The sequence below is a fragment of the Accumulibacter sp. genome (assembly GCF_036625275.1).
GTDB lineage: Bacteria > Pseudomonadota > Gammaproteobacteria > Burkholderiales > Rhodocyclaceae > Accumulibacter.
The window spans coordinates 1-41,751 of sequence record NZ_JAZKUD010000036.1; the positions used below are offsets into that span (position 1 = coordinate 1).

39 protein-coding genes and 1 tRNA gene are annotated in these 41,751 nt (G+C 61.4%); 9 read left to right on the forward strand and 31 right to left on the reverse strand.

The features are described from left to right. Nucleotides 1-160: 160 nt before the first annotated feature. From V5B39_RS12440 to V5B39_RS12460, 5 genes are all read left to right on the forward strand, one after another. Complete coding sequence (locus tag V5B39_RS12440) at nt 161-2,461, forward strand: CHAT domain-containing protein (protein WP_332343213.1); 2,301 nt, start codon at nt 161-163, stop codon at nt 2,459-2,461. 8 nt (nt 2,462-2,469) lie between these two features. After that, nucleotides 2,470-7,608 carry a filamentous hemagglutinin N-terminal domain-containing protein gene (locus V5B39_RS12445; RefSeq protein ID WP_332343214.1) on the forward strand — a complete coding sequence of 1,713 codons (5,139 nt, stop codon included), beginning with the start codon at nt 2,470-2,472 and terminating at the stop codon, nt 7,606-7,608. After that, entirely contained in the window at nt 7,605-9,320 is a 1,716-nt protein-coding gene (locus V5B39_RS12450; protein ID WP_332343215.1) for a ShlB/FhaC/HecB family hemolysin secretion/activation protein, read from the forward strand. The genes V5B39_RS12445 and V5B39_RS12450 overlap by 4 nt, the downstream gene beginning before the upstream one ends. 246 nt (nt 9,321-9,566) lie before the next feature. Next, complete coding sequence (polA, locus tag V5B39_RS12455; protein ID WP_332343216.1) at nt 9,567-12,326, forward strand: DNA polymerase I; 2,760 nt, start codon at nt 9,567-9,569, stop codon at nt 12,324-12,326. Continuing rightward, on the forward strand, nt 12,323-12,862 hold the full coding sequence (locus V5B39_RS12460) for a DUF2242 domain-containing protein (protein ID WP_332343217.1): 540 nt from the start codon (nt 12,323-12,325) through the stop codon (nt 12,860-12,862). The genes polA and V5B39_RS12460 overlap by 4 nt, the downstream gene beginning before the upstream one ends. Before the next feature lie 63 nt (nt 12,863-12,925). Here the strand turns inward: V5B39_RS12460 and V5B39_RS12465 are convergent, their stop codons facing one another. The 11 genes from V5B39_RS12465 to V5B39_RS12515 form a co-directional block, all read right to left on the reverse strand. Beyond that, on the reverse strand, nt 12,926-13,609 hold the full coding sequence (locus tag V5B39_RS12465) for a phosphonate ABC transporter ATP-binding protein (protein WP_332343218.1): 684 nt from the start codon (nt 13,607-13,609) through the stop codon (nt 12,926-12,928). A 65-nt stretch (nt 13,610-13,674) separates the two neighbouring features. Next, nucleotides 13,675-14,577 carry a phosphonate ABC transporter, permease protein PhnE gene (gene phnE / locus V5B39_RS12470; RefSeq protein ID WP_332343219.1) on the reverse strand — a complete coding sequence of 301 codons (903 nt, stop codon included), beginning with the start codon at nt 14,575-14,577 and terminating at the stop codon, nt 13,675-13,677. Next, nucleotides 14,574-15,440, reverse strand: a complete 867-nt coding sequence (locus V5B39_RS12475; protein WP_332343220.1) for a phosphate/phosphite/phosphonate ABC transporter substrate-binding protein — start codon at nt 15,438-15,440, stop codon at nt 14,574-14,576. Before V5B39_RS12475 ends, phnE begins: the two co-directional genes overlap by 4 nt. 49 nt (nt 15,441-15,489) lie before the next feature. After that, nucleotides 15,490-17,118 carry a tetratricopeptide repeat protein gene (locus V5B39_RS12480; protein WP_332343221.1) on the reverse strand — a complete coding sequence of 543 codons (1,629 nt, stop codon included), beginning with the start codon at nt 17,116-17,118 and terminating at the stop codon, nt 15,490-15,492. A 132-nt stretch (nt 17,119-17,250) separates the two neighbouring features. Next, nucleotides 17,251-18,006, reverse strand: a complete 756-nt coding sequence (gene zapD / locus V5B39_RS12485) for a cell division protein ZapD (protein ID WP_332343222.1) — start codon at nt 18,004-18,006, stop codon at nt 17,251-17,253. Between the two features lie 59 nt (nt 18,007-18,065). Further along, entirely contained in the window at nt 18,066-18,698 is a 633-nt protein-coding gene (gene coaE / locus V5B39_RS12490) for a dephospho-CoA kinase (RefSeq protein ID WP_332343223.1), read from the reverse strand. Then, a complete protein-coding gene (locus V5B39_RS12495) occupies nt 18,695-19,378 on the reverse strand; it encodes an SPOR domain-containing protein (protein WP_332343224.1) in 684 nt (227 codons plus the stop codon). Before V5B39_RS12495 ends, coaE begins: the two co-directional genes overlap by 4 nt. Nucleotides 19,379-19,386: 8 nt before the next feature. After that, complete coding sequence (locus tag V5B39_RS12500; RefSeq protein ID WP_332343225.1) at nt 19,387-20,751, reverse strand: TrpB-like pyridoxal phosphate-dependent enzyme; 1,365 nt, start codon at nt 20,749-20,751, stop codon at nt 19,387-19,389. Nucleotides 20,752-20,811: 60 nt separating this feature from the next. Next, on the reverse strand, nt 20,812-21,216 hold the full coding sequence (speD, locus tag V5B39_RS12505) for an adenosylmethionine decarboxylase (protein WP_332343226.1): 405 nt from the start codon (nt 21,214-21,216) through the stop codon (nt 20,812-20,814). Nucleotides 21,217-21,303: 87 nt separating this feature from the next. Further along, the gene (locus tag V5B39_RS12510; RefSeq protein ID WP_332343227.1) at nt 21,304-22,527 is read right to left on the reverse strand and encodes a multidrug effflux MFS transporter; all 1,224 of its coding nucleotides are present in this window, start codon (nt 22,525-22,527) and stop codon (nt 21,304-21,306) included. Between the two features lie 3 nt (nt 22,528-22,530). After that, entirely contained in the window at nt 22,531-24,033 is a 1,503-nt protein-coding gene (locus V5B39_RS12515) for a YifB family Mg chelatase-like AAA ATPase (protein ID WP_332343228.1), read from the reverse strand. Between V5B39_RS12515 and V5B39_RS22200 the strand changes: the two genes are divergently transcribed. From V5B39_RS22200 to V5B39_RS12530, 3 genes are all read left to right on the forward strand, one after another. Further along, entirely contained in the window at nt 24,020-24,520 is a 501-nt protein-coding gene (locus V5B39_RS22200) for a hypothetical protein (RefSeq protein WP_434735692.1), read from the forward strand. The genes V5B39_RS12515 and V5B39_RS22200 overlap by 14 nt on opposite strands. A gap of 116 nt (nt 24,521-24,636) precedes the next feature. Then, on the forward strand, nt 24,637-24,975 hold the full coding sequence (gene glnK / locus V5B39_RS12525; RefSeq protein ID WP_034949401.1) for a P-II family nitrogen regulator: 339 nt from the start codon (nt 24,637-24,639) through the stop codon (nt 24,973-24,975). Nucleotides 24,976-24,985: 10 nt separating this feature from the next. Then, on the forward strand, nt 24,986-26,503 hold the full coding sequence (locus V5B39_RS12530) for an ammonium transporter (RefSeq protein WP_332343230.1): 1,518 nt from the start codon (nt 24,986-24,988) through the stop codon (nt 26,501-26,503). 197 nt (nt 26,504-26,700) lie between these two features. Here V5B39_RS12530 and V5B39_RS12535 read toward each other — a convergent pair whose 3' ends face one another. From V5B39_RS12535 to V5B39_RS12560, 6 genes are all read right to left on the reverse strand, one after another. Then, nucleotides 26,701-27,219: an O-acetyl-ADP-ribose deacetylase gene (locus V5B39_RS12535; RefSeq protein WP_332343231.1), complete on the reverse strand. Its 519-nt coding sequence runs from the start codon at nt 27,217-27,219 to the stop codon at nt 26,701-26,703. 143 nt (nt 27,220-27,362) lie between these two features. Further along, entirely contained in the window at nt 27,363-28,931 is a 1,569-nt protein-coding gene (locus tag V5B39_RS12540; protein WP_332343232.1) for a hypothetical protein, read from the reverse strand. A gap of 56 nt (nt 28,932-28,987) precedes the next feature. Then, nucleotides 28,988-29,773: a 2-phosphosulfolactate phosphatase gene (locus tag V5B39_RS12545; protein ID WP_332343233.1), complete on the reverse strand. Its 786-nt coding sequence runs from the start codon at nt 29,771-29,773 to the stop codon at nt 28,988-28,990. A 50-nt stretch (nt 29,774-29,823) separates the two neighbouring features. Then, complete coding sequence (locus V5B39_RS12550) at nt 29,824-30,228, reverse strand: hypothetical protein (protein WP_332343234.1); 405 nt, start codon at nt 30,226-30,228, stop codon at nt 29,824-29,826. Between the two features lie 86 nt (nt 30,229-30,314). Further along, a complete protein-coding gene (locus V5B39_RS12555; RefSeq protein ID WP_332343235.1) occupies nt 30,315-31,262 on the reverse strand; it encodes a DUF2950 domain-containing protein in 948 nt (315 codons plus the stop codon). Nucleotides 31,263-31,301: 39 nt separating this feature from the next. Then, nucleotides 31,302-32,657, reverse strand: a complete 1,356-nt coding sequence (locus V5B39_RS12560) for a DUF3300 domain-containing protein (RefSeq protein ID WP_332343236.1) — start codon at nt 32,655-32,657, stop codon at nt 31,302-31,304. A 168-nt stretch (nt 32,658-32,825) separates the two neighbouring features. On the opposite strand from V5B39_RS12560, the gene V5B39_RS12565 reads away from it, so the two are divergent. Beyond that, nucleotides 32,826-32,915 (forward strand) — tRNA-Ser (locus V5B39_RS12565). 132 nt (nt 32,916-33,047) lie between these two features. Here the strand turns inward: V5B39_RS12565 and V5B39_RS12570 are convergent. The 14 genes from V5B39_RS12570 to V5B39_RS12635 form a co-directional block, all read right to left on the reverse strand. Continuing rightward, nucleotides 33,048-33,245: a hypothetical protein gene (locus V5B39_RS12570; RefSeq protein WP_332343237.1), complete on the reverse strand. Its 198-nt coding sequence runs from the start codon at nt 33,243-33,245 to the stop codon at nt 33,048-33,050. After that, nucleotides 33,242-33,709 (reverse strand): hypothetical protein, encoded by a 468-nt coding sequence (locus tag V5B39_RS12575; protein ID WP_332343238.1) that lies wholly within the window; start codon nt 33,707-33,709, stop codon nt 33,242-33,244. The genes V5B39_RS12570 and V5B39_RS12575 overlap by 4 nt, the downstream gene beginning before the upstream one ends. Before the next feature lie 25 nt (nt 33,710-33,734). Further along, on the reverse strand, nt 33,735-34,028 hold the full coding sequence (locus tag V5B39_RS12580) for a DUF3077 domain-containing protein (RefSeq protein ID WP_332343239.1): 294 nt from the start codon (nt 34,026-34,028) through the stop codon (nt 33,735-33,737). Beyond that, a complete protein-coding gene (locus tag V5B39_RS12585; protein ID WP_332343240.1) occupies nt 34,021-34,182 on the reverse strand; it encodes a hypothetical protein in 162 nt (53 codons plus the stop codon). The genes V5B39_RS12580 and V5B39_RS12585 overlap by 8 nt, the downstream gene beginning before the upstream one ends. 542 nt (nt 34,183-34,724) lie before the next feature. Continuing rightward, nucleotides 34,725-35,078 (reverse strand): hypothetical protein, encoded by a 354-nt coding sequence (locus V5B39_RS12590; RefSeq protein WP_332343241.1) that lies wholly within the window; start codon nt 35,076-35,078, stop codon nt 34,725-34,727. Continuing rightward, on the reverse strand, nt 35,075-35,323 hold the full coding sequence (locus tag V5B39_RS12595) for a hypothetical protein (RefSeq protein ID WP_332343242.1): 249 nt from the start codon (nt 35,321-35,323) through the stop codon (nt 35,075-35,077). The genes V5B39_RS12590 and V5B39_RS12595 overlap by 4 nt, the downstream gene beginning before the upstream one ends. Then, nucleotides 35,310-35,654: a hypothetical protein gene (locus V5B39_RS12600; RefSeq protein ID WP_332343243.1), complete on the reverse strand. Its 345-nt coding sequence runs from the start codon at nt 35,652-35,654 to the stop codon at nt 35,310-35,312. Before V5B39_RS12600 ends, V5B39_RS12595 begins: the two co-directional genes overlap by 14 nt. Further along, entirely contained in the window at nt 35,651-36,049 is a 399-nt protein-coding gene (locus tag V5B39_RS12605; RefSeq protein ID WP_332343244.1) for a DUF5681 domain-containing protein, read from the reverse strand. The genes V5B39_RS12600 and V5B39_RS12605 overlap by 4 nt, the downstream gene beginning before the upstream one ends. 19 nt (nt 36,050-36,068) lie before the next feature. Continuing rightward, nucleotides 36,069-36,584 carry a hypothetical protein gene (locus V5B39_RS12610; RefSeq protein ID WP_332343245.1) on the reverse strand — a complete coding sequence of 172 codons (516 nt, stop codon included), beginning with the start codon at nt 36,582-36,584 and terminating at the stop codon, nt 36,069-36,071. Then, nucleotides 36,581-38,200 carry a YfjI family protein gene (locus V5B39_RS12615; RefSeq protein WP_332343246.1) on the reverse strand — a complete coding sequence of 540 codons (1,620 nt, stop codon included), beginning with the start codon at nt 38,198-38,200 and terminating at the stop codon, nt 36,581-36,583. Before V5B39_RS12615 ends, V5B39_RS12610 begins: the two co-directional genes overlap by 4 nt. After that, complete coding sequence (locus V5B39_RS12620) at nt 38,193-38,621, reverse strand: DNA primase (RefSeq protein WP_332343247.1); 429 nt, start codon at nt 38,619-38,621, stop codon at nt 38,193-38,195. The genes V5B39_RS12615 and V5B39_RS12620 overlap by 8 nt, the downstream gene beginning before the upstream one ends. A 191-nt stretch (nt 38,622-38,812) precedes the next feature. Further along, nucleotides 38,813-39,046, reverse strand: coding sequence for a helix-turn-helix transcriptional regulator (locus tag V5B39_RS12625; RefSeq protein WP_332343248.1), 234 nt, complete (start codon nt 39,044-39,046; stop codon nt 38,813-38,815). Further along, the gene (locus V5B39_RS12630) at nt 39,043-39,186 is read right to left on the reverse strand and encodes a hypothetical protein (RefSeq protein ID WP_332343249.1); all 144 of its coding nucleotides are present in this window, start codon (nt 39,184-39,186) and stop codon (nt 39,043-39,045) included. The genes V5B39_RS12625 and V5B39_RS12630 overlap by 4 nt, the downstream gene beginning before the upstream one ends. Before the next feature lie 330 nt (nt 39,187-39,516). Then, nucleotides 39,517-40,776 carry a tyrosine-type recombinase/integrase gene (locus tag V5B39_RS12635; RefSeq protein WP_332343250.1) on the reverse strand — a complete coding sequence of 420 codons (1,260 nt, stop codon included), beginning with the start codon at nt 40,774-40,776 and terminating at the stop codon, nt 39,517-39,519. Nucleotides 40,777-41,751 lie beyond the last annotated feature (975 nt).

A 41,751-nucleotide genomic window follows, 5' to 3' on the forward strand; every position in this document is an offset into this window, starting at 1 on the left:
GTTCGTCATGGCAGGCGTGATCAGGGTTTCGTCGCTCCAATCATGCCAGAAATGGCCGCCTGCCACCCCATTGACAACCCCGCTTGCACGGAAAAATTCGGCTGAATAGCGAGTTTTGCAAGAGGCTCATAGAATATATTTATCAGGGGTGGAGGGGATTATGCAGAAATGGTTGAAGCCCTTATGGCAAGGGGTCGCGCTGTGCTGGCTATTGATGGTGCAGATTCTTGCCCTGGCCGACCAGGCCGTCGATGGCGGGGATGACCTGATTGCCCAGGGCATCGCACTGCGTGAACAAGGGGATCTTCAGAAATCGATCGACTTGCTGTCTTCCGCCCGCAAGCGGGCCGTCTCCCCCGGTGTGCAAGTCCGGGCCAGCGGGGAGTTGGGCATCTCCTTGCTGCAGGCCCATCGCCACGAAGAGGCCGAAGGTCTGCTGCGCGATGCCTACGCCTCATCGATGGGTGTCGAACGCGCCCGCTTGGCTCTCTATCTGGGCAACCTGGCGCTGATTCGCAAGCGCAGCGAAAAAGCCAGGAGCTACTATCAGGAGGCGCTCGACCTCGCGCCGGAAGCGATCGAGATCCAGTTCAGCGTCCGTCTCAACCGGGTCCGGATGGCGCCCGGATCGGAAAAACTTGCGCAACTATCGGTGCTGTCACCGCAGATCGACCAGGCCGACGGCCCTCCTGGCCCGCTCGCCCGCTTCCACCTCAATCTGGGTGAGCAGGCGCGCCTGCTGGGAAAGCCGGGCCTGTCACTGGCCTATCGGCATCTTGATCGGGCACGGGAGCTCGCCAGGCAGCAGGGCGATCGCTCTCTCGCGGTTGACACGCTGGATGCCCTGGCGCAGCTCTACGAAGATCATCACCGGAACCAGGATGCCCTGATCCTGACGCAACAGGCCATCGAACAGGCGCATTCCCTGGCGCCGGGAGCGGCCGCCCGCCTGCTGATCGATCTGGAATGGCGGCAGGCGCGGCTGCTCCTGGCCGATGGCCGGGAAGCACCGGCGCTGGCCGCGTACCAGCGCGCCGTCAGCCACCTCGAGTCGGTGCGCCAGGATATCCCCATAGAATACGAAGATGGCCGATCGTCCTTTCAGGCGACGCTCGAACCGATCTATCTGGGCTATACGGATCTGCTGCTGCGGCAGCTCGACAAGCAGCCGGCAGAGGTTCAGGCAGCGCAGTTGCCGAAGGTGCTGAATGCAGTGGAATCGATCCGACAGGTCGAACTGCAGGATTTCCTGGGCGACCGCTGCTCGGTCGAGGCGGTGCAGGGCAGCGATTCGGCGCGGGTGCCACCGGGAACGGCAGTGCTCTACCCGGTCATCCTGCCCGATCGCATCGAATTGCTGCTGCAAACCTCGAGCGGCATCCAGCGACGGACTACGGCGATCGCCGGCGCGACCCTGCGTGCCACGGCAAAAACCCTGGCCGACACCCTGCGCAACGGCCTGACGGGCTACCTCGTGCCGGCACGGCAACTGAACGACTGGCTCCTTAAGCCCTTTGCCGATGTCATCGCGGCCCAACACGTCGACTCGCTGGTAGTCGTCCCAGAGGGTGCCCTGCGTCTGGTGCCGATGGCCGCGCTGCACGACGGCCAACAGTTCGTTATCGAGCAATATGCGGTTTCGATGGTTACCGGCATGACCATGACCCATACTGCATTGCCGGCCGGACAGCAAGCGGCGTCCCTGGTGGTCGGCCTCTCCGAACCCGGGCCGGTGGTCGACAAGTTGGGGCTGATCCTGGCCGAGCAGATTCTGCAGCCGAACTCGACCGGGAGGGCGGTGAAGGGGCTTGCGCGGACGAGCGAGTTACGTTCGATGCGCCTCCTCCAGCGTGCGAGATCGTCAGGCCAACCATTGTCCCCCCGTCAGATCGAGGATCTGCGGGCCAGTTTGAGCTTACCGGGGGTCAAGGAAGAAATCGAGGCGCTGCGCGGCATCCTGCACGGAAACACCCTGCTGGATGCGCAATTCACCGTCGGCCAGCTTCACCAACAGGCCGAATCCGGCGATTACCGCATCGTGCACATCGCCTCGCATGGCGTCTTCGGCGGCAGTGCCGAGACCAGCTTCATCCTCGCCTATGATGACCTGATCACGATGAACGGGCTGCAGGGCCTGCTCAAGGCTGAAAAGCTCCAGAGCACGCCGATCGAGCTGTTGAGCCTGTCCGCCTGCGAGACCGCCGAAGGCAATGACCGCGCGCCGCTCGGCATCTCCGGCGCCGCCATCAAGGCCCGCGCCCGCAGCGTCCTCGGCACCCTGTGGCCGGTCGCCGATGATGCCGCCAAGGTGCTCATGAAGAGTTTCTACGGCGGCATCGCCAATGCCCGTTTGTCCAAGACCGAAGCCCTGCGCCGGGCACAACTCGAATTGATCCACCACCCCGAGTCGAATCATCCCTTCTACTGGGCGCCATTCGTCATCATCGGGAACTGGCTGTGAGAAAAACCATGTGCATCTTCTGCAAACCTCATGGGTTGTCCGTCACGGCCCTGTTCATGGCGGCGTTTTGTGCATTGCCGGCGCAGGCGGCATCGAACATCGTCCGCGATGGCAGCATCGGGGCTGGCCCGCTGACGGCGTTGACCCCATCGGGGACGGTGAGCAGTGGTTTGGTGAGGTACCAGAAAATCGCCATTCCCGAAACCTACGGTCAGCGCGCGGGTGGCAACGTCTTCCATAGCTTTTCGAAGTTCAGTGTGGGCAGCGGCGACGGCGCAGTGTTCACGATCAATGGCCCCGTCAGCAATGTCATTTCGCGCGTCACCGGCGGGCAGTTGTCGACGATTCACGGCCTGCTGAAGCTTGATCCGGGAAGCACCGGCAGCGCTCCCAATTTCTTTTTCATCAACCCGGCGGGTGTGACCTTCGGCGCCGGGGCGGTCGTCGACGTGCCGGCGGCCTTGCACATCAGCACCGCCAATTACCTGAAATTTCCCGACGGCCATTTTCATGCCGATACCATGACCGCCAGCACCTTCTCCAGCGCCGCGCCGGAAGCCTTTGGTTTCCTGGGAACAACGCGGGCAACGGTGGCCGTCAATGGCGGTGCCTCAATCCTTTCGAAATCGCTACATCCGATCAGCGTTGTGGCCGGTGACGTCAAGGTTGATCAAGCCGGACAGATCACTACCCTGGATGGAGGCGATATCCGGGTGGTAGCCATGGGAAAGCAAGTCCAGGAAGTTCCTCTGTCCGGGGATCTGCCGGTGGCCGCGGCCTATGGCGATCTGGATATCCTCAACGGGGGCTTGATACATACCTTAACTAATTCATTGGCCAATGCCGGGAAGGTCGATATCCATTCCGGCAACTTCACCATTGACGGTAAGGGATCGAGCCTTGCCAGCAATTCTGTTGGGACTTCCAGAGAGGAGACGGGAAATTCTGGAAGGATCAATGTCGCCGTATCAGGAAACATCAAGATCGATAATGGCGGAAAAATCGATGCGTCCACCTATTCGTCAGGCGATGCCGGCCTTGTGTCGGTAGCCGCCGGTGGTAGCACCATGATCAGTAATGGCGGGCGGATTGGATCGGAGACATCGTCCTCGGGCAATGCAGGTGCAGTGCAGGTCAACGCTGGCAGCCTGAGCATTGATGGCAAAAATCCGCTGACTGGCAAAAATGCGCTGACGGGCATTTCCAGTGATGCTAATCCAGGAGCGACAGGGAGCGCTGGCAAGGTGGAGGTGACGGTAAGCGAGGCTCTGTCCTTGACCAATGCAGGGCAGATCAGTTCGTCTACCTGGTCTCCCGGTAATGCCAGATCCTCCGGCGATGCCGGGATTGTGTTGATAGACGCCGATAGCATCAAGATTGATGGTTCCTCTGGGTCGGGCATTTTCAGCCAGGCCAACGGCACCAAAGACAATGGTTACGTTACAGGCAATGCCGGTGGCGTCGATCTAAAGACTGTGGGGAAGATCGAGATTGGCAATGGCGGGCAAATCAGTTCTTCCACTTCGTCCTCCGGCGATGCCGGCTTTGTATCGGTAGACGCCGGTGGTAGCATTACGATCAGCAATGGCGGATGGATTAGATCGGAGACATTTTCCTCGGGCAATGCCGGGACCGTCCAGGTCAATGCTGGCAGCCTGAGCATCGATGGCAGAAATTCGCTGACGGGCGAAAATATGCTGACGGGCATTTCCAGTGAAGCTAACCCAGGAGCGACAGGAAGCGCTGGGAGGGTGGAGGTGACGGTGAGCGGGGATCTGTCCTTGACCAATGCAGGACAGATCAGTTCGTCTACCTGGTCTTCCGGCGATGCTGGCATTGTGCTGGTAGGCGCCGGCAGCCACTTCATCTCTGGCGCAAATCCGATTCTGACAATCGTCCCGAATTCGCTCCGTGGAACGGGACCCGCCAACATCAAGATCAATGGCAAGGGCAGTGGTATTTTCAGTACACGACAGGAAGCTGCCAGCGGAACGGAAGCGGGACCCATAACCGGAATAGGCTCCATCGTTGTCGCGGCGTCAGGCAACATTGACATCAACAATGGGGGAAGCATCAGTTCCACGACCTTATCGCCGGTGGGTAAGGCTGGCTTGGTCGTCGTCGTTGCTGGCAGCGGTGCAACACTGGACAGCCAGTTGGGCCTGACTGCGCAGAATGCGGTCATCGGGGCCGGCATTGGTAACATTACGATCGATGGCAAGGATCCGACAACCTCGACAGTCTCGACAACGGGAATTCGCAGCGACGCCGGCGCCGGAAACAATGGTATAGCCACTACCGGGGACGCGGGTGACGTGCGAGTAATGGCTGTGGGCAAGCTTGAAATCAATCATGGCGGGCTGATCAGCTCAGACACTTTTTCTTCTGGTGCTGCGGGTTCGGTGAAGACCACTGCGGGCAGCGTGACGATTGATGGCCGGGATTCGGGGAATATATTTACGGGCATTTCCAGTCAGGCTAACTTTACTAATGCCAACCAGGGAGTTACCGGAAACGCTGGTAACGTGGAGGTGGCAGCGACCGGCAACCTGTCCGTACTCAATGACGGCAGGATCAGTTCGTCCACCAGATCTTCAGGCGATGCCGGCCTTGTGTCAGTAGCCGCCGGTGGTAGCACCACGATCAGTAATGGCGGGCGGATTAGATCGGAGACATTTTCCTCGGGCAATGCAGGTGCAGTGCAGGTCAACGCTGGCAGCCTGAGCATTGATGGCAAAAATCCGCTGACTGGCAAAAATGCGCTGACGGGCATTTCCAGTGATGCTAATCCAGGAGCGACAGGGAGCGCTGGCAAGGTGGAGGTGACGGTAAGCGAGGCTCTGTCCTTGACCAATGCAGGGCAGATCAGTTCGTCTACCTGGTCTCCCGGTAATGCCAGATCCTCCGGCGATGCCGGGATTGTGTTGATAGACGCCGATAGCATCAAGATTGATGGTTCCTCTGGGTCGGGCATTTTCAGCCAGGCCAACGGCACCAAAGACAATGGTTACGTTACAGGCAATGCCGGTGGCGTCGATCTAAAGACTGTGGGGAAGATCGAGATTGGCAATGGCGGGCAAATCAGTTCTTCCACTTCGTCCTCCGGCGATGCCGGCTTTGTATCGGTAGACGCCGGTGGTAGCATTACGATCAGCAATGGCGGATGGATTAGATCGGAGACATTTTCCTCGGGCAATGCCGGGACCGTCCAGGTCAATGCTGGCAGCCTGAGCATCGATGGCAGAAATTCGCTGACGGGCGAAAATATGCTGACGGGCATTTCCAGTGAAGCTAACCCAGGAGCGACAGGAAGCGCTGGGAGGGTGGAGGTGACGGTGAGCGGGGATCTGTCCTTGACCAATGCAGGACAGATCAGTTCGTCTACCTGGTCTTCCGGCGATGCTGGCATTGTGCTGGTAGGCGCCGGCAGCCACTTCATCTCTGGCGCAAATCCGATTCTGACAATCGTCCCGAATTCGCTCCGTGGAACGGGACCCGCCAACATCAAGATCAATGGCAAGGGCAGTGGTATTTTCAGTACACGACAGGAAGCTGCCAGCGGAACGGAAGCGGGACCCATAACCGGAATAGGCTCCATCGTTGTCGCGGCGTCAGGCAACATTGACATCAACAATGGGGGAAGCATCAGTTCCACGACCTTATCGCCGGTGGGTAAGGCTGGCTTGGTCGTCGTCGTTGCTGGCAGCGGTGCAACACTGGACAGCCAGTTGGGCCTGACTGCGCAGAATGCGGTCATCGGGGCCGGCATTGGTAACATTACGATCGATGGCAAGGATCCGACAACCTCGACAGTCTCGACAACGGGAATTCGCAGCGACGCCGGCGCCGGAAACAATGGTATAGCCACTACCGGGGACGCGGGTGACGTGCGAGTAATGGCTGTGGGCAAGCTTGAAATCAATCATGGCGGGCTGATCAGCTCAGACACTTTTTCTTCTGGTGCTGCGGGTTCGGTGAAGACCACTGCGGGCAGCGTGACGATTGATGGCCGGGATTCGGGGAATATATTTACGGGCATTTCCAGTCAGGCTAACTTTACTAATGCCAACCAGGGAGTTACCGGAAACGCTGGTAACGTGGAGGTGGCAGCGACCGGCAACCTGTCCGTACTCAATGACGGCAGGATCAGTTCGTCCACCAGATCTTCAGGCGATGCCGGATCGGTGAAGGTCAATGCGGCCACCCTTACCATAGATGGCCATGGCCAGATTTCTGCTGCCAAAACAGGCATTCTCAGCAACGCGGAATCGAGATCCTCAGGCCAGACCGGCAGCGTGCTCGTCTCCGCCCACGACCGCATCACGCTCGCCAACGGCGGAGTGCTGTCGATCAGAAATGATGCGACGGTCGCGAATCCTGGCAATCTCATCCCCACCACGCTGACCGTGAACGCACCGACGATCCTCCTCAAGAACGCCGAGATCACTGCCTCATCCACCGGCAATGTCGCGGCCAGCAATGTACAGGCCAACTTCAGCCATCTTCTTGCGCTCGACAACAGCGGCATCATCACCAGCGCCAACCAGGGCAACGGCGGCTCGATCCACATCACCGGTGGCAATGGCACGATCCTGCTGGACAATTCGCAGATCACCACTTCCGTCAAGGGTGCGGCGGGCAACGGCGGCGACATCCATCTTCAGACGCATACGCTGATCATGGAGACCGGCTTCATCCAGGCCAACACCACCGCCCGGAACGCTTCGGGTGGCGACGTACATATCGATGTGCAGGCGCTGGTGCCGAGCGCGGATACCTTGTTCATCGGTGGGGAGACGCCCTACACCTTCCAGCCGGGGGTCTTTGGCTTCAACGTCATCCAGGCCGCCGCGCCGACCGGGGTGAGCGGGGTGGTTCAGATCAGCACGCCCTTGCTGGATATCTCGGGCGCGCTGACCGGATTGAATGCGCGTCTGCTCGACGGTGGCGGACTAGGGCACCACCCGTGCCGGATCACCGGCGGCAGTTCGCTGGTACAAACCGGCCGCGGCGGCTTCGCCTCCTCTGCCCGCAACCTGCTCGGCCTCAGGCCGGTATCCACGGCAACCCGGATCGTTGGCGATATGCCGCTCTCGGCGGGTGATCCGCGGCTGGCCTTTTCCTCCTGGGGGTGTGCCCGTTCATGACCAAGCGAGATCCCATGCGCGCCAAGACCCTTCCGGTCGCACTGTTCGGGCTATTGATCGGGTTGCCGCCCGCCGCCTTCGCGGCCGAAGCGATCGACCATCTCAACGTCCAGGAACCGACGCGTCCGGAATACCTTCCGGCCAAACCCGGCGAGGGCTTTCAATTGCCGCCGGTTTCACCGGAGCCGACGATTCCCCAACCGGGAGCAGCCGGCGAGTCAGTGCTGATCCATAAAATCCTCTTTCGCGGCAATCGCGTCATCCCGACCAGCGAACTCGATGCGGTTGCCGCAGCGTATGCCGGTCGATCGCTCGATGCGGCGGGACTGGAGGATCTGCGGCAGAGGCTGAGCCGTTATTACGCCGATCGGGGCTACATTAATTCCGGCGCCCTGCTGGGCAAGGAGGCCATCGACGGCGGCACCGTCACCTTCGACATCGTCGAGGGCCGCTTGAGCGAAGTCCGCCTGCATGGCTTGGAGCGCCTGAACGAAAACTATCTCCGTCAGCGGCTTACCAAGAGCAGTGATGTCGCATTGAACGTCGATACCCTGCGCGAACGTTTCCAGTTGCTGCTCGACGATCCGCTGTTCGAACGCCTGAACGCCCGCCTGATTCCCGATGCCCGCCTCGGCGAAGCGATTCTGGACGTCGAGGTGTTGCGCGCACGCCCGTATCAGCTCACGGCTTTCACCAACAACTACCGTCCACCCTCGATCGGTTCCAACGCTTATGGCCTCAGCGGCTGGGTGCGGAACCTGACCGGTCAGGGCGACGTGCTCAATGGCAGCGTGCAGGACTCCACGCAGGGCGGCGCGAACGGCCGCTACAGTGTCGGTTGGCAGATGCCCCTGAACCCGATCGGCACCCGGTTTTCGTTTCAGTACGACCATGAAGATTCGACGGTCATCGAAGAACCCTTGCAGGATCTGGATATCAAGAGCGTTCTCGACACCCGGGATTTTGGTCTCAGCCAGGTCTTTGTCGAAACGCTGCAGCACAAGCTGACCCTGGGGGTCAACCGCGTCGACAGGAAGAACACCACCACCCTGTTGGGGCGGCGATTCTCGTTCATCCCGGCAGAGCCCGACGGGATCACCCGGGTGTCAGCCTGGCGTTTCTGGCAGGAGTACGCCTATCGATCCGAAAGTCAGGTGCTGGCGCTGCGTTCGACATTCACTTCGGCCCGCAACAATGCGCAGGAAATCGCCGGGCTACCCGCAGGAACGCCGCAACCGGACCAGCATTACAATATCTGGCTCGGCCAGGCGCAATATGCGCGGCGAGTCCTGGAAAATGGCGCCCAGTTGATCCTGATCGGCAATCTTCAGCAGACCCGGGACCGGCTGTTGCCGCTGGACCGGATGTCGATCGGCGGCGTTCATACGGTACGCGGCTATCGCGAGAACCAGATGATCCGCGACACCGGAACCATCGTGAGTGTCGAATTCGATTACCCGCTAATGCAGAACCCAGGCAAGGGATTCAATCTGTCGCTGATCCCGTTCTACGACTACGGCCGCGGCAAGAACCAGAGTGAAGCCGCCGATACGCTGAGTTCGGTGGGTCTGCTCACCCGCATGCGCTGGGAAGGACTCAACCTGGATTTCAGCCTCGCCAAACGCCTCAGCCATCCCGATTTTGTCCGGAGCAACGGCGACAATCTTCAGGATAAGGGCGTCAACTTCCAGCTCAATTACCATTTCTTTTAATGTGAAAGTCGCCCAGCGACTCACGAATCTCCCCTCACCTGCCGGGCCGTGGAACGAAGGCGGGGTTTCGCGGCGCACGGCTCCGCGCCGCCGTAGCCTCTACACCCCGTATCGCTGACGCGACTTGCACATGCAGGAACTCTGCGATAATGCCGGGAACTCGCCGGATGAGCGGAGGCGACCACGCCTGTGGCCTCACGCTCCAGCGACCAAGTCACGCCCTTCCCATTCCTTTATGGCCCGCCCATGCCCACCCTGCTGCTGGTCGACGGATCGTCCTACCTCTATCGCGCTTTTCATGCCATGCCTGACCTGCGCACGACGCAGAGCGAGCCAACCGGTGCGTTGCATGGCGTGCTGAACATGCTGCGCCGCCTCGAAAGCGACTACCAGGCGGCGGGAATCGACTACAAGGGCTGCGTCTTCGACGCCAAGGGCAAGACCTTCCGCGACGACTGGTACCCGCAGTACAAGGCCAACCGCCCACCGATGCCCGACGATCTGGTGCGCCAGATCGGACCCCTGCATGCGGCGATCGAGGCACTCGGCTGGCCGCTGCTGATGTTTGACGGCGTCGAAGCCGACGATGTGATCGGTACGCTGGCAACGCAGGCGGCGGCGCAGGGCGTGCAGGTGGTGGTGTCGACCGGCGACAAGGATCTCGCGCAACTGGTCGGCCCACGGGTCAGGCTGGTCAATACGATGAGCAACGAACTGCTCGACGAAGCCGGCGTGATCGGGAAATTCGGCGTGCCGGCCGGACGCATCGTCGACTACCTGGCGCTGATCGGTGACACGGTCGATAACGTTCCCGGTGTCGACAAGGTCGGCGCCAAGACGGCGATCAAATGGCTCGCGCAGTATGGTTCGCTCGACGGGGTCATCGCTGCCGCGCCTGACATCGGGGGTGTCGTCGGGCAGAACCTGCGGCGTGCGCTCGATTTCCTGCCGCTGGCACGCCGCCTGGTGACGGTACGCTGTGACCTCGACCTGGCGCTGGCGCCGACCGACCTCAAGCCGCGACCCATCGATCGCCAACGCCTGATCGAGATCTTCTCGCACTACGAGATGCGCAGCTGGCTCTCGGAGGTACAAGGCGATGGCCCCAGCCGCACGACGACTGATGATGGCGCGCTGCCGGCCACCGCGCCAAGCACCCAGGCCGACCTGTTGGCCGACGCTGCGCACCGCGCGGCTTACCAGACGATCCTCGACTGGCCGGCTTTCGAGCGCTGGATCGAGAAGATCGGGCCTTGTCCCTTGACCGCGCTCGATACCGAAACCACCAGCCTCGACCCCTTCGCTGCCCGCCTCGTCGGCCTGTCACTGGCGGTCGGTCCCGGCGAAGCAGCCTACCTGCCACTTGCCCACCACTACCCCGGAGCACCGGCACAATTGCCTTGCGACGAAGTGCTGGCGCGTCTCAAGCCCTGGCTCGAATCGCCACGACACGCGAAGATCGGCCAGCATCTCAAGTACGACCAGCATGTGCTGGCCAACCACGGCATTCATCTTGCCGGAGTGGCACACGACACCCTGCTGCAATCGTACGTCCTCGAATCCGGCAAGGACGGTGTTCGCGGCCACGACCTCGGCCAGCTCGCGACCCGTCACCTCGGTCTCGCGACGATCCCCTACGAAGCGCTCTGCGGCAAGGGAGCGAAGCAGATCGGCTTCGACCAGGTGGCCATCGACCAGGCTTCCGGGTACGCCGCCGAAGACGCCGACCTCTGTCTGCGTCTGCACCAACGGCTGTATCCGCAGATCGCCGCCGACGCCGGTCTGCGGCACGTTTATCAAAGCATCGAAATACCGGTACGCGACATTCTCTTTCGCATGGAGCGAACCGGCGTCCTGATCGATGTCGAACTGCTCCAGCAGCAGAGCCACGAAATCGGCAAACGCCTGCTTGAACTCGAAGCGAAGGCACACGTAGCGGCCGGCCAGCCGTTCAACCTCAACTCGCCCAAACAACTGGCCGAGATCCTGTTCGACAAGCTTGGCCTGCCCGTGAAAAGAAAGACCGCCTCGGGAACGCCGTCGACCGACGAGGAAGTACTCTCCGAACTCGCCCTCGACTACCCTCTGCCGAAGATCCTGCTCGAATCGCGGCAGCTTGCAAAACTCAAGGGCACCTATACCGACAAGCTGCCCAAGATGGTCAATGCCGACAGCGGCCGTGTGCACACCAGCTATGCGCAAGCGGTCGCAGTGACCGGCCGGCTGGCATCAAGCGACCCTAACCTGCAGAACATCCCGGCGCGCACCGCCGAAGGGCGGCGCATTCGCGCGGCGTTCATCGCACCGCCGGGCAGCCGCATCGTCTCGGCCGACTATTCACAGGTCGAGCTGCGAATCATGGCACACCTCTCGGAAGACGCGCGCCTGCTCGAAGCCTTTTCCCAGGGCAAAGACGTCCATCGCGCCACCGCTGCCGAGATTTTTGGCGTTGCGCCGGGTGACGTCGGCCCCGACCAGCGTCGCGTCGCCAAGGTCATCAACTTCGGGCTGATCTACGGCATGAGCGCTTTCGGCCTTGCCCGCCAGCTCGACCTGACACGCGCCGCAGCGCAGGCATATATCGAGCGCTATTTTGCGCGCTATCCCGGCGTCGCCGCCTATATGGAAAAAACGCGTGCGACGGCCAAGGCCCAGGGTTATGTCGAAACCGTTTTCGGGCGTCGCCTGTGGCTTTCCGAAATCCATTCCAGCCTGCCCGCGCGCCGCCAGGGCGCCGAACGTGCCGCGATCAACGCGCCGATGCAGGGATCGGCCGCCGACCTGATCAAGTCAGCAATGATCGTCGTGCAGCGCTGGCTCGACACCGAACGCCTGCAGACGCGGCTACTGCTGCAGGTGCATGACGAACTTGTTCTCGAAGTCCCGGAAGCCGAGTTGCCCCGAGTCCGCACCGAACTGTCACGCCTGATGACCGAATGGGCGGCGCTGCGCGTGCCGCTGGTGGTCGACGTCGGTGTCGGCATGAACTGGGATGAGGCGCATTGACCCGGATCATTGTCGGAATGTTGCTGCTTCTGACCGGCCTGCTGTCCGGGTGTGGCAGCACGCAGGGCAAGGTCGCGGTCTACCAGAACGAAGGTTTCGAGGCCAACGAAACCTTCTCGCGGTTGTTCGACGCCAGTGCCGAAGCGACTTGTGAGGCTGCGCGCCGGACGCTGCTTAGCCAGGGCTATCTACCGACTACGGTGAAGCCTGATTTCATCAGTGCCAGCAAGCATTTCCAGCCCGAAAGCGAGGTGCATGTACAGATCGCGTTCAATGTCGTCTGCGCTCCGGAAGGCCGTCTCGGCAAGCTCTCGACCGTGTATGTGAACGCCATTCAGGACCGCTACGTGCTCAAGAAGAACCCGAACTCGGCAACCGTCGGCGTCAGCGCAATCGGCTCGGTCTCGATTCCGTTGACGCCGAGTGAAGATTCGCTGGTCAAGGTGGCCAGTGAAACGATCCCCGCAGGGCCATTCTACGACCGGTTCTTTGCGCTGATGCAGCGCAATCTTGCCCATCACGAGGACGAACAATAGCCGCGTGCACGCAAACAAGCAGGCATCCGTGCGTCACTGAACGGAAGCCAGCATGGACAGCCACTACCGCCGATAGAGATTGGCCAGATCCTGGAGATCGAGGTTGGTAAGCGGCAGGTCGAAGGCAATCCGCCCCTGCCTGAGGCCGATCACCCGGTCGGCCAGCAAGGGGAGCAGCGCGGGGTTATGGACGACGCTGATCAGCGTCGCCTGCCGGGCAGCCCTGACCAACAACTGGCACACCTCGGCGGCGGCCGAGGGATCGAGTGCGGCGGTTGGCTCGTCGGCAAGAATCAGGCGCGGTCGCTGCATCAGAAGACGGGCGATCGCCACCTTCTGCTTCTCGCCGCCCGACAGCCGGTCTGCACGGGTATGCGCGCGATCCAGGAGAGCGACTGCCTGCAAGGCCTGTACCGCCTGCTCGGTCTCGTGTCCCGGATAGCAACGCGTCCAGCCGCGCCAGCCGCGCACGCGGCCGAGACCGCCGATCAGCACGTTCTCCAGTGCCGATAGCCGGGCAACCAGATGCAGGCCCTGCAATACCTGTCCCACTTCCTGGCGCAGCGCACGCAACTCGGTGGCCGGCATGGGTCCGGCCAGCGCGTGGCCAAGCACCTCCAGCGTGCCATGCGCGGGTCGCATGAAGCCGCTCAGCAGTCTCAGCAGGGTCGACTTGCCGGCTCCATTGTGGCCGACGATGGCGATGCGCTCGCCCTCGGTGGCACTGAATTGGTCGATGTCGAGCAAGGCGCGGCCCTCCGCGACACAAGCCACGGCTTGCAGGGAGATGACGGCAGAGGACGCGGCGGCGCTCACAGCAGAGCCAGGCGAATGCGCCGGCTGATGGCGTCGAAAGAGGCGACCAGGAACACCACCACGATCAGCACCGTCGCCAGCCGTCCCCACTGAAAGAGCGAGATGGCTTCGGTAATCAGCAGGCCCAGGCCACCGGCGCCGATGATGCCGAGAATCGTCGAATCACGGATATTGAACTCCCAGATATAGAGGTGGCTGGAGACGAACTGGGGAAGGACGGCGGGCCAGATGGCATGGAAGAACACCTGTACCGGCCCGGCACCGACGCTGCGCACCGCATCGATCGAGGCGATGTCGAGAGTCTCGATCGACTCGGCGAAGAGTTTTCCATAACTGCCCATGCTGTGCAGAGCGATGGCCAGGATGCCGGCAGTCGGCCCGAGGCCGACGATCCCGACCAGCACCAGACCAAAAACCAGAGTGTGGATCGAACGTGCGATGTCGAGGATGGCTTTCGCCAGCCAGGCAAGCGGTCGCGGCGCCGTCAGGTTGCGCGCCGTCAATACTGCCAACGGCAACGCCAGCACGGCGCCGAGCAATGATCCCAGGGTGGCAATGCGAATCGTTGTCCAGGTGGCGCCGGCGAGCCCGGCAAGGTACTCCAGTTCGACTGCGCGGCGGTTTTCGACACGCAGCAGCGTGCCGTCATCGCTGCGATACGCGAATTCCGGGTTGCCCCACCAGACATCGACGAAACTCGGGCGGGCGAATTCTACTGCGGTCTGCAACAGGTTTCGAACCGGATTGCGCCCCAGCGATAACTCCCCTTCTCTGGCCAGCGAGCCAAGACAGGCAGCGACCAGCAGGAAGTAGATCAGGGTCAGCGCGAAAAAAGCAGAGCGACCGCTGCGGCGCTTCGCCAGGCGCTCGGCAAGGCGCGCACGCCGGGTGTGCGTCACTTCGGCCGCAGTTTGCCGGTGGCCAGACCGGCATCGCGGATCGGCTTGTAGAAACCGTTGTCGCGGATCACAAAGCCAGTGTAATGGGGTGGCAACAGCCTGGGCTGCGTTTTCAGGGCCTGGCCGACGTCGAGCAACGCTGCCTGCAGACGGGCAACCAGTGCCTGGTCGGCGAACAGTGCCTGACTGACGGCCACGGCGTCGTTCGGCAGCGGCGCCGATTGCCAGATGATCTTCGACTGATCGGCCCGGATCAGTCCCTGTTCGATCATCGCCGTGCGGTTGCGGTTGTAGTCGGCGCCGGCATCCAGGACACCTTGTGTCACCTGTGTTTCAATCGCCTGGTGCGGAGCATGCAGCACCTTGGCGAAATGGCTGTCGGGGTGGATGCCCTGGGTCATGAAGAAGTGCAGCGGGATCAGGTAGCCGGAAGTGGAACCCTTGTCGCCGAAGGCGAAGGTTCTGCCCTTGAGATCGGCCACTGTCCGGATTCCAGAATCGGGATGGGTCACGATGATCGCATGATATTCAGGCTTGTCGTCGTAAAGGATGCTGGCTACCACCTGTGCGCCCGCTTCGTTGTTGGCGAGCACATAGCCCCAGGGTCCCATCAGGGCGATGTCGGTTTCACCGTTGGCAAGCGACTTGGCCAGACCTTCCCAGCTATCGACGGTGCGCAGTACGACCGGTCGATTGAGCCTGGCCGCGAGGTAATCGGCGAGCGGACGATAGGTGGCATCGTTCTTGTCCCGGTTCGGCTGGAACAGGCCGACGCCGAATTTGAGCGGCGGTTCAGCGGCCAGAGCGCCGGTCGACAGCAGCGCGCTGGCGAGCATGACCAGAAGGCATGACCAGAATTTCATGAGTGCTCCTGAGGGGTGAATGGGGAGACTGAAACCGCTTTTGCGGTCGTCATGAGATGGCCGGCAGTTTGAACTTGCGCTGGATCTTGGCGACCAGGGCGGCAATTGGAGCCAGCCGGGGATGACGCTGGTTTTTGGCCAGCAGCATCTGATGGTAGCGATGGGCATCGCGCAGCTTGTCCGCGTCAACCCCATTGGTGTAGACATCGAGGAACAGTGCATAGGCGGCGTTGGCGATAATCTGCGGGTTGCCGGGCAAACGCTCGGCGGCTTCCCTGAGCATCGCCGCGGCGGTTTTGAAATCACCGGCCTGTCCCTTTCGGACGGCCTCGTCATTGATCTGGATGATCTCGGCGTTGCTGTTGCTGATCAGCGTTTCCGCACGCTCGGCATTGCCGTGGGTTTTCATCATCTGGGTGATGCTGGCATGCAGGACGGTCTGGTCCGGGTTGTTCTGGACGACATCCTTGAGTATCTGCTCGGCTTCGTCGTGCCGACCGTGCACCAGGCAGGCCTTGGCAACGGCCAGCTTCGCCGCTTCCGACAGGCCCTGGGTCCCTCCCTGCATGACCCGTTCCAACGCCTGCTGCGCCAGTGCCGGATTGCCCGCCTTGTGCTGCGCAACCGCTTCCACCGCAGCCAGCAAGGTGGTATCGCCGGCATTCCGGAAGCTGTTCTTGGCTTCGCTGATCAGGGAAATCGCCTGTTCTGTGTCGCCGAGCTCGGTCAGCGCATTGCCAAGACTGGCGTAGTCGTTGAGGTCGCGCAATGGCGAGTTGCGCGTCTTCTGAACGACGGTGCGCAGCGCTTTCTCGACGCGACCAAAATCTGCAGTCTCTTCGGCAATCCCGGCAATCGCACGATGGCGGGTCAGTGAATTGGGGGACATTTCGCAGGCTTTGTCGAGAACCCGGAGTGCGCTGTCGGACTCCCCGGATTCCCTGAGCAGGCAGCCCAAGGCATCGTAGGCCGCCAGAAAGCGCGGCGTCTCGGCAAGCAGCTCATTGAGCATGTGCTTTGCCTGCTCCAGGTGACCACTGCTCTGGTACGCCTTGGCCAGCCCCAGTTTTGCCCAGGGCATCGAGCGTATTTGCAGGGCGCGCTGGTAGAATTCGATGGCCTCGTCGAAACGTTGGGTCATGATCAGGGCGTTGCCCTTGACGCGCAGGGCGTCCAACAGGAATTTGTCCTTCGCAGCGATGATTTCATCGCAGGCCACGATTATCTCCTGCCAGCGGCCTTGGTCCTGCAGCTTGTCGATCTGCGCCAGTCGCCGCTTCTTGTCCAGCAAGCGGTCGATGCGCGATTTGAGGGCGTCCGCGGTGAAGGGTTTCAGCAGGTAGTCATCCGGTAGACATTCGGCTGCGGTAATCACCGACGTGTAACTTTGTTCGGCGGTGATCATCAGGAACAGTGTCGCCCGGCTGATGATCCCGCTTGAGCGAACATATTCGAGAAACTGCTGACCGTCGGTCGCGCCGCCGAGGTAGTAGTCGCAGAGAATGATGTCGAATCGATTGCTGGTCTTGAGCATTTCCAGGGCATCCCGGATGGTCCCCGCAACGCTGGTCTGCTCGACGCCCAGACTGCTCACCTGGCTGCGGATCGAGCTACGCATTTCAGCCACGTCGTCGATGATCAGGATGCGTTTGTTTCGGTAAGGCGAAAGGATGGCCATGGCTATGTAGCGCCCTGAAGACTTCCTGGATAGTACCGGATTTCAGCGGTCCTTGCTGCTCGTGTCACTGGCCGGCCTGCGGGTTCCGGACCCCGGTGCCCCAAGTGTTGCAGGCTCTCCGTCAGGCAAAGATCAGAGATTGCAGAATAACATGTCGAAATCGACATCGTTATCGCAATGGCGCGGCCGATGGTCGCTATCGGGTCGAATGAAGCGAATGTTCAGCGCGTACTTGTTGGCGCTGATTTCCGGAATGTAAGGGTCGTGCATCTTGAGTGAAATGCGCACCATCTGGGAGCTGCTTCCGCCGAGCATCAACTGGAAGGCGCCGCCGATGGCGACGTGATGCTCGGGATGGCCACTGGCGCGCAGCAGGCGCAGCACGATGGTCAGCGCGTCACGTAGCGGCAGCATCGGCTGCAGCCAGGCGACCAGTGCGTCGCGTCGCACGCCGGGTTCCTGATGCCGCCAGTAATGGTAGGAAGGCAGATCGAATTCGCAGACGCCGCCAGGAATGCTGGCACGACTCTTGATGCTCATCAGCCAGTCGTTGTCGCGAAGATGCTGACCGATCTTGCCGGTCATTCCGAGCAGCGCTGCCGATGCCTGCTCGATCTCATAGAGGGCGCCGGAAAGCGCATCTTCAGAGATGTCCGGATTGTTGCGGTAGCTCAGCAGGCTCTGGCGCTGGCGTTCGAGTTCCTGAATCAGATCCATTTTCAGATCGGCACGCCCGGCCACATCCAGGATCTCGAACAGGGTCAGAAGGACGACATGATGCTCCTGCGAGCCATCCCGTTGCAGGAAACCGTTCGCCTTGTGGAATAAATCCTCAAGACGCAACAGTGTGCGGATGCGTTCATTGAAAGGATATTCGTATGTGATCACACAGCCGCCAGCGTGGGGAACAGGAATTTTGATAATTCTGAAGCATATGCACTAAAACCTCAACGGCCAGCATGCGCTTTCGCCCGTGCCAGCTCAAGATAATGCCGGTGCAGGACCTCGATTTGTGGTCCCAAGGCGTCGAGTTCGCCATCATTGTGCACCAGATCATCGGCCACTGTCCGCCGCTCAAGTCGCGAGCTCTGAGTCGCCATGATCGCCTTGACGGCCTCGAAGGCCAGACCGCTCCGTGCCATGACTCGAGCGATCTGCACCGTCTCATCACAGTCGACGACCAGCACCCGATCTGCGCGCTCGCGATAACCACCCGTTTCGACCAGCAAGGGAACGACCAGCAGCACGTAGGGCGCATGCCTGGACTGTGTGGCAGCCGCACAGAGTGCTCTGCTCTGCTCCCGGATCAGCGGATGCAGGATCGCTTCGAGTCTTGCCTTCGCGGCACGATCGGAGAAAACCAGGTTGCGCATGGCGGTGCGGTCCAGCGCGCCGTCCGCTTGCAACACGCCGTCGCCAAACGTGGCAGCAATGGCTGCCATCGCAGCCCCCTGCGGAGCAGTCAGGGCATGTGCAATGACATCCGTATCGACCAGGGCAGCACCCCGCTCGGCAAAGAGTTCGGCGACCGTACTTTTGCCGCTGCCGATGCCGCCGGTCAAGCCGACAATGAAGCTCATGGCGTGGGCTCATCCTTTCTGATTCTGCAGGCCAGCGGGCTGGCCTTCGGCAAGCGCGTGGCGATTGCCTGATGCAACGCCTCTGCGCGCGCTTCAGGCCCCTGAATTTCAAGGGTATTGAACGGTGGCCGGCCCTTGCGCTCAGCCATTCGGGCAGATTTGACCCCTTTCGCCTGCAGGGTGGCAAGCCCTGCGCTGGCGGCTTCCTCGGTGCGGTAGGCACCCAGTGAAATCGCCAACTGGTTGGGACCGGCGGCCTGCACCACAAAGAAATCCTGAATTCCCAACTGCTGCAATTCGGCCGTTTTCTTGCTGACTTCTTCCTTGCTGGCCAAGGGAGGAACGAAGACCCAATAGCCGCTGTTCTCTGCCACCGTGCGACGCGTCGCCTTGAAGTCCGCAAACTGTTCGCTCAACAGTCGTTCGATCTGGTCAGCCTCGGCGCTGCTCAGCTCACTCCACAACTGACAGCTTGTCGCCACCGGATTCTCGGATGTTGTTTCCGCTCCCCTGCTTGCCGTGCGTGGTGGCTCGCCACGCGCAACCACCCTGACCCGATCGGCAAGCAGTTGTTGCTCGAGGCGCCGCGCGTCGGGATTGACCGGCACACCGAGGTAGCCACGCGCCCATACGAAAAAAAGCAGGTTGGCAAGAACCAGAAGAAAAACGGCAAGCCGCATCGAGACCATCATTCGACCGTCGGCAGATGTCCGAGTGAAGCATGAATGGCTGCAGCGGGGTACTCGAAATCCTCGAGTTCACCTGCGAAATACCGGTCATAGGCGGCCATGTCGAAGTGACCGTGACCGGTCAGGTTGAAAAAGATCACCTTCGCCTCGCCACTCTGCTTGCAGCGCAGCGCCTCGTCGATGGCTGCCCGGATCGCATGGTTGGACTCGGGCGCGGGAATGATCCCCTCGGCGCGGGCAAAAATCACGCCGGCCTCGAAAGTCGCCAACTGCGACACCGCCACCGCTTCAATCAGGCCCTCGTGGTAGAGCTGCGAAACGAGCGGCGAATCGCCATGGTAGCGCAGGCCACCGGCGTGAATGCCCGGCGGCATGAAATCGTGCCCGAGTGTGTACATCTTCATCAGCGGCGTGAAGCCCGAGGCGTCGCCAAAGTCGTAGGCATAAACGCCCTTGGTCAGCGTCGGACAGGAACTCGGTTCGACGGCAACCAGCCGGGTGGGTCTGCCGTTTCGCCCGCCGGCTGCATTGTCCGCAACGAATGGAAAAGCCACGCCGGCAAACGAGGAACCGCCGCCGCAGGGGGCGAAGATGACATCCGGCCAATCGCCGGCCTTCTCGAACTGCCTTTTCGCTTCCTGGCCAATGATCGTCTGGTGCAGCGCGACGTGATTGAGCACCGAACCGAGCGTGTAACTGGTGTCGGCCCGGGAAGCCGCTTCCTCGACGGCTTCGGAAATGGCAATGCCCAGCGAACCCGGGTTCTCCGGATCCTTTTTCAGTAGGTCGCGACCGGTCTGGGTCATCTTCGATGGGCTGGCGAACACCTCGGCACCCCAGGTTTGCATCATTGAGCGCCGGAAAGGCTTCTGCCGATAGCTGATGCTGACCATGTAGACACGCACCTCAAGGCCGAACATCTGACCGGCAAAAGCCATCGAACAACCCCATTGCCCGGCGCCGGTCTCGGTCGTGATGCGCTTGATGCCTGCCTGCTGGTTGTAATACGCCTGCGGTACGGCGGTGTTGGGCTTGTGCGAACCGGCCGGCGAAACGCCTTCATGCTTGTAGTAAATTCTGGCCGGTGTTCCGAGCACTTCTTCGAGCCGGCGCGCACGAATCAAGGGGGACGGGCGCCACAAGCGATAGACTTCGCGTACGGCATCCGGAATCGGGATCCAGCGCTCGGTCGACATTTCCTGTTCGAGGATCGCCATCGGAAAGATCATCCCCATTTGCTCCGGGGTCACCGGTTTGCAGTCGGGACCCAACGGCGGTAGCGGCGGATTCGGCAGATCGGCGACGACGTTGTACCAATGAGTAGGGATCTCGGAGTGTTCAAGAGTAAAGCGAAGCGATTCCACACAGCCTCCCTGCATTTTTTGAACGAAGATTCCAAGTATACCCCTGGATACTGCGACTAATCATTTTCGGGCGTTGTCAAACCCCCCGGCCAGGTCCGGAATGCCGCGCTCCAGCTCGCGCCGCAGCACGCGCGCGGGCACAAAGGCGCTGATCAGGCGTTGGCAGGCGAGGCGTGCGGCAGTACTGTTGTTCTGACTGAAATTGCAGACATACAGGTCCAGGGTGGCAGCGTGGACTTCCGGCCAGGTATGCACGGCAAGATGCGACTCGGCGAGTACCACGACACCTGTCGCGCCGGACGGGTCCAGCGCGCTGCCGAATTGGTGGAAGATCTGTCCGACGGGGGTCAACCCCGGCGTAGCGCAAACGGCCAGGCAGAGTTCCCGCAATGCGTCAGCGTCAGTGAGCAACTGCGGGGGGCAGCGGCAGTCGTAGAGTTCAGCGAGCAGGTGCAGGCCAGGCATGGCAAATCCCCCGGTTCTGGGAGGCCGGACATCGTCGCTCGGCAGTGCCTGTCCCCATTTTCCCATGACCTCATTTTCCCAGGCGATTTATGGCAAGCAGGCGAGTTGGAGTTTGGGCGACATTCGCCACTGCTGGATGATGGCGGCAAACGCACCCAGCAGCAGCAACCCGCCCATACCGAACGCCAGGGTCAGCGTAGATCCCCACAGTGCCGGTGCGATCAGACCGGCGGCAAGCGTATTGAAACCGGACTGCAGGAAGGTCTGGCAGGAAGCCGCCAGGCCCCGTTGTTCCGGGAACAGGTCAAGCGCCCGTAGGGTCAGGCAGGGCATCGCCAGAGACATGCCGAGCGTGAATCCAAAGAGCGGCAACACACTCCAGGGCAACGCCGGTGGCAGCACCAGATTCAGGATCAGGTTGAGGGTTGCAGCCGTGCCCATCACCAGATAGCCGATGGCAATCGTGCATGCCGGCGAAAGCTTGCCGGCCAGCCGGTCTGACGACCACGCACCGATCATCAGGCCAGTCATGGCCGGGCCGAACAGCCACAGGAAACCGGTCGCCGGAACGCCCAGATGGCGCATCAGGAAAACGGGCGCCGACAATACATAGATGAAGAAAGCGGCGAAATTGAACGCCAGAGCAGAACAGGTCAGCAGAAAGGCGGGAGAAGTCAGCACCTTCCAGTAACTGCGGGTGAGGTAGCCGACACGCAAGGACTGGCGCTGATGACGGGGTAGGGTTTCCGGCAGCAGGAACCAGCAGCTCAGCCACAGGACGACGCTGTTCAGCACCAGAAAGGCAAACACCGAGCGCCAGCCAAACCATGATTGCAGCCAGCCGCCGAGCACCGGCGCAATCGCCGGTGCAAGGGCGAACATCATCGTCACCTGCGATATCAGCCGCTGTGCTGAGGCCCCCTCGTAGAGGTCGCGGACGATCGCCCGACAGATGACCAGACCGGCACCGGCAGTCATTCCTTGCAAGGCGCGCAGCAACCAGAGATGTTCGATACGTGTGGCAAACATGCAACCGGCCGAGGCCAGCGCAAAGAGCGCGACGGACACCAGGATGACCCGCCGACGCCCCAGCGCATCGGAGATCGCGCCATGCCACAGCGTCATCAGTGCGAAAGGCAGCAGATACGAGGTCAGTGTCTGTTGAACCTGTAACGGAGTGGCCCCCAGCGACGTGCCAATGTCTTGAAAAGACGGCAGGTAAGTGTCGATCGAGAAGGGGCCGAGCGCCGCCAGCGCGGCCAGCAGACAGACCAGGCTGCGCGACGCGCTCGGGGGACGTGAGTTCGGCATGGATCAATCCTTTGCGAAGCGACGAAACTGTACGGCTTCAGCCACATGCGCTGCCTCGATGGTGTCGCTTTCCTTGAGATCGGCGATCGTCCGGGCCACCTTGAGCAGGCGGTGGAAGGCGCGTGCCGAAAGCTCGAAGCGACTGATCGCCTGTTTCAGAAGTGCCGCCGCTGCCGCTGCGGGTTGGCAGAATCGGTCGATTTCCCGGGCATGCAGGCGAGCATTGGCTTTTCCCTGCCGCCGGAGCTGCCGTTCCCGGGCTTGTGCGACACGTGCACGCACGCTCGCCGACGTCTCTCCGTCGGGGGGCTGCTGCAGCACTTCCGCGGGTACTGCGGGCACCTCGATCTGTAGATCGATGCGGTCGAGTAGCGGGCCGGAGAGTTTGCCGCGGTAACGCAGGATCTGATCCGGCGTGCACCGGCAGCGGCCGCGCGGGTCCCCGTAATACCCGCAGGGACAGGGATTCATCGCTGCGACGAGCTGGAATTGCGCTGGAAATTCGGCTTGCCGGGTCGCGCGCGAAATGTGGATACGCCCCGAGTCAAGCGGTTCGCGCAGCGCTTCGAGCACGCGCCGATCAAACTCGGGAAGCTCGTCGAGAAAGAGTACCCCCTGATGCGCCAGCGAGATCTCCCCAGGATGCGGGACGCTGCCGCCGCCAACCAGCGCCGCCGTGGAAGCCGTATGGTGTGGCGCACGATAGGGATGACGGCGAAAAAGTTCAGGGCGAAATTGCCCGGCCAGCGAAAGCACTGCCGCCGATTCGAGTGCGGCAGCCAGCGTCATCGGCGGCAGCAAACCGGGTAGTCGGCTGGCGAGCATCGATTTGCCGGTCCCTGGAGGACCGGCCAAAAGAAGCGAATGTTCGCCCGCCGCGGCGATTTCAAGCCCACGCTTGGCCTGGACCTGGCCACGCACGTCGGCGAGGTCCGGATAGTGGATGCACTGATCATCTGGTGCCGTATCGTCGACAAGACATTCGGCCAGCACCGCCTGCCCGGTCAGATGCGCGCAAACCTCGAGCAGGGTATTGGCAGCAAGCACCGGCACCTGACTGGCCAGGGCTGCCTCGCGGGCACTGCCGGCCGGGAGCACGAAGCAGCGCCCCATGCCGCCGGCAGCCAGGACCATTGCCAGCGCCCCGCGAATCGGCCGCAGTTCGCCGGAGAGCGAAAGTTCGCCGGCAAATTCATGACCCGCCAGCGCGGTGGCCGGGATCTGGCCAGAAGCGGCGAGAATGCCGAGGGCAATCGGCAGATCGAAGCGACCCGATTCCTTCGGCAGATCGGCCGGAGCGAGATTGACCGTGATGCGCTTGCGGGGAAATTCGAAACCAGCGTTCTGCAGGGCTGCCCGCACCCGATCACGCGCTTCCCTGACTTCGGTATCGGGCAGTCCGACCACGGTCACGTTTGGCAAACCAGCCGTCAGATGCACTTCGACCGCCACCTCCAGAGCGGCCAGACCATCGAGGCCGCGACTATGGACAATGGCGAGCGGCATGACCGTAAAAGTCGCGGAGCAAGATCAGGAGAAGTCGGACGATGACCGGAAACAGCGCCTGCGCGCCAGCAACGGTCGATCAGGCGGGCCGATCCGGCGGATTCTCCAGGCGATCGAGGCGTTCTTCGAGGGCCTTCAGTTTTTCCCGTGTGCGCTGGAGAACCTGCGTCTGGATATCGAACTCTTCACGACTGACCAGATCGAGCTTTGCCAGTCCGCTGGAGAGCAGCGCACGCGCATTTTTCTCGATGTCGGCGGCTGGACTGGCCGCAATGAGGGCGCTCAGACGAGCGCCGAGATCTTCAAGGAATTTCGGGTCGAGCATGGTAGTCACCGAGCGGCGCAAGTGGTTGCAGGAAGTGTCGAGTTTAGCACAGCCAGGGCGCACGACAGGTGGCGCACCAATCTGGTGCAAAGAGCCGGGAAGCTGCGCTATCGCTGTGCAGGATCACTTGCCAAGCCGCACCAGCAGGAAACACCATTTTGATTTATCGAGATAAAAAGTCATGGCACGGAATCTGCTTAAGTTGGCCAGTATTTCCTTGAACCATCCATATTTAAACTTGGGAGGCTTCTTCAGTGCCCCCTGATAAGGAGAGCAACATGAAACTGGTAACCGCCATCATCAAGCCCTTCAAGCTTGACGAAGTACGAGAAGCGCTGTCGGCGATCGGCGTACAGGGAATCACCGTCACCGAAGTCAAAGGCTTCGGGCGCCAGAAGGGCCATACCGAACTGTACCGCGGCGCCGAATATGTCGTCGACTTCCTGCCCAAGGTCAAGGTCGAAGCCGCGATCAGCGACAGCCTTCTCGACCAGGTGATCGAAGCCATCGAAAAATCTGCCAGCACCGGCAAGATCGGCGACGGCAAGATCTTCATCTCGACCATTGAACAAGTCATTCGCATTCGCACCGGTGAAACCGGTGAAGAAGCCCTGTGAGGAGCCAATCATGAGACGCACATTCGCCATCCTCGCCCTGCTCGGCGCCGTCAGCATGGGGGCTCCGGCCTGGGCTGAAGACAAACCTGCAGCGGCCACGGAAACTCCCACGGCGGTTGCCGCACCAGCCGCGACACCAGCCGCGACACCGGCGGCGGAACCCGCTGCCACGACCGCCGCCAGCGCTGAGCCTGCCGCGGCTGCAGCAGCACCGACGCCGGTTGCCAACAAGGGCGACAATGCCTGGATCATGACCAGCGCCGCGCTGGTGATCCTGATGTCGATCCCTGGTCTGGCGCTGTTCTACGGGGGGCTGGTGCGCACCAAGAACATGCTTTCGGTACTGATGCAGGTCTTCGTGACCTTTTCGCTGATCAGCGTGCTCTGGGTAATCTACGGCTACTCGGTCGCATTTACCGAAGGCGGTGGCTTCTTTGGTGTGCTCGACAAGATTTTCCTCAAGGGAATCACCGTCGACTCGGTTGCCGCTACCTTCAGCAAGGGAGTGGTCGTCTCCGAGCTGGCCTATGTGATATTCCAGGGCGCATTCGCAGCCATTACCTGCGGGCTGATCGTCGGCGCCTTCGCTGAGCGTGCGAAATTTGCCGCGATTCTGGTCTTCATGGTGATCTGGTTTACGCTCTCCTACCTACCGATGGCGCACATGGTATGGTATTGGGCAGGTCCGGACGCCTACCTTGACGCGGCAACTGGCGAGGCAGCCACCAAGACGGCCGGCTTCCTGTTTCAGAAGGGCGCGCTCGACTTTGCCGGCGGTACCGTGGTGCATATCAACGCTGCCGTAGCCGGACTGGTCGGCTCGATCGTCATCGGCAAGCGGATCGGCTACGGCCGCGAATCGATGGCTCCACATAGTCTGACCTTCACCATGATCGGGGCTTCGCTGTTGTGGTTCGGCTGGTTCGGCTTCAACGCCGGCTCGGCACTCGAAGCGAGCGGTGGTGCAGCGCTGGCAATGGTCAATACCTGGGTCGCCACTGCTTGTGCTGCGATGTCCTGGATGCTGGCCGAATGGATGATCAAGGGCAAGCCCTCGATGCTCGGCGCCGCTTCCGGAGCGGTGGCCGGCCTGGTGGCAATCACTCCGGCAGCAGGTTTCGTCGGTGTCGTCGGCGCCATTGTCATCGGCCTGCTGGCGGGTGTGGTATGCCTGTGGGGCGTCAATGGACTGAAGCGACTGCTTGGCGCCGACGATTCGCTGGACGTCTTTGGTGTGCATGGTGTCGGCGGCATGCTCGGTGCCATCCTGACTGGAGTTTTCGCTGCGCCTTCGCTTGGCGGCACCGGTGTCTATGACTACGTACTCAACAAGGTCGGCGACTACGACATGACTGCCCAGGTGATCAGCCAGTTATGGGGTGTCGGTACGGTGATCGTCTGGTCCGGGGTGGTTTCCCTGATTGCTTTCAAACTGGTCGACATGGTGATTGGCCTGCGAGTACCGGAAGAAGAAGAGCGCGAAGGTCTCGACATCACCTCGCACGGCGAATCCGCCTACCACTACTGAGCCAGCACAAAGTTCGGTCTCTCCCCTTGAGGGCGCCAATACGGCGCCCTTTTTTCTGGGACAGCGTCGGTACCACCGTGCATGGGCAGCAAACCGATAGTCTGATTTTCCTGCCCCTGTAGTAGATTCCCGCTGGTGCGGGAATGACGCCACCTGGCAATAGTCGGCAGGCGGGATATCTATTCACGGAAATCGCCTCAGTGGCCATGCTCCCCGAGTAGCGCTTCGTACACCTGCAGGTCACGCGCGGAGAAGCAGCAGAAGAGCACTTCCTGGATAGGTCCGTCGGCCTGGAGCGACGAACGCACCGTGGTCACCGCGATCGTTGCGGCGGGTTCGATCGGGTAGCCATAGATGCCGGTGCTGATGCTCGGGATGGCCAGAGTGATCACGCCCTGGGCGCTGGCAAGCTCGATCGAGCGCCGGTAACACGCGGCCAGCAAGTCGGCTTCGCTCCGGTGACCACCGTGCCAGACTGGGCCGACGGTGTGGATGATGTAACGGGCAGGCAGGCGATAGCCGCTGGTGAGCCTGGCGTCGCCGGTTTGACAGCCGCCGATCTGGCGACAGGCATGCAGCAACTCGGGACCGGCAGCGCGGTGGATGGCGCCATCGACGCCACCGCCGCCAAGCAGCGACGAGTTGGCAGCATTCACGATCGCGTCAACTGCGAGCGTGGTGATGTCGGCCTGCAGGGCGCGTAACCGGGCTGGCATGGTCAGCGGAACCCAAAGATTTACTGGTGAAAAACGGTACAGAAAGTATGCCCAGCATTGGGCGAGCAGGCAAGCATGTTCGCTGCTCGAATGGTCGATGGCTCGCGACCGGCGGGCGCGTCCGGTTCAGTGATGCCGCGGCCTCAGGCGCTGCGCAGCTTGAGCCGCTGCGTCACCCAGATCGCGGCCAAGGGCAGGAGCAGGCTGAGTACGATCGACAGGGTGAGCAACGCGCCGAGCTGGCTATAATCTGCCGGTACTTTGAGGGCGTGGGTTTGCGGGTCGCGGATCTCGCGGCTGACCTCGAAAAACTGGTTCAGATACTTGGTGCCGAGCTGTGCAGCCGACAGTGCAAGGTTGGTAAAGGATGCCATCACCGCGAAGTAGGTGGCTTTGAGATTGGCCGGTGCCGAGTTGGCGATCCACGCCAGCATCGGTACCATGGCGATCTGCCCGAGTGGTGACTCCAGCGCGGTGTCGATCAGCGCGATGAAGCGCGCGTCGATGACGCCACCGGTGTGCGCCGCAGTCCATTCGTGCAGGCCATAGTACATGCCGAGGGTGGGCAAGCTCAACAGCGCGTCGGTGAGCGTCAGAAAACCAACGATGTAGGCGATCGAACGTTCGCTCATGAAGCGGCGGAAGGCGAACAGGCCAAACAACGTGAGCACGCTGGCGATCAGCGAGAGCTGCGCAAGGAAGGACTGGTCGAAACCGAGTACGTCGATCATCCACCAAGTGGAACCGGCTCCAGGACCCGGCATGGCGCGAAAGACAAAGATCACGATCGCGGTCCCAAGCAGCGTTCGCCGCGACTCCACGTCGAGTTCCCGGAGCAGCCTGGCCATCAGGAAAGCAACCACCGCGAAGGAGCCAGCGAAGATGATCTCTTCGCCAAAAGCCAGTCGCGAGAGTCCGACCGACAGACTGATGGCGACGAATACTGCGCTACCGCCGAGGATCCACCCGTCGGGCCGGACGGGGACCGGTGGCGGGTCGAGCCCGCCGTACAGGCTGGTCTCGTCAAAACCACGGGCGCGCAGCCGCCGTGCGTCGAACCGTTTGAGCCGTGCCGCCAGCAGCACGCCGGCAACCGAGATCGCCGGGATGACCAGTGCCATGCCAAAGACCTCGGCATAAATCGCCGCCTTGGCCTCCTTCGCCAGAGTTTCGGTGCCTTGAAACATGAACACATTGACCAGCGAGACCAGAATGCCGCCGGCAACGATGGCAATACGGCCGAGGGTCTGCAGCGTGGTGTTCATCAGCCGTCGCGTTTCCGGTGACAGCGGTTGCCCGTGTTCATCCACGCGCGGCACGGCTTCGACGGTCATTGCGTCGGCGACGACGTCCTGCAAGACATAGCCGACCGGCGAGAGCAGGGTGGCGACAACGAACCAGGCTTCGATGGACATCAGCTCAGCCATTCGCCATGGTTCGGTCACCAGGCCGAGCATGATCAGCAGGCTGGTGGCAATCAGCCCGGCGCCCAGCCATACCAGCCCGGCCTTGTGCCGCCAGATCAGGTCGACCAGGTGTCCGAGCGGCATCTTCAAGGCCCAGGGAATCCCTGCCCAGAAGCCCAGAGCAGCGAGGAAGGCTGCGGACAAGCCGAGGGACTCCTTGACGAAGAAGGTCCCGACGATCTCGGTCAGCCCGGATACTCCTGCTGCGACATAGACCAGCAGTGGCGGCAGGTAGGAAAGCCGCATTGCACGGCTGAGTTCAAAAGAGAACAAATCGACCCTGGTTCGGGGAATCTCAAGGCCTAGGCCTGGAGGCGTTCGGCGTACCCATTCTCGTGTAGTCTCAGGCCGTTGCGGAGTTCTCCGAAATGACGCAGGGAATCCGCCTGGCCAGTGTGCGTCCGCTTTAGCTGTAGCTGCCCGTCTGCGTGCGAGGCTTGCAGGGCGAAATCGAAGCGGTTGGGCTGGGCACAGAGAGCGAGATCGCCGATGGGCAGATTCGGGTTGTTGTCAGCCTGAAAGCGGCGACCGAAATCGGAGTTGCGTACGCGGGCGGCGTAGAGTTCCGGGTCGGGGTTTTCGCCGTGCAGCAGTGCATCGAGATAGTCTGCACAGGCGATATCCTCATCACCGTCGCGATCGACCCATTCGCCGGTGATCACGAAGCATACCTCCTCCGGTTGTAACGCCAGCAGCGCCTTCGCCGTGGCACGGCCCAAGACCAGGCTGCCGGCGAACAGCGCCCGCGCGTGGCGAAAACGGCCAAGACCGCGCACCCCTGCGGCGGTGGTCTGAATCAGCGGCCGGCCAGTCAGGTCTGCGCCTTGCAGGGCCAGCGGCGAATTGCCGAAATCAAAACCGGGGATCGGGTCGCCGCCGCCGATGGCGCCGGTGGTGACCGCATCCGGCAAGCGCCGCAGCAGGCGGAAGGCGCCAGCAATCGTTTCCACCGGGTAAATGCTGCTGACGCCGGCGGCGAAAGCGTAGGCGGCAGTGGTGAAGGAGCGCAGCACGTCGATCACCACCACGGCATCGGTGGGCTCGTTGGCCGGATCAAGACGATTCAGGAAGACGCGGCGGGTACGCATGAGGGTAGGCAAGTCCTTGAAGGAGGGATCGAATGCCGTTTCGCAGAGCCTCAACGATCTTTGGCGAGCAGTTCGTTTTCAGACCACCAGCGAAGGTTTGACACCTTGCCACTGGACAGCAGGATGGTTTCCATGGCGCTCGCCAGTCTTTCAACCGTGGGTGCATTGGCAAATTTCTTCAACCACTTGCGCACGAATGGCGTGGCTGGCTCGATGAAACACAGGAAGCCGTTCTCTTGCTCTTCATAGTTGCTGCAACCAATCCAGAGCGGGTAGTCCGGGTTGACCAGTTCGACCATCACCCCCCAGTCTTCGACCCCGACCGTGCGGATCGGGAAGCCATGTGCCGGCAACTGCTGGGACAGGAACTCTGCCAGGCGGAGGCCGTAACGACCTGGGTTGATTTGTTGGTCCTCGCCGGGGTAGGGCGGAAAATCGGCAGAGACGAATTCCATCTGCGCTCGCATGGCAATCCTTGAGGCAACGATCAATGATCAGGGGGTATCAGACGAGCGATCACGATCCGGTCCAGCGTGGCATTCTATTCGGCTTTCTGCCAGCTCTTGTCCGGGTTGAAGCGGCTCATCCCGAGCGCTGCAGTCTCGGTATTCTTGCCCAGGTTTTTCTGAAAGACCGTGCCGTCGTGATTGACGATGAAGGTCATCACCCCGGAGACCCCATATTTCGCTGGATAGGCAACGACGGCAAAGCCGCCGATCAATTTTCCATTGATCAGATAGTCATAGGCTCCGCCCGGCGCATCCTTGCCCTGCGCGGTCAGCATCCGGTAACGGTAGCCATGGTACGCCGTCGGCTGCACGCCGGCGGTTTTCGCGAAGTAGCCTTCGCGCGTCGCTGCGCCAACCAGCGGTCCCAGCGGACTTGGCCGCTGGTCTGCCTCGACCGGCCAGAAAAGGCCGTCGCGAGTGCCCTCGCTGGAGACAAAACGCCGGGCGAAGTCGTTTGATCCATTGCCATCCAGGTCATCGGCAGCATACTCGCGTTGTGCATCGACGATTGCCAGCAGCGTCTGGATCGTATCCAGTTCATTCCGGCCGATACGTCGGTTGATGATTTCCTCGCGTCCGGCCGCTGCATCGAAGACCCAGCGATCACCCCGGCGGACCAGAGGAGCGGGGAAGGGCCAGTCATCTTCGCCGACAAGAACCACCGCCCGGCCATCCGATGCCAGGTTGATACCATGCTTGCGATCATAAGCGGCCAGGAATTTCTCCCAGTCCCGACGATCAGCCACGGCGTCGCCGCTTGCCAGCCAGCTTCGCGATGCCGAACCGAGCACGGCCAGCAGCGCGTTAACGTCCTTGGCGCGCACGGCTTCAGCCAGCGCCCTGACGGCGTCTTCAGGCTGGGCAAAGCTTTGTTGAGCAGGCCTCTGCGTCGTCGGTACCGGTCCGGCAGCATTGATCATGGGTGAGGTCACCAGCAGCAGCGCGAGCGCGATCGCTTGTATCGTGTTCTTGAAGTTCATCGTATTCTTTTCTCCGCAGAAAGGGGGGGACGGACCTGCTCAGCGACCACGGCCGCCGCCACCGCGGAAGCCGCCACCACCACCTCCACGATATCCGCCGCCACTGGAGAAGCCTGCATGACCTCCACTTCGACCGCCCATGTCTGCCCTGCTGGCGCTGCCGCGCTGGCTGGCCTCACGCGTCGAAGCGCCGCTGCCCACTCCAGAGAAGCCGCTGTTGCCCGCACGCTCCTGCATCCCGGCGCTGCGCGGCTGCGCGCCACTCTCGAAGCGGTCACGTGTCGAGGCCCCAGAACCCCGATCATCACCCGGCCGGCGGTCGCTCAACCCGGCGCGCTCCGGTCCCCGGTTCTCTGGTCGCCCAGCTTCACCGCGACCGCCCAGAGACTCGCGCGATCGGCCATCAGCCTGCCCGATGCGTTCGTTCAACTGGTCGCGATCCAGGCCCTTGAGTTCCGTGCGCCCGGCGTCGGCATGGCCACGAAAATTCTCGCGCGCCTGTGCCGCCTGCGCATTGCCGCCACGGTTGTACTGGCGGGCGACATTCTGATCGCGGTAGGCGACTCCCCCGCGGTGATCGACGTTGTGGGTCCAGCGGTTGCTGCTGATATTGGTGCGATTGAAGGAGTTGTAACGATTGACGTTGATATCGACGTTGCCGCGGCCCCAAGCCCAGTTGCAACTGCCCCAGATCGCCGCGCCGACGACCACGCCGGTGGCAAAAGCGAGGCCAGGTGGATAGACGTAGGCCGGCGGGTAGACGTAATACGGTGGCGCGGGATACCACCAACTGCCATAAACGACGGTCGGATTATAGCTGGGCACATACACCACTTCGGGTTGCGGCGATTCGATCACGTAGATCTTCTGGCTGCCCTGCGTCTCGGTTCTCACTACCTGCTGTTCGGTGGCCTTGAGATGGCCAGTCGTGTCGGCTCTGGCACGCAGGCCCTGCACGGTGTCCAGCACGTCCTGCTGCTGCGCCAGGAAGGCGTCGCCGAGCTTCTGCATCCAGTCGAGATTGTCGCTCATCTGCTGTACCACCTGCGGTACTGCGGTCAGCGATTTGACCGCCGGGTCCCAGGACTGCTTGGCCATCGCCGTCTCCAGCGCCGCCCCGCTGACCTTGGGATTGGCCTTCACCCAGCGCGCTGCCTGAACCACTTCGAGGGGATAGGTGGACGCCATCAGAACCTGCGCCAGCAGCGGATCCGGATAGAGGGCGATCGGTGCCAGGAGCCGATCAAGATCCTGTTGGGAGAAGGTCTTGGCCGGTGGATTTCCTGCCGTCGCTCCAGGTGCCAGGGTTGTTTGGGAATGCTGCGCCAGCGCCGGCGACCAGGCGAGCATCAGTGCCATGACAAGCGCACAGGATCGGGTAGGGGTTGATTCCATCAAACATCCTCGGGCGTTAACCATCACGGAAAGATTCAACTCGTATTGACCAGGAGCAAACGACGGACGACGCCTGGCAAGCAGATGTGAGCATAAGCGCAGACCGGTATGCATGGCAAGTTCCGGTTTGGTGTTTGCCCCACCTTCTGTTAGAATCCGCTTCCTTCCGGAGAGATGGATGAGCGGTTTAAGTCGCACGCCTGGAAAGCGTGTTTAGGATGATTCCTAACGCGGGTTCGAATCCCGCTCTCTCCGCCATGAATAGCCATAAACGCCAGTCGTAGCAAGGGTTCCAGGTTTATGCAAATAGGAATCCCATCATGGGTACCATCAAATCTGATGCGCTTGTATGACACTCCATGAGACAAGCCACGGACAAGGACGCCTGACTCACGGGGTGCCGCACCAAAGAAAAACCCGGCGCTTGGCCGGGGTGGCGTCATCGAACCAGACGAGAACGTCCACCAGTGGATAGCCCTTGAAGGTGCGCCGAGTAATCCGATAGCCCTCTCGGTTCGCCATCGAATGCAGTTCTTGAAGCCGCCCGGTTCGCCCCCGGTGCGGCTTTTTTTTGAAGTGGGTCGTCATGGCGCGACCCTCCTGCTGCCTCGATTCTGAGGGACCAGGCAGGGTATTTTGACCTTGAAATCCTGAAAGGCTTGATCGTTCATCGCCAGCGACCATCGGCGCCAGTGTTCTTTCCACTCGGCATGGCCATGCTCGCTGTTACGGTAGATGGCTTCCGCCAACTCTTCGGCCTTGCGCTTGATCGCAAGGTCAAAGCAGTTCATAGGAGGGGCGACCAGAAAACAGCAAAGCGCCCACCAATCGACCGCTTCCCATAGCTTGCGCGCACCCCGCGCACCAGGTGGCCGGGTGCGTTTCAGCGAGAAAAGGAACAGGCCGGACTCCCAAGAAACGGATTCGTAGCGCTCTGGCCACTGGGTACCTTGGGGGATGATTCCCTCCTCCTCGAGCAAAGCGCGCGTGCCTTGATACTCCACGAAACAATCGCGAATGATGTTGATGTGCAGGTCGACCGCCGCCTCCATGCGATCGCTGCCGGTCCTCTCGATGTCAGCCATGACGCACCCCGCTTTCTGTCTGATCCGCTCCTTTTCGGGCTTCAATGAGCGATTCGACGACGGTGTCGACAAGGGCTTTGGCCATTTCAGCCAGGTGCATTGCTGCCAGCGCTACGCTGTTGTCCTCGTCGTCAGATACGTGCGAAGCCAAGGTGATAACCGATGACAAGAACGATGACGCCATTTGCAGAGCGTCATAATCCGGCAAGCCTTCGCGGACGTTGAACACCAGTGTTTCCTGTCCGTGTGGGGCGAAGAAAGCCAGGGGCGAAGTGTCCTCAGCCATGGTCAACCCCTTCCACCGTCGAGAGGAACGACGCCAGGGCGACTGGCAGCGCGAGGGCAGCCAGGGCCAGGGCAGGGATGCCTTCGGGTTCAAGGCTGGCGAGTTTTGAAGCGTAGGGGGATTGGCGCACGTCAGCGCCGGGGATGTTGGGCATGGTGATGCTCCTTCGTAGCGGGTTGTGATTCCGCCTTCCTCGCTGTCAAACGAAGAGGGCAGACCGTGCGGGTTGACAGACCGGACGAAGGGACCGGCGCATCCGAAGATGCCCCGCACGGCCGCCCAGAACGGGGTGCCATGTCGACGGACATGAAAAAAGCCGCGGTGCAGGCGGCTTGTCCGCCTTCGTTCCGGGCTGTCAAACCCGTATCGCTGATGTGCAGCGACAGCGGCAGTATCGGCCAGTCACCAGCAGCACGTCAAGGGCTTGCACAATCGACGCTGGCGGGGTGATCTGCCGTCAGGCCATACCATCCTACCGCGCCACGGAAACGCCCCTGATCGTGGCCGGCAGCTTGCTATCAGCATTGCGCAGTACCACGTCTGCACTTCTCGTGCCAGGAGTGAGTGCTACCCGATGAACGCCTTGCAGATCATGGCAAGGAACAGTTCATGCTTGCAGTTGCTCATGGCATTGTGCGATGCATTTTCTCAGGCGCTTGACTCGTCGCCGTCGAGCCAGACCGTCTCTATGCCTTGTCACCACGCACCGGGCCCAACAACGTTGCCCATCGCATCCTTCAGCACATCGGCCAGCAGGCTATCGTTGCCACGCTCCGACGGAAGCATCGACGCCTCTACCAGCCTCGCCTCGAATTCGCTGGCGAAGTACGCCACACCCTTGTCGTAGCGCGGTCTGTCCCCCTGCTTGACGGGCGAAACGACTGCGATGAAATCGCCGCGCGCCTTCGCTTCTTCGATTTGCTGCCGGTGCTCATCCCATGCCTCGATGGTCGCGCCGGTCAGCGGTTCCGCCAGTAGGCAGAACGCCTGCACGGGCGGCGTCAGAAATGCGTCTTCCAGTTTGGTCAATCGACGTTCAAGAGTGCTCATTGCAATACCTCTTTGGGCAGGAGAATCATTCGGCAGGGGCGCCGGTCGGTACCGGCCAGGGCTTCGACCTTTGACCGCTCCATGAAGGCGTCTTCGGCCTCGTCGGCGCGGCGCTCGATAGCTCTGTCACCGATGACGGCGCGGACAACCTCGCCGCCGATGACGCGGCGGATGATGATGGCGATCTGGTTGGCATCCGGGCGGGATGCCTCAAGTTTGGCCGTGCGGCGCTCAAGCGGATTCATTGCAGTACCTCGTCTGGTCAGGAGAACACGCGGCAGCCTGTAGGGCCTCGTACTGGTCAAGAATGGCATCCCATTTCGCGGATACCGCGCAATCGCCTTGCCACTGCCGATAGTTTGAGGATGTGGCCGGCTGTACTCCGGCCTGATGGTTGGTTGCAGCGATCCGCGCAGCCAGCCAGTCTCGGAATGCGGTCAGGCTGCCGAAATCGGCCAGCATTTCCGCACGGCTCGTTCCCATTCTTTCGAGCGACATGTCGACTTCGCTTCCCACATCGTTGCGGTCCCTGATTTCTTCTAGCTTGTTCAGCCGGCGTTCGATTGTCGTGCTCATTTCTTTTCCAGTGCAGTGATGCGCTGCTCAAGCTCCTGCGTCTCTACCGCCTTGCGTCGCGCTTCGACAATGCCGGCCAGGGTCGCGGCCTCGCCGGGCAGCAGATCGCCGGCTGCCACCGCTTGCAGGATGGCGTTCTGCGCCTCGGCGACCCCCTCAGCAGATCTCGTATCGGGCAGCGACAGGAAGATCGGGCGCTCCTTCGCCGGTGGCACGAGCCTTTCGAGCACCAGTCTGGCCGCCGACAAATCGCCCTCCTTGGCCAGCTCGACGACCGCCTCTGTGATTTCCTTCGCGCCACGTTCCATGATGCTCTGAACCATGATGGTCGCCTTGTTCCGTGCTCCGGTCGGCTTCCCGGTCGGGTTGCCGCTTTCGCCTTTTTTCCAAGTCATTTGAACCCCTCCTGATAATTCAGCCGGATGCCCCGGCAAGGCCACAGAATCGCCGCACATCCTCATCCTGCCTGCACCGGGTCAGCGCTTCGTCGATGATGGCCTGATCGGTTTCTCCGATCTCCGACAGCCCGGCCAGGATTGCCGCTTCCTGATCACCGGCCAGCAGGGTGTCAGGTTGCCGCCGCCCCTGCTCAATCGGCTCTGCCGCCAACGCATCGGGGTAGGCGTCGAGCACCTCGGCATGGCTTGCTTCTGGCGAGAAAGCCACTTCCAGTGGGTTGCGGTTCTCGAAGTGCAACAGCCAGAGCCAGGCCGTGCGGGTTTGCTGTTCGCCGGGTTTGCTACTGCTATTGTTGCTATTCCTGCTACTGTTCCCGCCGTCGTTTTGGGCTTCTGTGGGGTTTGCTACTGCTACAGTTGCTATTCTTGCTACTGTTCCTACCAACCCCGCGCCATCTGTAGCAGGAATAGCAGGAATAGCAGTAGCAAGTGCCACCGGAGAGCGTTTGCGAATCAGGTCCACAAGGCTCATGCCGCGACTCCCACAAGCGCCGGGTTCACCAGCAGGGTCAGCCGCCGGCCTTCCTTCACCAGCCGCAAACGGTCAAGAGCGACAAGCTCGCCGATTGCGGCATCAAGCCGCGATCCATCCCGCAACGGCCCGTGCTGGCGAACGTGATTCTTGCCGACCATGTGTGTGCGCACTCGCTGGCAGTGCTCGATCAGCCAGGAATCCAGCCGCACCGCGCTGGCCATTTCCGCAGGCAGGGCCAGTTCCCCAAAGAAGCGCCGCGCCTCGTTCAAGTGCCATGCCGCTATGCGGCTCGCCCCCTCGAAGGAGTCCAGCCCGATAGCGCCGCCCGTGCCGTGCCCGAATACATGGAACATCACTGCCAGTCTCGCCGCGTTGTCTGCGGATTTGGCCGCTACGTCGCGTACAGCATGAAGGTCGCCGCCGGGTGCCAGCTCCCGCTCGACCTCATTGTGAAACTCCACCCAGGCCGCTTTGGATTCCTGAGTCAGCGTCATCATGGCGGGCTTCAGCGCGCCGTCCTCGCCGATGGGCGCGGGCCAGTTCAGGATCTCCGCAATGCGCCGATTGAAGGCAGCCAGGCGCGGCCATGTCGCGGGCGGATCGGCGAAAGGCCGGCTCCCTTGTGTTGTTTCAGGCCATGCCAACAAGAAGCGCGCAAGGAATCCGCTTCCGCGTGCCAGTGCGCCGGATTGGGCGAAGAAGGTCCGCAAGGTTTCCTCCTGAATCATCAGGCCCAGCGTCAGCCGCGCCCCCCGCACCACAAAGGATTCTGACGTGCGCCGCCCGATGGAAAGCTCTTTGCCATCCCACAGGATGTTGAGCAATCCCAGGTTGCGCATGACGCTATCTTTGCTCATGCCGTGCGCCCCGAAGATCACCCCCGCCTCGCTCGATACTACGCCGGCCGAAGGCCAGCGCTTCGCCAGCCCCCAGGCGAGGTTTTCGGGTGTCTCGTCGCCGAGTAGCAGCCTCGGTACTCTTGGGGCCTCCGGCTCGTCGCGCTGAACTTCCGCCAGCACTGACTGTAGTTCGTCGGTCGGTTTGCTTTTTTTCGATAGTTCCGTGATCGCCTGCAATATGCCGCTTCGCTTCGCCTTCCACGCGTCGTGATCCGCCTCGAAACGCTGAAGAACCGGCTTCATTATCTCGGCTTGCTCGGCTTCGTACTCTCGAATCGCCGTCGTAAAGAAGGTGTCGCACGTCGTTTTTCTCTCGCCGCTGTCGCCCAGGGAAAGCATGAACAAGCTCGCCGGCCCGGACAGCCTGACCGCCCGCTGAACGTCGGCATGTGCTTGGCACGTCACCGACAGCGCGGACAGCGCAGCAGCAGCCACCAAGGGCAAGGGCGCCTGAACGAAGCCGGCCACTTCTTCGACCGCCGCCCCGATCGCCGCCGGCAACGCGTCAAGAGGGTAGGGTTCCGCCTCAGTCTTGGCGGTCAGCGGTTGCGGATCTGGCCATGTCGCCGGGCGCACAGAATCGCCCGCTGGTGCGCCTTCTGCGCCGGGTTGGTGTCCATCCTTCGCCCGATGCGCGCCGCCCGCCAGATCGGCAGCCAGGCGGCTTAGGTCATCAAGGTAGCTGGCCCCTCGATTGATCGACAGATCATTCATGGCTCAGCCCTCCCGCCGTGATCGCCGACTGAATCCGTTCTACTGCCAGTATCAGCCGTTCCCGATCGACTTCGCTGAAGGGTTTCCCGGCCAGCAGCGCCGCCCCAGCAGCGGCTACGACCAGCGCCTCGAAAGAGATTGCCCGCAAAATGTCGATGGCCGGGAACGGCATCCGCTCCGGCTTGCCGAGAGTGATTTCCCGCTCAGGGAACAGGGCCTCGAAGGTCAGGCCCACCGAGGACAAAACTTCCTCGACGCTGCATCCGGCGAAACAATGAACCAGCAGGCGGCCATCGTCCAGTTCCCGAACGAACAAGGAAGGCCCACGGTCGTCGTGCGACGGGCAGCGAGCAGCCCAATGTCCGGGCTTTGTACGCCGGACACGATCAAGTCTGGCGATGAGGTTGTCGACGTTGCTCATCGCCGCCCTCCCTGCCGAATCCAGCCGCGTTTCGGCCGACGATTGCGCGAGGCTTTGACGCTGGCGCCCAGGGCAAACCAGCCCTGCACAGGGTCAGGCGTTGAGGTAAAATCGCTTTTGGACGTAGCAATGCCTAAGCCCGCCCGGTCGCCAGCCGTGGCGGGTTTTTTGTTGGTCGTCATGGTCCGGCCTCACGCAGCGCGGATCAGCTTGCGGATGTCCGAGACTTTGACGAACGTCGAACTTCCGATTTTGACGAGGGGGAGCCGCCCGGCCTTGTGGTCGCGGTAAAGGGTAGCTCGGCTTCGTCCACCGAGAACGGAGGAGGCGGTGTTGAGACTGACAACCGACGAATCAGCGAGGCTGTCGAAGTTTTTGGCTGCGTCAGGGATTGTTGCGATGTTGCTGTTGCGTTGAGACTTCATGTTGCGTTCTTTCTCGCACGTTGGCGAAAAGGCAGCAGCTTTTGAAGCCCGAGCATCGGCGGTGCGTTGAAATGATGCGCATGGTATTTTTTCTCAAAAACCCCCAAAACGCCCCAAATGGCCGTATCAATGCGTATCATACAGACGCGCGCCAACCTCGGTGTGCTCAAAAACTGCTTGTCCAAACTGCAAATTTTTGATCGCTGGCGGGTATTCCCGTACCCGCCAGCAACCTCTCTTATTCTTCGTGCGCGAAGACTTCGACTGCTTGAAGCCCCTCGCTTCAGAAAGAGAGAACATAATACACGATGAGCGGAAGTTATCCACAGCTTCATTAAAAATATGACCATGCGCTTTCCCCTGAAGGGGGGCTAGGCCGCAACGCTGTGGTGCGCAGGGCCTGCCTGAGCTTGCAAGGCAAGGATCTACCCCCCATCGCGGATGTTCCGGCCCGGATTCGCCAGGCTCGATCAGCCGGCTTTCGCGGATCGCATCGGCACCACCTTTCCCTCGCTCGTCACCGTCGCGCAGAACCTCGACCAATCGGCCATGAGCCTGCGCCGCTTCTCGATCAGATCGCCGCGCCGGTAAGCCGCTTCCACCTTGTTGATGATGGTGTGCGCCAAGGCCATTTCCACGACCTCAGAGGGGTATGCGGTTTGCTCTGCGGCCCAATCCCGGAACGTCGACCGGAATCCATGCACCGTAATGTCGTCGCGCCCCATGCGCCGCAGTACCGCGGTCAGGCTCATATCGGACAGCGGCCGGCCAGACCGCGCACCAGGGAAGATCAGGTCGCCGGACCTTGGGAGGGACCGCAGCAGATCAAGCGCCGCGTCTGAAAGCGGTACGGTGTGCTCGTTCTTCGCCTTCATGCGCTCGCCGGGGATGGTCCAGATGCCGGCTTCCAAGTCGATTTCCCCCCAAGTCGCACCGCGAACCTCGCCCGACCTCGCCGCCGTCAGAATGGTGAATTCCAGCGCTCGCGCACCGACGCCTTGCATCTTGGCCAGATCGGCCATGAAAGCGCCAAGCTCTCGATAGGGGAGGGCGGCATGATGTTCGACCTTGGCAATCTTCGTTGGCATGGCGAGCAGGTTTTGCAAGTGGCCTTTCCAGCGCGCCGGATTCTCTCCCATCCGGTATCCCGCCGTCGTCGCCCAGGACAGAACGCTTTCAATCCGGCCTCTCAACCGGACTGCTGTCTCCGTCTTTTCGGACCAGATTGGTTGAAGGACCTTCAACACATGCCCGACCTCGATCTGCGCCACGTCCAAACCGCCGATGACCGGCCCGGCGTAAGTGGCCAGGGTATTGCGCCACTGTTGCCGATGTTTGGGATTGCTCCACGACTCATTGTGCGCGTCGAGATAGGCGTCAATGCACTGGTTGAACGTCATCGCCTTGGCGAGCGTAGCCCGCAGCGCAGCGCGTGCTTCCCGACGCTGGCCGATCGGATCAATGCCGTTGTCGATCTGTTCGCGCAGTTCGCGAGCCCGTCGACGTGCATCTGCGAGGGTCACATCGGGGTAGCCGCCCAGGCCCATGTCGCGCCGCTTGCCGGCAATCGAGACGCGCAGAATCCAGGACCGTGCGCCCGTCGGTTTGACGAATAGCGCCAGGCCCGCGACCTCGCCAACGAAGTGCATGCCCGGCGTCGTGAGTCGCTGCACCTCGATGGCCGTCAGCGACTTGACCTTGTGCCGGCCACGAACAGCGCTTGATGACAACGTGTTTTTCCGTTCCATCATTAGTCCCATCAAAAAAGATGAGATTCTATACTACCCCATAATACAGCATGAGACAACCAGAACCCATCAAACGCTTGCTATTGCTAGCTTCATGACAAGTCATGCGACAGTCGGATACCCCCTGATCATGCTATATGGCGGACGCCATCTCCGCCATGGACCCAGCAATGGCGGGCTTTGTAGCCTGTTTTGAAAATCTATCCACCATCCTATACGCCAAAGTCCGCGAACATGGTCGAGGTCGCCTCGACCGCCAGCGAACTGAAGGGGCCTTGCCCATGGTTGAGGTCGCCTCGGCCTACCGCAAGCTAACAGGCTTCCGGCAATAGTCACAAATCCGGTTATTGGTTTTGTGGTGCCCTCGACCATGGTCATGCCCAAAGCATTGTGCACTGCAATCTCGCAAGTTTCGTACCAGCAAGTCGGGCAAGTGGCGCAAGGCTAGCATTGGCAAGGCCTGCCCCACTTCTCGCTTGGGGTTGTCAATCGCATTGTGCGCTGCAAGGCGTCTAGCAGGGCGCCTGCGGGCTTTTGTGGGGCATGGGCATGGGTAGGGGCTAGGCTTGCGGCTTTGCGGGCCTGTAGCGGGCCTTGTGATGGACAGACGGTGTAGCTTTTTTCTAGGCGGCTTTCGTATGGGGCTAGACCAGCCCCTCTCCACACGGTGACCGTATTTTCCAAATTTTGAAATACATTAGCATTGTCACGCAAGGCCACTTCATAGACATGGAATTGCGTAGCGGCAATTTGTTTCCTGTTGTATGCTATCAGCCGACAGCTTAGAAGGCGGTCACACCACTAAAAATAAACGTAATCGTTCACACCTTCTCAACAAAACCTTCCAGCGTGATGATTTGTATGGGATAGTTGCGGCACTTTCGGACGACCTGAGCGACGCGGGGCGATGCACCTGAGCAGACATGACCTTTTCCAGATGGACGACGAGTGGCTGAA

Coding starts and splice junctions, on each gene's coding strand:
- V5B39_RS12590 (WP_332343241.1), bottom strand. CDS start 35,078: ATGAGCACTCTTGAACGTCGATTGACCAAACTGGAAGACGCATTTCTG.
- V5B39_RS12535 (WP_332343231.1), bottom strand. CDS start 27,219: ATGCCAGCCCGGTTACGCGCCCTGCAGGCCGACATCACCACGCTCGCA.
- V5B39_RS12450 (WP_332343215.1), top strand. CDS start 7,605: ATGACCAAGCGAGATCCCATGCGCGCCAAGACCCTTCCGGTCGCACTG.
- V5B39_RS12610 (WP_332343245.1), bottom strand. CDS start 36,584: ATGAGCCTTGTGGACCTGATTCGCAAACGCTCTCCGGTGGCACTTGCT.
- V5B39_RS12530 (WP_332343230.1), top strand. CDS start 24,986: ATGAGACGCACATTCGCCATCCTCGCCCTGCTCGGCGCCGTCAGCATG.
- V5B39_RS12630 (WP_332343249.1), bottom strand. CDS start 39,186: ATGATACGCATTGATACGGCCATTTGGGGCGTTTTGGGGGTTTTTGAG.
- V5B39_RS12510 (WP_332343227.1), bottom strand. CDS start 22,527: ATGCCGAACTCACGTCCCCCGAGCGCGTCGCGCAGCCTGGTCTGTCTG.
- speD (WP_332343226.1), bottom strand. CDS start 21,216: ATGCCTGGCCTGCACCTGCTCGCTGAACTCTACGACTGCCGCTGCCCC.
- V5B39_RS12515 (WP_332343228.1), bottom strand. CDS start 24,033: ATGCCGCTCGCCATTGTCCATAGTCGCGGCCTCGATGGTCTGGCCGCT.
- V5B39_RS12560 (WP_332343236.1), bottom strand. CDS start 32,657: ATGGAATCAACCCCTACCCGATCCTGTGCGCTTGTCATGGCACTGATG.
- glnK (WP_034949401.1), top strand. CDS start 24,637: ATGAAACTGGTAACCGCCATCATCAAGCCCTTCAAGCTTGACGAAGTA.
- V5B39_RS12605 (WP_332343244.1), bottom strand. CDS start 36,049: ATGACTTGGAAAAAAGGCGAAAGCGGCAACCCGACCGGGAAGCCGACC.
- V5B39_RS12555 (WP_332343235.1), bottom strand. CDS start 31,262: ATGAACTTCAAGAACACGATACAAGCGATCGCGCTCGCGCTGCTGCTG.
- polA (WP_332343216.1), top strand. CDS start 9,567: ATGCCCACCCTGCTGCTGGTCGACGGATCGTCCTACCTCTATCGCGCT.
- V5B39_RS12495 (WP_332343224.1), bottom strand. CDS start 19,378: ATGCGGCTTGCCGTTTTTCTTCTGGTTCTTGCCAACCTGCTTTTTTTC.
- coaE (WP_332343223.1), bottom strand. CDS start 18,698: ATGAGCTTCATTGTCGGCTTGACCGGCGGCATCGGCAGCGGCAAAAGT.
- V5B39_RS12545 (WP_332343233.1), bottom strand. CDS start 29,773: ATGCGTACCCGCCGCGTCTTCCTGAATCGTCTTGATCCGGCCAACGAG.
- V5B39_RS12595 (WP_332343242.1), bottom strand. CDS start 35,323: ATGAATCCGCTTGAGCGCCGCACGGCCAAACTTGAGGCATCCCGCCCG.
- V5B39_RS12475 (WP_332343220.1), bottom strand. CDS start 15,440: ATGAAATTCTGGTCATGCCTTCTGGTCATGCTCGCCAGCGCGCTGCTG.
- V5B39_RS12620 (WP_332343247.1), bottom strand. CDS start 38,621: ATGAGCAACGTCGACAACCTCATCGCCAGACTTGATCGTGTCCGGCGT.
- V5B39_RS12575 (WP_332343238.1), bottom strand. CDS start 33,709: ATGGAGGCGGCGGTCGACCTGCACATCAACATCATTCGCGATTGTTTC.
- V5B39_RS12480 (WP_332343221.1), bottom strand. CDS start 17,118: ATGGCCATCCTTTCGCCTTACCGAAACAAACGCATCCTGATCATCGAC.
- V5B39_RS12445 (WP_332343214.1), top strand. CDS start 2,470: ATGTGCATCTTCTGCAAACCTCATGGGTTGTCCGTCACGGCCCTGTTC.
- V5B39_RS12570 (WP_332343237.1), bottom strand. CDS start 33,245: ATGACGACCCACTTCAAAAAAAAGCCGCACCGGGGGCGAACCGGGCGG.
- V5B39_RS22200 (WP_434735692.1), top strand. CDS start 24,020: ATGGCGAGCGGCATGACCGTAAAAGTCGCGGAGCAAGATCAGGAGAAG.
- V5B39_RS12580 (WP_332343239.1), bottom strand. CDS start 34,028: ATGGCTGAGGACACTTCGCCCCTGGCTTTCTTCGCCCCACACGGACAG.
- V5B39_RS12540 (WP_332343232.1), bottom strand. CDS start 28,931: ATGCGGCTTTCCTACCTGCCGCCACTGCTGGTCTATGTCGCAGCAGGA.
- V5B39_RS12550 (WP_332343234.1), bottom strand. CDS start 30,228: ATGGAATTCGTCTCTGCCGATTTTCCGCCCTACCCCGGCGAGGACCAA.
- V5B39_RS12600 (WP_332343243.1), bottom strand. CDS start 35,654: ATGAGCACGACAATCGAACGCCGGCTGAACAAGCTAGAAGAAATCAGG.
- V5B39_RS12440 (WP_332343213.1), top strand. CDS start 161: ATGCAGAAATGGTTGAAGCCCTTATGGCAAGGGGTCGCGCTGTGCTGG.
- V5B39_RS12625 (WP_332343248.1), bottom strand. CDS start 39,046: ATGAAGTCTCAACGCAACAGCAACATCGCAACAATCCCTGACGCAGCC.
- V5B39_RS12615 (WP_332343246.1), bottom strand. CDS start 38,200: ATGAATGATCTGTCGATCAATCGAGGGGCCAGCTACCTTGATGACCTA.
- V5B39_RS12585 (WP_332343240.1), bottom strand. CDS start 34,182: ATGCCCAACATCCCCGGCGCTGACGTGCGCCAATCCCCCTACGCTTCA.